This is a genomic window from Actinocorallia aurea (assembly GCF_054783995.1).
Window position 1 is genome coordinate 55568 of record NZ_BAAGPQ010000026.1, and the last position, 56706, is coordinate 112273.

The 56706-nt window shown below is 73.2% G+C and carries 52 protein-coding genes (2 of these 52 only partly in view); 27 read left to right on the forward strand and 25 right to left on the reverse strand.

Features of this window, described 5'->3' with window-relative positions; translation table 11 throughout:
• The 6 genes from ACYVOM_RS29030 to ACYVOM_RS29055 form a co-directional block, all read left to right on the forward strand.
• Positions 1-171, forward strand: the 3' portion of a protein-coding gene (locus ACYVOM_RS29030; protein ID WP_460306714.1) for a class I adenylate-forming enzyme family protein. The gene continues 1377 nt to the left of window position 1, outside the view; the window shows 171 of its 1548 coding nt (coding positions 1378-1548); its start codon lies off the left edge, out of view; it ends in the stop codon at positions 169-171.
• Complete coding sequence (locus ACYVOM_RS29035; protein WP_460306715.1) at positions 168-1355, forward strand: acyl-CoA dehydrogenase family protein; 1188 nt, start codon at positions 168-170, stop codon at positions 1353-1355. Before ACYVOM_RS29030 ends, ACYVOM_RS29035 begins: the two co-directional genes overlap by 4 nt.
• 53 nt (positions 1356-1408) lie before the next feature.
• The gene (locus tag ACYVOM_RS29040; protein ID WP_460306716.1) at positions 1409-2035 is read left to right on the forward strand and encodes a hypothetical protein; all 627 of its coding nucleotides are present in this window, start codon (positions 1409-1411) and stop codon (positions 2033-2035) included.
• A 5-nt stretch (positions 2036-2040) separates the two neighbouring features.
• The gene (locus tag ACYVOM_RS29045; protein ID WP_460306717.1) at positions 2041-3615 is read left to right on the forward strand and encodes a class I adenylate-forming enzyme family protein; all 1575 of its coding nucleotides are present in this window, start codon (positions 2041-2043) and stop codon (positions 3613-3615) included.
• Positions 3605-5140, forward strand: coding sequence for a class I adenylate-forming enzyme family protein (locus ACYVOM_RS29050; RefSeq protein WP_460306718.1), 1536 nt, complete (start codon positions 3605-3607; stop codon positions 5138-5140). Before ACYVOM_RS29045 ends, ACYVOM_RS29050 begins: the two co-directional genes overlap by 11 nt.
• A 177-nt stretch (positions 5141-5317) precedes the next feature.
• Positions 5318-5833, forward strand: a complete 516-nt coding sequence (locus ACYVOM_RS29055) for a hypothetical protein (protein WP_460306719.1) — start codon at positions 5318-5320, stop codon at positions 5831-5833.
• A 68-nt stretch (positions 5834-5901) separates the two neighbouring features.
• On the opposite strand, the gene ACYVOM_RS29060 is transcribed toward ACYVOM_RS29055, so the two are convergent.
• Entirely contained in the window at positions 5902-6702 is an 801-nt protein-coding gene (locus ACYVOM_RS29060; protein WP_460306720.1) for a FadR/GntR family transcriptional regulator, read from the reverse strand.
• A 210-nt stretch (positions 6703-6912) separates the two neighbouring features.
• Between ACYVOM_RS29060 and ACYVOM_RS29065 the strand changes: the two genes are divergently transcribed.
• Positions 6913-7926 (forward strand): esterase/lipase family protein, encoded by a 1014-nt coding sequence (locus ACYVOM_RS29065; protein WP_460306721.1) that lies wholly within the window; start codon positions 6913-6915, stop codon positions 7924-7926.
• Positions 7927-7941: 15 nt separating this feature from the next.
• Here the strand turns inward: ACYVOM_RS29065 and ACYVOM_RS29070 are convergent, their stop codons facing one another.
• The 9 genes from ACYVOM_RS29070 to ACYVOM_RS29110 form a co-directional block, all read right to left on the reverse strand.
• Positions 7942-8763, reverse strand: a complete 822-nt coding sequence (locus ACYVOM_RS29070; protein ID WP_460306722.1) for an amidohydrolase family protein — start codon at positions 8761-8763, stop codon at positions 7942-7944.
• The gene (locus ACYVOM_RS29075) at positions 8760-10493 is read right to left on the reverse strand and encodes a class I adenylate-forming enzyme family protein (protein ID WP_460306723.1); all 1734 of its coding nucleotides are present in this window, start codon (positions 10491-10493) and stop codon (positions 8760-8762) included. The genes ACYVOM_RS29070 and ACYVOM_RS29075 overlap by 4 nt, the downstream gene beginning before the upstream one ends.
• Positions 10490-11230 (reverse strand): enoyl-CoA hydratase/isomerase family protein, encoded by a 741-nt coding sequence (locus tag ACYVOM_RS29080; protein WP_460306724.1) that lies wholly within the window; start codon positions 11228-11230, stop codon positions 10490-10492. The genes ACYVOM_RS29075 and ACYVOM_RS29080 overlap by 4 nt, the downstream gene beginning before the upstream one ends.
• Entirely contained in the window at positions 11227-12432 is a 1206-nt protein-coding gene (locus tag ACYVOM_RS29085) for an amidohydrolase family protein (protein WP_460306725.1), read from the reverse strand. The genes ACYVOM_RS29080 and ACYVOM_RS29085 overlap by 4 nt, the downstream gene beginning before the upstream one ends.
• A gap of 9 nt (positions 12433-12441) precedes the next feature.
• Positions 12442-13311, reverse strand: coding sequence for an enoyl-CoA hydratase/isomerase family protein (locus tag ACYVOM_RS29090; RefSeq protein ID WP_460306726.1), 870 nt, complete (start codon positions 13309-13311; stop codon positions 12442-12444).
• 34 nt (positions 13312-13345) lie between these two features.
• On the reverse strand, positions 13346-14503 hold the full coding sequence (locus ACYVOM_RS29095; protein WP_460306727.1) for an acyl-CoA dehydrogenase family protein: 1158 nt from the start codon (positions 14501-14503) through the stop codon (positions 13346-13348).
• 25 nt (positions 14504-14528) lie between these two features.
• Positions 14529-15536 carry an acyl-CoA dehydrogenase family protein gene (locus ACYVOM_RS29100; RefSeq protein WP_460306728.1) on the reverse strand — a complete coding sequence of 336 codons (1008 nt, stop codon included), beginning with the start codon at positions 15534-15536 and terminating at the stop codon, positions 14529-14531.
• Positions 15537-15727: 191 nt separating this feature from the next.
• The gene (locus ACYVOM_RS29105; RefSeq protein WP_460306729.1) at positions 15728-17278 is read right to left on the reverse strand and encodes an AMP-binding protein; all 1551 of its coding nucleotides are present in this window, start codon (positions 17276-17278) and stop codon (positions 15728-15730) included.
• On the reverse strand, positions 17275-18567 hold the full coding sequence (locus ACYVOM_RS29110) for a cytochrome P450 (RefSeq protein WP_460306730.1): 1293 nt from the start codon (positions 18565-18567) through the stop codon (positions 17275-17277). The genes ACYVOM_RS29105 and ACYVOM_RS29110 overlap by 4 nt, the downstream gene beginning before the upstream one ends.
• Positions 18568-18994: 427 nt before the next feature.
• Here ACYVOM_RS29110 and ACYVOM_RS29115 point away from each other — a divergent pair, with 427 nt between their 5' ends.
• The 12 genes from ACYVOM_RS29115 to ACYVOM_RS29170 all read left to right on the forward strand — a co-directional run bounded on the left by ACYVOM_RS29115 (position 18995) and on the right by ACYVOM_RS29170 (position 31872).
• A complete protein-coding gene (locus ACYVOM_RS29115) occupies positions 18995-19618 on the forward strand; it encodes a TetR/AcrR family transcriptional regulator (protein WP_460306731.1) in 624 nt (207 codons plus the stop codon).
• Positions 19615-20448 carry an acyl-CoA thioesterase domain-containing protein gene (locus tag ACYVOM_RS29120; RefSeq protein WP_460306732.1) on the forward strand — a complete coding sequence of 278 codons (834 nt, stop codon included), beginning with the start codon at positions 19615-19617 and terminating at the stop codon, positions 20446-20448. Before ACYVOM_RS29115 ends, ACYVOM_RS29120 begins: the two co-directional genes overlap by 4 nt.
• Before the next feature lie 191 nt (positions 20449-20639).
• Positions 20640-21326: a TetR/AcrR family transcriptional regulator gene (locus ACYVOM_RS29125; protein ID WP_460306733.1), complete on the forward strand. Its 687-nt coding sequence runs from the start codon at positions 20640-20642 to the stop codon at positions 21324-21326.
• A gap of 377 nt (positions 21327-21703) precedes the next feature.
• Positions 21704-22894, forward strand: coding sequence for an amidohydrolase family protein (locus tag ACYVOM_RS29130; RefSeq protein WP_460306734.1), 1191 nt, complete (start codon positions 21704-21706; stop codon positions 22892-22894).
• 39 nt (positions 22895-22933) lie between these two features.
• Complete coding sequence (locus ACYVOM_RS29135) at positions 22934-24016, forward strand: acyl-CoA dehydrogenase family protein (RefSeq protein WP_460306735.1); 1083 nt, start codon at positions 22934-22936, stop codon at positions 24014-24016.
• Positions 24016-25185, forward strand: coding sequence for an acyl-CoA dehydrogenase family protein (locus ACYVOM_RS29140; RefSeq protein ID WP_460306736.1), 1170 nt, complete (start codon positions 24016-24018; stop codon positions 25183-25185). Before ACYVOM_RS29135 ends, ACYVOM_RS29140 begins: the two co-directional genes overlap by 1 nt.
• A 23-nt stretch (positions 25186-25208) precedes the next feature.
• Positions 25209-26033: an enoyl-CoA hydratase gene (locus ACYVOM_RS29145; protein ID WP_460306737.1), complete on the forward strand. Its 825-nt coding sequence runs from the start codon at positions 25209-25211 to the stop codon at positions 26031-26033.
• Positions 26030-26848, forward strand: a complete 819-nt coding sequence (locus ACYVOM_RS29150) for an NAD(P)-dependent oxidoreductase (protein WP_460306738.1) — start codon at positions 26030-26032, stop codon at positions 26846-26848. Before ACYVOM_RS29145 ends, ACYVOM_RS29150 begins: the two co-directional genes overlap by 4 nt.
• Positions 26845-28326: an aldehyde dehydrogenase family protein gene (locus ACYVOM_RS29155; RefSeq protein WP_460306739.1), complete on the forward strand. Its 1482-nt coding sequence runs from the start codon at positions 26845-26847 to the stop codon at positions 28324-28326. Before ACYVOM_RS29150 ends, ACYVOM_RS29155 begins: the two co-directional genes overlap by 4 nt.
• Positions 28323-29693, forward strand: coding sequence for a cytochrome P450 (locus ACYVOM_RS29160; protein WP_460306740.1), 1371 nt, complete (start codon positions 28323-28325; stop codon positions 29691-29693). Before ACYVOM_RS29155 ends, ACYVOM_RS29160 begins: the two co-directional genes overlap by 4 nt.
• Before the next feature lie 60 nt (positions 29694-29753).
• Positions 29754-30320: a hypothetical protein gene (locus ACYVOM_RS29165; protein WP_460306741.1), complete on the forward strand. Its 567-nt coding sequence runs from the start codon at positions 29754-29756 to the stop codon at positions 30318-30320.
• A gap of 82 nt (positions 30321-30402) precedes the next feature.
• A complete protein-coding gene (locus tag ACYVOM_RS29170; RefSeq protein ID WP_460306742.1) occupies positions 30403-31872 on the forward strand; it encodes a class I adenylate-forming enzyme family protein in 1470 nt (489 codons plus the stop codon).
• A gap of 1 nt (position 31873) precedes the next feature.
• On the opposite strand, the gene ACYVOM_RS29175 is transcribed toward ACYVOM_RS29170, so the two are convergent.
• Complete coding sequence (locus tag ACYVOM_RS29175; RefSeq protein ID WP_460306743.1) at positions 31874-32563, reverse strand: TetR/AcrR family transcriptional regulator; 690 nt, start codon at positions 32561-32563, stop codon at positions 31874-31876.
• 80 nt (positions 32564-32643) lie between these two features.
• Here ACYVOM_RS29175 and ACYVOM_RS29180 point away from each other — a divergent pair, with 80 nt between their 5' ends.
• A complete protein-coding gene (locus ACYVOM_RS29180; protein ID WP_460306744.1) occupies positions 32644-33831 on the forward strand; it encodes an FAD-dependent monooxygenase in 1188 nt (395 codons plus the stop codon).
• Positions 33832-33992: 161 nt separating this feature from the next.
• Here the strand turns inward: ACYVOM_RS29180 and ACYVOM_RS29185 are convergent, their stop codons facing one another.
• Both ACYVOM_RS29185 and ACYVOM_RS29190 read right to left on the reverse strand, forming a co-directional pair.
• A complete protein-coding gene (locus ACYVOM_RS29185) occupies positions 33993-34793 on the reverse strand; it encodes a FadR/GntR family transcriptional regulator (RefSeq protein ID WP_460306745.1) in 801 nt (266 codons plus the stop codon).
• Between the two features lie 13 nt (positions 34794-34806).
• Positions 34807-36330 (reverse strand): class I adenylate-forming enzyme family protein, encoded by a 1524-nt coding sequence (locus ACYVOM_RS29190; RefSeq protein WP_460306746.1) that lies wholly within the window; start codon positions 36328-36330, stop codon positions 34807-34809.
• 151 nt (positions 36331-36481) lie between these two features.
• Here ACYVOM_RS29190 and ACYVOM_RS29195 point away from each other — a divergent pair, with 151 nt between their 5' ends.
• Genes ACYVOM_RS29195 through ACYVOM_RS29210 form a run of 4 tightly spaced genes read left to right on the forward strand, consistent with a single transcriptional unit; the run spans position 36482 to position 40981 of the window.
• On the forward strand, positions 36482-37624 hold the full coding sequence (locus ACYVOM_RS29195; RefSeq protein WP_460306747.1) for a CaiB/BaiF CoA transferase family protein: 1143 nt from the start codon (positions 36482-36484) through the stop codon (positions 37622-37624).
• A gap of 9 nt (positions 37625-37633) precedes the next feature.
• On the forward strand, positions 37634-38803 hold the full coding sequence (locus ACYVOM_RS29200) for an acyl-CoA dehydrogenase family protein (protein WP_460306748.1): 1170 nt from the start codon (positions 37634-37636) through the stop codon (positions 38801-38803).
• 28 nt (positions 38804-38831) lie between these two features.
• Positions 38832-39713, forward strand: a complete 882-nt coding sequence (locus ACYVOM_RS29205; RefSeq protein WP_460306749.1) for an HpcH/HpaI aldolase/citrate lyase family protein — start codon at positions 38832-38834, stop codon at positions 39711-39713.
• The gene (locus tag ACYVOM_RS29210; protein WP_460306750.1) at positions 39710-40981 is read left to right on the forward strand and encodes an acetyl-CoA hydrolase/transferase family protein; all 1272 of its coding nucleotides are present in this window, start codon (positions 39710-39712) and stop codon (positions 40979-40981) included. The genes ACYVOM_RS29205 and ACYVOM_RS29210 overlap by 4 nt, the downstream gene beginning before the upstream one ends.
• Positions 40982-41163: 182 nt before the next feature.
• On the opposite strand, the gene ACYVOM_RS29215 is transcribed toward ACYVOM_RS29210, so the two are convergent.
• Positions 41164-41460 (reverse strand): hypothetical protein, encoded by a 297-nt coding sequence (locus tag ACYVOM_RS29215; RefSeq protein ID WP_460306751.1) that lies wholly within the window; start codon positions 41458-41460, stop codon positions 41164-41166.
• Positions 41461-41667: 207 nt separating this feature from the next.
• Here ACYVOM_RS29215 and ACYVOM_RS29220 point away from each other — a divergent pair, with 207 nt between their 5' ends.
• Both ACYVOM_RS29220 and ACYVOM_RS29225 read left to right on the forward strand, forming a co-directional pair.
• Positions 41668-41838 carry a hypothetical protein gene (locus ACYVOM_RS29220; RefSeq protein ID WP_460306752.1) on the forward strand — a complete coding sequence of 57 codons (171 nt, stop codon included), beginning with the start codon at positions 41668-41670 and terminating at the stop codon, positions 41836-41838.
• A gap of 30 nt (positions 41839-41868) precedes the next feature.
• Positions 41869-42804 carry a hypothetical protein gene (locus ACYVOM_RS29225; protein ID WP_460306753.1) on the forward strand — a complete coding sequence of 312 codons (936 nt, stop codon included), beginning with the start codon at positions 41869-41871 and terminating at the stop codon, positions 42802-42804.
• Here ACYVOM_RS29225 and ACYVOM_RS29230 read toward each other — a convergent pair.
• From ACYVOM_RS29230 to ACYVOM_RS29280, 11 genes are all read right to left on the reverse strand, one after another.
• Positions 42801-43400 carry a TetR/AcrR family transcriptional regulator gene (locus tag ACYVOM_RS29230; protein ID WP_460306754.1) on the reverse strand — a complete coding sequence of 200 codons (600 nt, stop codon included), beginning with the start codon at positions 43398-43400 and terminating at the stop codon, positions 42801-42803. The two genes, ACYVOM_RS29225 and ACYVOM_RS29230, sit on opposite strands and share 4 nt — an antisense overlap.
• A 75-nt stretch (positions 43401-43475) precedes the next feature.
• Positions 43476-44012: a carboxymuconolactone decarboxylase family protein gene (locus tag ACYVOM_RS29235; RefSeq protein ID WP_460306755.1), complete on the reverse strand. Its 537-nt coding sequence runs from the start codon at positions 44010-44012 to the stop codon at positions 43476-43478.
• 71 nt (positions 44013-44083) lie between these two features.
• A complete protein-coding gene (locus ACYVOM_RS29240; RefSeq protein WP_460306756.1) occupies positions 44084-44827 on the reverse strand; it encodes an SDR family NAD(P)-dependent oxidoreductase in 744 nt (247 codons plus the stop codon).
• Positions 44824-45651: a TauD/TfdA dioxygenase family protein gene (locus tag ACYVOM_RS29245; RefSeq protein WP_460306757.1), complete on the reverse strand. Its 828-nt coding sequence runs from the start codon at positions 45649-45651 to the stop codon at positions 44824-44826. The genes ACYVOM_RS29240 and ACYVOM_RS29245 overlap by 4 nt, the downstream gene beginning before the upstream one ends.
• Before the next feature lie 26 nt (positions 45652-45677).
• A complete protein-coding gene (locus ACYVOM_RS29250; RefSeq protein WP_460306758.1) occupies positions 45678-47114 on the reverse strand; it encodes an aldehyde dehydrogenase family protein in 1437 nt (478 codons plus the stop codon).
• Between the two features lie 19 nt (positions 47115-47133).
• A complete protein-coding gene (locus tag ACYVOM_RS29255; protein WP_460306759.1) occupies positions 47134-48840 on the reverse strand; it encodes a thiamine pyrophosphate-binding protein in 1707 nt (568 codons plus the stop codon).
• Positions 48837-49766 carry an SDR family NAD(P)-dependent oxidoreductase gene (locus ACYVOM_RS29260; protein WP_460306760.1) on the reverse strand — a complete coding sequence of 310 codons (930 nt, stop codon included), beginning with the start codon at positions 49764-49766 and terminating at the stop codon, positions 48837-48839. The genes ACYVOM_RS29255 and ACYVOM_RS29260 overlap by 4 nt, the downstream gene beginning before the upstream one ends.
• The gene (locus ACYVOM_RS29265; protein ID WP_460306761.1) at positions 49759-51612 is read right to left on the reverse strand and encodes a flavin-containing monooxygenase; all 1854 of its coding nucleotides are present in this window, start codon (positions 51610-51612) and stop codon (positions 49759-49761) included. The genes ACYVOM_RS29260 and ACYVOM_RS29265 overlap by 8 nt, the downstream gene beginning before the upstream one ends.
• A gap of 31 nt (positions 51613-51643) precedes the next feature.
• Positions 51644-53002: an aromatic ring-hydroxylating oxygenase subunit alpha gene (locus ACYVOM_RS29270; RefSeq protein WP_460306762.1), complete on the reverse strand. Its 1359-nt coding sequence runs from the start codon at positions 53000-53002 to the stop codon at positions 51644-51646.
• A 12-nt stretch (positions 53003-53014) separates the two neighbouring features.
• Positions 53015-53863 carry an SDR family NAD(P)-dependent oxidoreductase gene (locus ACYVOM_RS29275; RefSeq protein WP_460306763.1) on the reverse strand — a complete coding sequence of 283 codons (849 nt, stop codon included), beginning with the start codon at positions 53861-53863 and terminating at the stop codon, positions 53015-53017.
• Between the two features lie 5 nt (positions 53864-53868).
• Positions 53869-55473 carry an SMP-30/gluconolactonase/LRE family protein gene (locus ACYVOM_RS29280; protein ID WP_460306764.1) on the reverse strand — a complete coding sequence of 535 codons (1605 nt, stop codon included), beginning with the start codon at positions 55471-55473 and terminating at the stop codon, positions 53869-53871.
• 772 nt (positions 55474-56245) lie between these two features.
• Here ACYVOM_RS29280 and acuI point away from each other — a divergent pair.
• Positions 56246-56706, forward strand: partial view of an acrylyl-CoA reductase (NADPH) gene (acuI, locus tag ACYVOM_RS29285; RefSeq protein ID WP_460306765.1) — the start only. The gene runs 523 nt beyond the window's last position; the window shows 461 of its 984 coding nt (coding positions 1-461); its start codon is at positions 56246-56248; its stop codon lies off the right edge, out of view.

Sequence of the window (56706 nt, forward strand, 5' to 3'; positions counted from 1 at the left end):
CAGGGCCACCCGGCCGACGCCGCCGCCCTGCTCGCCGACGCGGCGAGCCACCTGGCCCGCTACGAACTGCCCGTCCGCGTCGTGTTCGTCGCCGCGCTGCCCCGTACCGCGTCCCGCAAGGTCGACCTCCCGGCGACCCGGGCGCTCCTGGACGAAGGGGGAGCGCTATGACCTTCCTGACCTCGAAGGAGGAAGAGGACTTCCGGGTCGAAGTGCGCGAGTGGCTGGCCGACGCCGTCGCCGCCCAGGGCCCGCCGCCCGCCGAACACGACTGGGCCGCCCGCCGCGCCTACGACACGGCCTGGCAGCGCCGCCTGCACGACGCGGGGTACGCCGGGATGGGCTGGCCGCGCGAGTACGGCGGCCGGGGCGCGACGCCGGGGGAAGAGCTCGTCTACCTCGAAGAACACGCGCTCGCCGGCGCACCGCCGCCCGGCACCATGTTCGTCGGGACCCGGCACGCCGGGCCCACCCTCATCGCCGAAGGCACCGACGCGCAGCGCCGCGCCCACCTGCCCCGGATCCTGCGCGGCGACGACGTGTGGTGCCAGGGCTTCTCCGAACCCGAGGCCGGATCCGACCTCGCCTCCCTGCGGACCCGCGCCGTCCGCGACGGCGACCACTACGTCGTCACCGGGCAGAAGATCTGGAGCACCCGCGCCCAGGTCGCCGACCTGTGCGAACTCCTCGTCCGGACGGGCCCGCGCGAGCCCAAGCACGCGGGCATCAGCTGGCTCGTCCTCGACATGCGCTCGCCCGGCGTCGAGATCCGCCCCCTGCGCACCATCGACGACGACGACCACTTCTGCGCGATCTTCCTCGACGAGGTCAGGGTGCCCGTCGCGAACCTCGTCGGGGCCGAGAACGACGGCTGGCGGGTCACGAACGTGACGCTGCGGTTCGAACGCGGGACCGCGTTCGCCTCCCACATCGTGGAACTCCGCCGGACGCTCAGGGAACTCGCGGCCTTCGCCGCGGTCCGCAGGACGCCCGGCGGCGTCGCGTGGGACGACGCGGGCCTGCGTCGCGACGTCGGCACCATGGCCGCCGAGGTGACCGCCCTCTGGCGGATGACCCAGCTCTCCATCGCCGAGACGGCCCGCACAGGCGTCCCCTCGGCCTACGGCTCGGCGGTCAAGCTCCGCTACAGCGAACTCGCCCAGGAGATCGCCGACCTCTTCGTCCGGATCGCCGGCCGCCCCGCCCTCGGCGGCGTCCCCGTCGCGGGCCGCGACACCGCCCGGCTCGTGCACGAGCACCTCTGGTCCCTGCACACCACCATCGCCGCGGGCACCTCCCAGATCCAGCGCAACGTCATCGCCGAACGCCTCCTCGGCCTGCCGAAGGGACCCTAGATGCCTTCCTCCTTCCAAGGACGCGCCGGCTCCGCCCGATCGGGGGGCCCGCGGTGACGGCATGGGAGTTCGGGGAGAGGGCGCTGCCCGAGCAGGAGCGGTTCGCGCGCGAGACACGGAAGCTGTGCTCGGCGGTGCTCGGGCTGGAGCGGGCGGAGCCGGGGCTGGCCGACGCGATCCGGGCGCTGCGGGAGGCCCGGCTCCGGCTCGGGGCACCGTCGGGGCAGGGGCCTCGGGTCGGGGCGCTGGCCGACGGGGACGGGCGTGTCTACCTGGATCACGGGCGGGACGTGGGGGAGTTCAACCCGATGTTCCCGCGCTACGAGATCGAGGTGCACGGAGCGGAGCGGGCGACGGGCACCGTGAACTTCCCCATCTGCTACGAGGGGCCGCCCGGACTCGTGCACGGGGGATTCCTGGGGGTCTTCGCGGATTCGGTGGTGCAGCACCACAACTGCGCGGTCGGGCTCACCGGCAGGACGCGCGGCATGGAGCTGCGGTACCGCGGGCCCGTGCCGCTGCTCGTCGACCTCGACTTCGCTCTCGCCAGGACCGTCGCCGACGGAGCCGTCACGTCGCACCTCGCGCTCACCGCCGCCGGGCGGACCCTGTGCGAGGCGACCGTGACGGCCGTCGCGGCCGACCGGACCGCCCTTCCCGTCGTCTCCCCTCGGAGGTGAACCCGGTGGACGCACCCCGCACACTCGGCGGCGTCCTGCACCGCCAGGCCGCCGAACGCGGCGACGCCGTCCTGCTCGTCTGCGACGACGAGCGCCTCACCTACGCCGAGGCCCTGGAGCACTCGACGCGGCTGGCCGGCGCGCTGGTCGCGGCGGGCGCGGGGCGAGGCTCCCACGTCGCGCTGCTCATGCCCAACGGGAAGGGCTTCGCCGTCGCGGCGCTGGCGGCGGCCCGGATCGGCGCGGTGCTCGTCCCGCTCAGCACGATGTCGACGGCAGGGGAACTGCGCGACCTCCTCGACCGGGCGGACGCCGAGTACCTGCTCGCGTTCCCGGGCCATCGGTCCGCCTCCTTCGTCGACCTCCTTGGCGAGGCCGTAGGGCTGGACCCCTGCCGGCCGCCGCCTCTCCTCTCGCCCTTGGCGCCGACCCTTCGCCGCGTCTTCTTCGCCGGACAGCACGAGCGCGGCCTTCCGGACGGCACTGATCCCGGCTGGACGCTCGCCGGGCCGCTCCGCGAAGGCGCCGACGCCGCCCTCCTCGCGGCGGTCGAAGCCGACGTGGACCCCTCCGACGACCTCGTCATCGTGCACACGTCCGGGTCCACGAGCGCGCCGAAGGGCGTCGTCCACACGCACGGCGGGCTCCTGGACCACCTGCGCGTCCTCAACCGGATGCGGCGGTACGGGCCCGGCGAGATCCTCTTCTCCAACTCGCCGTTCTTCTGGATCGGCGGCTACGCCTACACCCTGCTCGGCACGCTCCTCGGCGGCGCGACCCTCGTCTGCTCCCGCGCCGCCGAACCCGCCCGCGTCCTGGACGTCATCGAGCGGGAGCGGCCCACGATGGTCAACGGGTACGCGTCGTCCATCGCGCCGCTCGCCGCCGACCCGACCTTCCCCGGCCGGGACCTCGCCTCGATCCGGCGCGGCAACCTCTACCCGATCATGCCGGAGGCCGTCCGGCCCGCCGATCCCGGGCTGCGGCCGGGCATGCTCGGCATGACCGAAGGCGGCAGCGTCGTCCTGGCCGCCGACCACGAGGACGACCTGCCCGAGGAACGGCGCGGCTCGTTCGGCGGCCCCGTGCCCGGATTGGAGGCCGCATGCGACGCGCCGCCGGGCGAGCCGGGCGAGCTGCGCCTGCGCGGGCCCGCGCTGATGCGGGCCTACTACGGCAGGGAGCGGCACGAGACGTTCGACGCCGACGGGTGGCTGCGCACCGGCGACCTCGTCCGCGTCGACTCCGCGGGCCACTGGTACTTCCTCGGCCGCGACGACGACGTCATCAAGACCGCCGGCGCGAACGTCTCCCCGGCCGAGGTCCAGGACGCGATCCGCACCGCGACCGGCCTGCCCTCGCACGTCTTCGGGCTGCCCGACCCGGACCGGGGGCAGATCGTCGCGGCGGTCCTCGTCACGGAAGGGGCCGCGCCGCCGCTGCGCGAGGCGCTCGGCCCGCTCCTGTCGGCCTACAAGATCCCGCGCGCGGTCCGCGCGGTGCCCGCGTCGCGGATACCGCTGCGCTCCAGCGGCAAGGCCGACCTGCCCGCGCTGAGGAGGCTCTTCGATGACCGCTGAACCGACCCTCCCCGCCGCACTCGCCCGCGCCGTCGCCCTCGGACCCGGCCGGGACGCCCTCGTCACCGCAGACGCCCGCCTCACCTGGGGCGGTCTCGACGCGGCGAGCCGTGACGTCGCCTCCGCGCTCGCCGCGCGCGGCGTGAGCCGGCGCACGCGGGTCGGGCTGCTCGCGCAGAACGGCCTCGACTGGGCCGTGTGCGCCTTCGCCGTGCTGCGCCTCGGCGCGGTCCTGGTCCCGCTGAGCACCCTGCTGCGCGCCCCCGAACTGGAACGCCAGCTGCGCGTCGCGGCCGTCGAGCGCCTCGTCCTCGTCGACGCCTTCCGCGGCCGCGCCTACCGGGAGGAGTTCGCCGACCTGCTGCCCGTCGACGGCCCCGCGCCGCGCCTGCCCGCGCTGCGCTCCGCCTGGGCGCTCGGCGACGTCCTCGCCGACCCGGCCCGCTCCCCGCTCGCCGCGGCCCTCGAAGCGCGCGTCAAGCCCGCCGACGACCTGGCGATCCTCTTCACCTCGGGATCGCGCGGCGCCCCCAAGGGCGTCGTCCACACGCACGGCAACGCCCTGCGGGCCGTCACCGCGAGCCTCCCGATCCGCCGCGTAGGCCCGACCGACCGGCTCTACATCCCCATGCCGTTCTTCTGGACGGGCGGGTTCGCGGGCGGCCTCCTCACGGTGCTCGCGGCGGGGGCGACGCTGGTGACGGAGGCAGTGCCCGAGCCGGAGACGACCCTGGACCTGCTCGTCCGCGAACGCGTCACCCTCTTCCGGGGCTGGCCCGACCAGGCCGCCCGCCTCGCCGTCCATCCTGCGGCCGGGCGCGCCGACCTGTCGGCGCTGCGGCCCGCGAGCCTCCCCGCGCTGCTGCCCGACGCCCTGCGGCCCGCCCCGGGCGCCCGCGCCAACCTGTTCGGCATGACCGAGACCTTCGGCCCCTACTGCGGCGATCCGCTCGACGAGGACATGCCGGAATCGTCCCGGGGGAGCTGCGGCACCCCCTTCCCAGGCGTCGGGGTGAGCATCGCCGACCCCGGGACGGGCGCACCCGTCCCGGTGGGCGAGCACGGCGAGATCCGCGTGCGCGGCCCCCACCTGATGCGCGGCATCTGCGGCCGCTCCCGCGAGTCGGTCTTCACCCCCGACGGCTGGTACCGCACCGGCGACCTGGGCCACCTCGACCCCTCCGGCCGCCTCTGGCACCACGGCCGCCTCGACGACATGATCAAGATCAACGGCGCCACCGTCTACCCGAGCGAGGTCGAGTCGGCCCTCGCCTCCCTCCCCGGCGTCCACTCCGCCCACGTCACCTCCCTCCCAGGCGCCGCAGGCCCCATCTTGGCCGCAGCCGTCATCCCCACCGCGTCCGCCACCCTCACCGAACCCGCACTCCGCGAGCACACCCGAGCCCTCCTCAGCCCCTACAAGGTCCCCCGCGTCCTCCACCTCCTGGCCCCCGGCACCGACATCCCCCGCACCCCCACCGGCAAGCCCGACCTCCCCGCCTTGCGGGAACTTCTCGGGCGTTGAGTCCGCCCACGGAGTTCGCGAGCTCTAGGATCACCGGCACCCCCGATTCCGAGTCCCCGGTGAGACCACGGTCGCCGTCCACACGGCGACAGGCCCCGCTGACCCGACGCCGGGACGTTCGGTTACCGCCGGATCGGAGCGAGGTCAACGCCCGCGCGGGCTTGCGGGAGGGAGAACATGACGTACTTCGGGATTCCCGGTCACCGGCCCGTATGGATCGCCGGAGCGCGGGCGATCGCCGCAGCGCACGCGGCCCGCCTGCGCGGGCTCGCGGGCCGCCGCCTCGACGCGGCCTGGGTGGTCTGGGACCTGGACGACGACACGTGGTTCGCGGACTGTCCCGTCGTCTTCTCCTTCGGGGGGACCCAGGTCGAGGTCAACCATCAGAAGTTCGACGAGCTGTCGATCACCTGGGACACCATCGACGTCACCGCGCCCATCGTCGAGGTGGACCCCGAGGTGGGCTTCCGTCTGGAGTGGCGGCGCTCCGCGGATCCCCGCATGGTCGCGCTGTACGGCAGTCCGCTCACCGAGGCCGTCCTTCTCGCATGGGGCGGCCGGGACATGGCGCAGGGCATGACCGCGGTCGGATTCGCCTTCCCGTCCGGGAACGTCGCCGTCACCAACGCCCTGGACGAGAACGCCGTCGAGTTCGGCCCCTTCGATCCCGGCTTCTGGATCCATCGAGGCTGAAACGGGGCGCGCACGGGGATCTTCCGCGCGGAACATCGCCGCGTGGATCCGGACCGAGAAGGACGGGGTCAGGGTGGGGTGAGGGTGGCGGCTCGGATCGCGGTGGTCTCGGCCCAGGCGAGGGTGTTGTCGCGGGCCAGGGAGAGGTGGGAGGCGGCCAGGGAGTGGGTTCGGGGTTCGTCGCCTGAGGTGATGGCGGCGAGGAGTTTTTCGTGGGCGCGGAGGGCGGCGCGGCGGATGTCGGCGGACATGGGGTCGCTGCGGGACTCGGGGGAGGTGGGGGAGGAGGCGGTGGTGGGGGAGGAGGCGGTGGTGACGCCGTGCCAGACCGCGGACTCGTGGGCGGACCACAGGGTCTCCAGGGCGCCGACGACGACGATCATGGTGTCGCTGCCGCAGAGGCGGACGAGGGCCTCGTGGAAGCGGCGCGCGTTGGGGACGTAGGCGTCGAGGTCGTCGATCTCGGCGTGCTGGCGGTCGAGGAGGGCGCGCAGCGCGGGCACGACGGTCTCGGCCCGGTCCGGGCGCGCGGCGCACATCCCGGCACAGATCGGCTCAAGCCTGGTCAGCGCGGTGCTGACGTCGGCGGCCGTCGTCCGGCGCGACTGCAGGAGCATCCCGATCGCCTGCGCCGTCCGGTCGACCGTGGGGGAGCGGACCACGGCCCCGCCGACGTTGCCGCGCCGGACCTCCAGCAGCCCGTCCCGCTCCAGCAGCCGCAGCGCCTCGCGCAGCACGCCGAAGCTCACCCCGAGCTCCGTCATCAGCTGCTCCTGCGGAGGCAGCACGTCGCCCTCCCGCAGCTCCCCGGACAGGATCCGCTCCCGCAGCCGGTCCGCGACGAGCTCCGCCAGCAGAGGTGCCCGCAACGCCCCGCCCCCTCGACACACCCGATCACCAGTGCTCCGAGCATAGTCCGCGCCCGCCTTACCGCCCGCGTGCCGGGACGGCCTTCACCTCCAAAGGAGCCCATCCCGGGATGACGCGCGTGTGCGGCCTCCCGGGTGCGGGGCGCGGGCGGCTCTAGGTTGTGGGGCGTCCGCCAGTGGGCCCGCGCGTCAGTCGAGGAGGAACCATTCATGGCGCTTGCCCTGTCCGGTCGTCGCGGTAGGCCGCCGGCCCGGCTCGTGGCCGCCGTCGCCGCGCTCGTCGTCGCGGCGGGTCCCGGGGCCGTCCCGGCGCAGGCCGCGGACCTCCCCGTCGGCAACCTGTCGACGGCGCTCGCCAACTTCACCGTCAGCCCCGGCAGGGTCGCGGGGGCGAACGACTGGCGCTGCGTGCCGTCGCCCGCGCATCCGACGCCGGTGGTGCTGGTGCACGCGACGTACGCGAACCTCGGGATGAACTGGGCGGCGCTGGCGCCGATGCTGGCGAATGCCGGGTACTGCGTGTACGCCCTGAACTACGGCATGACGCGCATCTCCCTGGGCCGGATCGGCGGCGTCGGCGACATCGCCGCGTCGGCCGACCAGCTGCGCGTCTTCGTGGAGCGGGTGCGCAGGCGGACGGGTGCGGAGAAGGTCGATCTCGTCGGTCATTCCCAGGGCGGAATGATGCCGTCCTACTACCTCAAACGGCTCGGCGGGGCAGGAAAGGTGCGCCGGTTCGTCGCGCTCGCGCCGAGCAACCACGGCACGACGCTCTCCGGCGTGGCGAACCTCGTCGCGACGTTCAAGCTCCTCGGCCTCGTCAAGAAGACGCACGACGTGCTCCAACTGCCCGGCCTCGCCCAGCAGCTCCAGGAGTCGACCTTCCAGAAGGCCCTGTTCGCCGACGGCGACACCGTCCCGGGCCCCCGCTACACCGTCATCGCCACGCGCCGCGACTGGGTCGTCACCCCCTACACGAACGCCTTCCTCGACGGCCCGAACGTCCGCAACATCACCATCCAGGACCAGTGCCCGAAGGACCCGGTCTCCCACATCGGCATGTTCGCCGACTCCCCGTCCCTCCAGAACGTCCTCAACTCCCTCGGCCCGGACGACCCCGCCTTCCGCGCCGTCTGCAAGGGCTACGGCAACTCCTTCCGAGCCCCTTCCGATCCCAGGTCCGGTGCGGTGTCCGCCTCATCGTCTCGTCCGGGCCCGGGATGACGGGCTCGCCCCGGGTCAGGGGGCGAGGTCGAAGAAGGTCGTCGCGTTGCCGTGCAGGTAGGCGGCCAGGGTGTCCTCGGGGAGGTTCAGGGCGCGGGCCTCGGTGGCGCAGCGGGTGACGGACAGGACGGGGGAGTCCGAGGCGAAGATGACGCGGTCGCCGCCTCGGGTCCGCATGAAGTGCAGGAGGGATTCCGGCAGGCGGCGGGGCGACCAGGCCGACGTCATGAGGCGGAGGTTGCGGTACCTGCCGAGGAGGCGGAGGGCGACGTCCCACCAGGGGTCGGCGCCGTGGTGCATGCACAGGCGCAGCTCCGGGAAGCGCTGGCAGACCCGGTCCAGGTGCATCGGGTGCTGGGCGTCGCCGGCGATGGGCGGGCCCGGAAGCCCGGTGGCCAGGCACAGGGGCAGGTCCCATTCGGCGCACTTGGTGTAGAGCGGGTAGTAGACGGCGTCACTCGGCGGGTACCTGCCGTCGCCCCAGAACGCGGGCCCCACCTGGGCGTAGGAGACGGGGTGGTGGCGGCGGAAGGCGTCGAGTTCGCGCAGTGTCGGCATGGGGCGCAGGAGGTCGAGGCGGCCCACGCCGAGGGAGAAGCGGTCCGGGTGGGCTTCGACGTAGGAGAGCGCCCGGGGCGAGGGTTCGGCGAGGCCCGTGAGGAGGATCGCCCGGGTGACGCCCTGGGCGTCCATCTCGTCGAGGAGCGCGTTCGCCGACGTGCTGGCGAGCATCTCGTCGCCCGCCTTGAAGTAGTCGTCCTTGACGCGCGTCATCCAGCCGGGCTGGGGGCGGTCGCCGAAGTCGACGTTCACGAGGCAGTCCACGGCAGGGATCACTGGACCTCCCCGAAGCCGGCCACCAGGACCGTCCGTACGACCTTCCCGGCGGCGTTGCGCGGCAGCGCCTCCGTACGCAGCCGCCATGAAGTCGGCACCTTGTAGGAGGGAAGGGCGGCCCGGCACCACGCGGCGAGAGCGTCCTGGCCGGTCTGCGCCCCGGGCCGCAGCACCACGAACGCCGCGACCGCCTGCCCCGTGACGGGGTCGTCGACGCCCGCGACGGCGCACTCCTCGACGTCGGGATGCTCCTCCAGCCGGTACTCGACCTCCGAGGGGCGCACGTTCTCGGCGGACACGAAGATGAGGTCCCGCGCCCTCGCGTCGACGTACAGGAACCCGTCCTCGATCCGCCCGACGTCGCCCATGGCCAGCCACCGGCCCGGCCCGAAGACCTCCGCGGTGGCCGAAGGGTCGTCCCAGTAGCCGAGCATCGTGTACGGGCTGCGGACGTGCAGGTGGCCTTCGGCTCCCTCAGGCAGGTCCTTGCCTTCGGCGTCGCGGACGGCGATCCGGACCCCGTCCTGGATCGGGCCGGTCGACTCCGGACGGGCGGCGAAGTCGGCGCCTCCGATGCTCGCGACGATGCTGCCGCCCTCGCTGCTCGTGTAGCCCATCCGGAAGCCCGCGGCGGCCGACGGGAACGCCGCGCACAGCAGCCGCCGCAGCGCCGGGCTCATCGGCGCGCCGCCGACCACGACGCTCGCCAGCGCCGACAGGTCGTGCCCGGCCCGCGCCGGGTGCGCGGCGACGCGCGGCGCGGCGCTGCCCACCGACAGCCACACGGTGATCCGCTCGTCCTCCAGCGCCCGCAGGGTCCGCTCCTCGGCGAACCGGCCGGGACGCATCACCAGCAGCCCGCCCGAAGCGGTGAACATCAGCACGGCCCCGTACAGGGCCGATAGATGGAACAGGGGAGGGGAGACGAGGACCCGCGCGGGCGGCGGCGCGGCCATCGGCAGGGCCCCGGCCCGGAGCAGCGCGTTGAACCTGTTGCAGGCGACGAACCCGACGACGCCCCGGTGGCCGTGCGCGACCGCCTTGGGCCGCCCGGTCGTCCCGCTGGTGAAGATCAGCAATGCCGGGTCGTCCTCGTCCGGCGGCGGCATGAGCGGGAGCGTGTGGTGCCCGGAGGTGATCCGCTCGTACAGCTCCGGCGTGAACTCCAGCCGGGCGGTCTCCGGCGCGACCCGGGCGACGGCGGCGAGTCGCGGCCCGTCGCCGAGCACCACGCGCGGCAGGACGAGCCCGACCGCCGCCGCCGTCTCGGGCTCGCTCCAGTACGAGTTCATGGCGGCGACGACCCCGCCCGCCGCGAGCGCGGCCCAGAATCCGATGACCCACTCGATCCCGTTCGCGGCGTGCAGCGCGACCCGGTCGCCGGGCCGCACCCCGTGCTCGTCGCGCAGCGTCCGCGCGAGCGCCGCGACGGCCCACAGCGTCTCGCGGTAGGTGAGCCGCCTTGTGTCGTCGGCCAGGTACTCCCGCTCGGGATGCTCCGCCACCGCGCCCGTGAACAGGTCGAGGACCGACCTGTGCCGCTCGGCGAACACCGCCATCGGCTCCCCGCCGACCTCCTCCTCGACCACCTCGAACCGCCCGCCGGGCCCGATCAGCCCCCGCCCGAACGCGGTGCGCGCCGCGCTCGGGAAGGTCTCGGCGACGAGCGCGGAGAGCCGCGGCGCGTCCTCGGGGGCGACGCGCCCGGCTCCGGTCCCCGGCGCGCTCATGACGCCCCCGCCGAGGCCGCGCGGAGGGCCGCGACGGCGCGCTGCTGGGCGACCGCCTCATGTTCGAGGGACTCGGTGAAGGAGGAGGTCCAGGAGGCGTCGAGGACGTCCAGGGTGCCTTCGGCGGCCGCCGGGGAGACCGAGACCAGCCGGGAGGCCCAGTCGGCGACGAGCGCGTCGAGTTCCGCGGCAGGCACCACGGCGTTCGCCAGCCCCAGCGCCGCGGCCTCCTCCGCCCCGACGATCCTGCCGAGAAGGGTGAGCTCCTTGGCCTTGTGGGGCCCGACGATCCGGGGAAGGAGCCAGCTCAGGCCGCCGTCGGGGGACAGGCCCACGCGGGAGAAGACCGCGCCGAACCGGGCCCGATCGGAGGCCAGGACGAGGTCGCAGCCCAGCGCCAGGCTCATGCCGACGCCCGCGGCGACCCCGTCCACCCGGGCGAGGGTCGGCTTCGGCATGGTGTGGAGGCGGACGATGATCGCGGCGACCTCGCGCATCTTCGCCGCGACCTGCTCGGCCGAGGCGTTGATGTTCCCGGAGAGGTCCGCGCCGGAGGAGAACTCCCCGCCCGCGCCCGTGACGACGAGGACGCGCGCGCCGCCGTCCGCCGCGAAGTGCTCCAGCGCCTCGGCGAGCAGCGCCCAGGACGCCGCGTCGAGCGCGTTCTTGACCCGGGGCCGGTTGAACGTGAGCCGCGCGATCTCCCCCGGCTCGTACAGGACGGGCGCCTCGCTCACGTGTCCTCCCCGGTCGGCAGGCCGAGGCACTCGGCGAGGTTGTCGCGCATGATCCGGCGGATCGCGGCGTCGTCGAAGCCCTTCAGCTCGCGCACGTAGTCGGTGGGCTCCGGCAGTCCTTCGCCGTGCGGCCAGTCCGAGCCGAACAGCACCCGCTCGACCCCGATCCAGGAGGCGAGTTCGGCGACGTCCTCCTCGAAGTACGGCGCCACCCAGACGTGTTCGCGCAGCGCGTCGCCGGGGTCGCGCAGGAAGTGCCGGGGCTGCTGGTTGGCGAGCTTGCGGAGCCGTTTGACGAGCAGCGGCACCCATGCCGAGCCGTTCTCGATGCTCATGACGCGCAGCCCCGGATGCCGGTCGAACACGCCCCGGACGACCATCGCGCCGAGCGCGTCGTGGATGGCCCGGTCGCTGACGACGAGCTTGGTGAGCGGGTCGAGGTGGAACGGGTCGTAGTCGGCGGGCCCGCCCCACGCGCCCGACAGCAGGGTGTAGCCGCTGTCGGAGAGGTGGAAGGCCACCGGCACCCCCGCCTCGGCGAGCCGCGCCCAGAACGGGTCGTGCGCCCGGTGCCCGAGGTCGCGGGGGCGTCCGTCGGCCCCGGGGACGGGCGCGGGCCGCACGCACACGACCCGGGCGCCGAGCGCGAGGCAGCGGTCGAGTTCGGCGACGGCGACGGCCGGGTCGGCGAGGGACAGCATCGGCGCGGCGAACAGCCGCTCTCGGTGGTGGTAGCCCCAGTCGTCCTCCAGCCAGCGGTTGAAGGCGTGCAGGGTGGCCATGGTCGCCTCGACGTCGTGGCGCAGTGCCTGCTCGACACCGCACCCGAGGGTCGGGAACAGCAGCGCCAGCGCGAGCCCCTGCGCGTCGAGCCGGGCGGCGCGCGCCTCCCGGTCGCGGTACTCGGGGTGGATCGGCTCGACGACGCGCAGGCTGTCGGGGTCCACCCCGTCGGGGATCGCGCCCCGGAAGTACGGGTCGAGCGCGCCGGGGCGCAGCACCGGGTCGAAGGTCGGGTTCGGGATGAACCGGCTGACCTTCTCGCCGATGAGGACCATCGGCCGGTCGTCGGCCCGCACCACCTGGACGCCCCGGCGGCGGAAGCGCCGGTCGAGGTGGCGGGTGAAGGCGTCGATCGTCTCGTAGTAGTGGTTGTCGGCGTCGAACGGCCGGAACTCCCGGCCGCCCAGGGTCATGGGCATCGCGGTCTCCTAGGGCGCGGTGGGCGGCTCGGGCACGGTGAAGTGCTCGTCCCGGAGCTCGAAGGCCCGCCTGGTGCCGTGCTCGGCACGGACCTTGACGAAGTTGAACTCATCGGCGCCGAACTGGAGGTTCGTGCCGTAGGCGTGGAACATGTAGCTCATGACCTCTTCGCCCTGGTAGCCCTGCATCTGCTCGACGAGCCGGAACGCCTCCTTGGCGATCGCGATCCCGTCGGCGGGCATCTTCGCGGCCTTCGCCGCCCAGTAGGCGGCCCGCGCGGGCACGTCGGCGCAGGCGACGGTCTCGGTGAACGCCCCGGGCAGCTCGGTGGCGTCGACCATGTCGCCCGTCAGCAGGAGGCGGCGGGCGAGGACGGGGCCGAGCCGGTAGAAGAAGAGGTGGAGGTTGCCGAGCGCGGGGCCGAGGAAGCGGGTCGCGGGCATGCCGACCTTGGCGTCGGCGGCGATGACAGAGATGTCGGACATGAGGGCGAGTTCGAAGGCACCGCCCAGCGCGTACCCCTGGATCTCCGCCACCGTCACCTTCGGGTAGCCCAGATAGCCGTGGTAGAACGCGAAGGTCTCCCGGTCCACGGCGAGGCGGCGGCGCTGGCTCGGCCGGCGCCGGGCCCGCGGGTCGGCGGCGTCGCCGTACCAGGCGTAGGCGTTGCCCATGTCCGCGCCCGTGCTGAACACCCCGCCCGAGCCGCGCAGATGGACGACCTTGATGGCGTCGTCCTCGGCGAGATCGTCCAGGTACGCGCCCAACTGGCGTCGCATCGCCGGGTCGTAGGCGTTGCGGCGATCCGGGGCGTTGAAGGTGATCCGGGCTATGCCCGCCTTCCCGTCCCGGTCCAGGAGCACCCGGTCGTCGGTCACTGCGCCTCCTTCGGAGGGGGTCGGGATGAGCTGGTCAGGAAGAGCGCGGCAGCCCGAGGCCGCGTTCGGCGATGATCCGCCGCTGCACCTCGCTGGAGCCGCCCCAGATCGGCAGCACGACCGCGTGCCGGAACTCCTCGGCGAACGCGCCGCCCGCGACGGCCCCGGGATCGCCGACCTCGCGCAGCCCCTCGGGGCCGAGCAGGTCGAGCAGCACCGTAGAGAACCGCACCCGGGACTCGGCGTGGAACAGCTTGTGCATCGACGCCTCGACCGTCGGTACGCCGCCGGTAGCCTCGATCCAGCAGGCCCGCCTGCCGAGCAGCTTGGCCACCTCGACGTCGATCGCCAGCCGGGCCAGCCGCTCGCGCGTCACCGGGTCGTCGAGCGCGGCCGAGTGCGCCGCGTCCGGGTCCCGGGCCGCGGCGACGGCGGTCTCCAGGAGCCGGGAGTCGTCGCCGATGCCGCTGCGCTCGAACGTCAGGGCCAGCATGAGGACGTCCCAGCCGCCGTCCACCTCCCCGACGCGCGCGGAGTCGGGCACCCGGACGCCGGTGTAGTGGACGGTGTTGGTGCGCTCGCCGCCGAGCGTCGCGATCGGGCGGATCTCGATGCCGGGGGAGTCCATCGGGACGAGGAACAGGGTGAGGCCCTTGTGCTTGGGCACGTCGGGGTTCGTGCGGGTGAGGAGGAAGACGTAGTGGGCCTCCTCGGCGAGGGTGGTGAACACCTTCTGGCCGTCGATCACCCAGCCGTCGCCGTCGCGGACGGCCCGGGTGCGCGCGCCGGCCACGTCGGACCCGCCGTGCGGCTCGGTGTAGCCGAGGCACAGCAGGATCTCGCCGTTCACCGCGCGCGGCACGATGTCGGCCTTCATCTCCGGCGAGCCCGCAGCGAGGATCGTCCGAGCGACCAGGACGGTCATGCCGAGCCCCTCGGTGGGCGCGTGCCGCCGCTTCAGCTCCTCGCGCATGGCCATCAGCTCCAGCGGGCTGCGCCCCTGGCCGCCGTACTCGCGCGGCCAGCCCGCCGCGATCCACCCGCGGCGGGCCAGCGCGCGGTGCAACTCCCAGTCGTGCATCGAGCCGGTGCGGCGGACGCGGGCGCGGACCTCGGGCGTCAGATGCTCGTCGAGGTAGGCGGCGACCTCGACGCGGAAGGACTCGGCCGCCGCGTCGTCGTCGAAGTTCACGGGCGCTCCCCTTCCCCGGCGGCGCTCACGCGGCCCGCCCGTAGAGCAGGTCGGCGACGCGCTGGTACTCGCCCTGGACCGAGCCCCACACCAGCGGGACGGCCTGCGCGCGCCGGTAGTAGAGCTGGATGTCGTAGTCGAGGCTGAAGCCGTAATCGCCGTGGAAGTGCAGGCTGTCGCCCGCGACGGCGGCGGCCAGTTCGGCCGCGAAGCAGAACGCCATCGCGGTGAGCGCGGCGCCGCGCGGATCGCCGGAGTCGACGGCGCAGGCGGCCTCCCGCACCAGCAGCCTGGCCCCGTCCACGCCGGTCGCGTGGTCGGCGAGGCGGTGCGCGACGGTCTGGAAGGTCGCGACGGGCCGCCCGAACACCTCGCGTTCCCGGACATAGGAGACGCCGAGGTCGAGTGCCCTCGCCGCGACGCCGACGAGCTGGGCGGCGGTGAGCAGCTGCCAGTCGCGCCGGCCGTCCTCGAACAGCGCCCGCCCGCGCTCGCCGCCCGCCAGCGCGGACAGGCCGCGCCCGTGCGGCAGCGAGAGGTCGGCGAGCGGCAGCGACCCGAGGTTGCGCACGGGAGGCGGCGGGACCGTCCGGGCGGCGCGCAGCCGGGACCCGTCGTAGTACAGGACGACGTCGGCCACGGCCCCCGCCGGGACGAGCGGGGCCCGCCCACCGGCGACCGGGTGCAGCACGAGGGTCGCGACGGAGGACGCCGCGCAGGCCCGCGCGAGTTCCGCCGCGTCCGGGCCGCCGCAGCGCGCCAGCAGCCGCGCGGCCGCCAGCGACTCCACGACGGGGGCCGACGCGAGCGCCAGGCCCGCCTCCTCGGCGATCAGGGTGAGCTGGAGCGCCGTCGCCGCCCCGGGCCCGGCCGCCAGCTCCGGGATCCCGATCCCGCGCAGCGCCTTCCACAGGACGGGGTCGAACCCGGAGTCCTCGGCGGCGCGCACCCGCTCCGGCGGCGACTCCCGGACCAGCAGTGCGGCGACCGCCGCGGCGAGATCCGCCTCTTCGGTGCTGAGCGCAAGATCCATGGGACCTCCGGTCGACAGGCCGCGAAGACATCCCCGACGCCGTCGACATTCCCAGCCCCGCCCCGACCTGTCAATGCCTCTTCTCCGATTACGACATAGCGTATTCCGCCGAGCGGTACGCAACGTGCAAGTTTTGCGGAAACAACATTCTCGGCCGCTGCGCGCCGCCCGGTCCCGGGCGTGTGCGGAGGTCAGGGGGAGTCGTGGAGGAGGGTGGTGCGGAGTTCGCGTTTGAGGAGTTTGCCGGTGTCGGTGCGGGGGAGGGCGTCGGCGAACCGGACGCGGCGGGGGCACTTGTAGCGGGCCAGGCGGGAGGCGCACCAGGTGGTGAGCTCTTCGGCGAAGGCGGGGGAGGCGTCGGCGGGGTCGACGGGCTGGACGACGGCGACGGCGATTTCGCCCAGGTCGTCGTCGGGGAGGCCCAGCACCGCGGCGTCCATGACGCGGGGGTGCTCGGCGAGGACGTTCTCGGCCTCCTGCGGGTAGATGTTCACCCCGCCGGAGATGATCATGAAGGAGGCGCGGTCGGTGAGGTAGAGGTAGCCGTCGGCGTCCAGGTGGCCGATGTCGCCGACGCTGCGCCAGCCTTGCGGGCTGGTCGTCTCCGCGTCCTTGGCCGGGTCGTTCAGGTACGAGAAGGACACCACGTTCTCGGCCCAGATGTGGCCTTCCTCCCCGACGGGCAGTTCTCGGCCATCGGGGTCGCAGATGTGCAGCGGGCCGAGCAGGGGGCGGCCCACCGAGCCCTCGTGCGCGAGCCACTCCTCGGGTGAGATGAACGTGAAGCCGGCCCCCTCCGACGACGACCAGTACTCGTGCACGATCGGCCCCCACCACGCGAGCATCGCGTGCTTCACCGCGACCGGGCAGGGCGCGGCGGCGTGCACGACGCCGCGCAGGCTCGCCACGTCGAAGGCGGCCCGCTCGTCCTCGGGCAGCCGCAGCATCCGGACGAACATCGTCGGCACGAACTGCCCGTGCGTCACGCCGTGCCGCTCGATGAGGCCGAGCGCCGCGCGCGGCTCGAACGCCCGCATCAGCACGACCGTCGCGCCGAGCCGCAGCGCCGCCATCGTCCAGATGACCGGGGCCGAGTGGTGCAACGGCGCCGGGCACAGGTAGACCGAGTCGCCGTCCACCCCGATCAGGCCGACCATGAACGTGAACATGTCCTCGGCGGCGGTCGCCGGGGCGGGCCGCAGCGGACGCCTGATTCCCTTGGGGCGGCCCGTCGTCCCCGACGAGTACTGGAGCAGGTCGCCTTCGAGCCCCGTGTCGCCCGCGAAGTGCGGCGCGGCGGCCAGGACGTCGACGTAGGACTCCCAGCCCGGGGCGCTCCCGCCGATCAGGATCCGGTGCTCGATCCCCGGCGCCTGCTCGGCCGTCAGCGTCGCGTGGACGGGCACGCCCGCCGACGCCACGAGCACCCGCGCCCCGGAGTCGGTGAGGATGTGGGCGGCTTCGGCAGTCCCGAGGCTCCGGTTCACCGTGACGAAGTAGAGCGCGGCGAGGCGGCACGCCCAGACGACCTCCAGATACGCCGGAAGGTTCTCGGCGAAGACCGCGACGACGTCCCCGTCGCGCAGGCCGCGCCGGCGCAGCTCCCCGGCCAGCCGCGACGCCCGGTCGGCGAGCCGCCCGTAGGTGACGACGGAACCGTCCTCACCGATGACGGCGGGCTTGTCCGGCTCGCTTCCGGCGCGCGGCAGCGCCCGCACGACGGCCTCGGGCAGCCCGCTCACAGCGTCACCGGGAGATGCTCGACGCCCGCGATGAAGCTCGACGTGATGCGCTTGACCTCACCGTCGATCCGCAGCCCGGGGTAGCGGCGCAGGAGCGCGCCGAGCATCTCGGTGATCTCCAGCTTCGCCAGGCGGGTGCCGAGGCAGAAGTGCGGGCCGGTGCCGAACGCCAGGTGCGGGTTCGGATCGCGCAGGAGGTCGGGCCGGTGCGGGTCGGCGAAGACCTTCGGGTCGCGGTTCGCGGCCGTGTACCAGAGCACGACCTTGTCCCCGGCCCGGATCGCCTGCCCGCCCAGCTCGGCGTCCCGGGTCGCGGTGCGCCGGAACTGCATGACGGGCGAGGTCAGCCGGACGAGCTCGTCGATCGCGGTGGGCGACGGCTCGCCCTCCCGGGCGAGGGACTCCCACAGCCCGTGCTCCTGCAGCGTGATGACGGAGCCGGACAGCGAGTTGCGGGTCGTCTCGTTGCCCGCGATGACGAGCAGGATCCAGAACATGCAGAACTCGTCGTCCGACAGGCGTTCCCCGTCGATCTCGGCGTTGGCGAGCGCGGACATGATGTCGTCGGTCGGGCGCGCGCGCCTGTCGGCGGCGACCTGCTTGCCGTACTCGACGGCCGCGCCGAAGCTCGCGACGGCAGCCGTCGGGTCGCCCGCCAGCTCCGCGTCCTCGAAGCCGATCATCGCGTCCGACCATGCGACGATGAGGTGCCGGTCGGCCTCGGGCATGCCGAGCAGGTCGGCGAGGACGCGCGTCGGAATCTCCTTGGAGACCGCGGTGACGAGGTCGACGGATCCGGCGCCGGCGATCTCGTCGGCGATCGCGTTCGCGTGCCCGCGCACCGCCGCGCGCAGCGCGTTGACGGCACGGGGGGAGAAGGCGGGGGAGATGATCCGGCGCAGCCGGGAGTGGTCCGGCGGGTCCATGTAGAGCATCATCATGCGCAGCCCGGCGAGAGTCAGCTCGTCGGCGTTGAACAGCTGGACGCCGCCCGCGTAGGAGGAGAACACCGCGGGGTGCCGCGACACCTCGTGCACGAGCGCGTGGTCGGTCACCGCCCAGAAGCCGGGCGACGGCGGCGAGGCGAGCCCGCTGGAGGCCTCGCTCGCGCGGAGGCCCACAGGCTTCTCGTCGTTCCACGCGACGGGCGCCTCGGCCCGCAGCACGTCGAACGCCGCGTGCGGGGCGCCCGCCGCGTACGTCGTCGGATCGGACAGGTCGACGCCCGCCAGGTCCGCGACGCGCGGCGCGCCTTCCGGCACGGTCTGCGGCTGCTGGATCTCTTCCATGTCGTGCGCTTCCCTTCGAGACGGCGATACGAGGACCACCCGGCGACCCGGCACACGCGCCGCACCCCACGCCCCGAACCCGTCGTCCGGCACGCGCCCGCGCGGCGGCCACGCCGGCGGCGACGGGCAGGTCGGCGACGTCCTCGGAGACGGATGGAACGACCGAGGGCAAGCCGGTGCCAGGGCCGCTCCGGTTCGGTCGGTTCTCCGGATGGGTGGGGTGGGCCGAGAGCGACGGGCCGACCGGGAGCGGGCCGGGCCCGGTCGGGTGGGGTCGGTCGGCCTTCGGGCTTCACGGAGTTGGGGGTGGGGGCGCGGAAAGCCTGGTGAAAGTGGCTTTTCGGGGTGGAGCGGGGTGGGCGGATGGGGGTGCCGACAGTACACATTTTCTCTGGTGTCCTGTCAAGGAAGCGGCTACCTTGATCGGGTGCGGACACATGGATGGGGCGGCGCGCCCCCGGGAAGCGACGCGGAGGCCGCCGCGCGGATCAGGGAGGCGACGCACCGGTGCGTCGCGGAACTGGGCGGCGCGACGACCATCGCGCACGTCGCGGCGGCGCTCGGCATCAGCAGGCAGACCGTGTACCGGTACTTTCCGAGCACCGAGGCGCTGCTGCTGTCGGCGGCCCTGGACGGCACCCGGCCGTTCCTCGCCCGGCTCGCCCGGCGGCTCCGGCGGGTGACCGACCCCGGTGAGGCCCTGGTCGAGGCGGTCGTGTACACGATCGGGCAGGTCCCGGCCGAGCCCTACCTGCGGCTGCTCCTCGACCCGCAGGTGGGCTCCCGCTCGATGCTGCGCGGTGTCACCTCCGACACCGCACGGGCGATCGGGCACACCCTCCTCGACCACACCGCCGTCGACTGGGCCGCGCGAGGCATCGGCCCGGAGGGGCGCGGCGAGCTCGTCGAGTGGACACTCCGGGTCGTGCAGTCGTTCCTGCTCGATCCGGGAGATCCTGAACGTTCTGGCACGGATCTGCGCGATTTCCTGCGCCGCTGGCTGGCTCCTGCCGTGGCCGCCGCCACCGACGAACGAAAGGCGGCCTCGTGACCGAAGGGGTGAGCGACGGGAGCTCCCTGTTCCGGCGTGACGGCGCCCTCGTCGTCCCGACGGACCTCGCGCGCGGCCCGTGGCGGCCGGACGCGCTGCACGGCGCGGCGGTCGCGGCACTGCTGGCCTGCGGCGTCGACCTGCCCGGGTGGACGCCGGTGCGGATCACGTTCGACCTGCTCGCGCCCGTCCGCGCGGTCCCGATGACGCTGGAGGTGACGCCCGCCGAAGGCGGCCGCCGCGTCGTCCGGCAGACCGTCACGCTGCGCGAAGGCGACAAGCCCGTCGCACGGGCCCAGTGCCTCGCCGTCCGCAAGGCCGCACTCGACCTTCCCGAGGGCGTCTCGGACCACCCCGACCCGTTCGCCGCGGGCCCCGTCCCCGACCTCACCCGGCCCCGCCCGGGCGCCCGCGAGGCAGTGGGCTGGGACTGCTTCGACGGCTCGGCGGTCTCGGTGCGCGGACTGCGCTCGGACGGCCGGGGCTCGGACGGTCTGCGGCCGGGCGAGACCGGCGTGTGGGTGAGCCTCCTCGTCCCGGTCCTCGAAGGGGAGCCGACGCCCGGGATGGCCCGCGCCGCCGTGGCGGCCGACTACGCCTCGGCCGCGACGAGCACCCGGCTGAACTTCGAGCAGTGGAGCTTCATGAACGCCGAATTGAGCCTCCACGTCTCCCGCGAGCCGGTCGGCCCGTGGGTCGGGCTGGTCGGGACGGGGCTCGTCGAGCCGGTCGGCAGCGGCCTCAGCGTCGCGGCGCTCTACGACTCCGTGGGCCGCCTCGGGCAGTCCGCCCAGTCGCTCGTCGTCGAGGCCCGCGGGCGCGTCGGCTGACCGGTTCCGAAAATCGGTACGCAAGCGTACCCGACCGAGAGAAGGGATGACTCACGGCAGAGCGGTGAGGCCGCTAGATCAAGAGGTACCCCGTTTCTCCCGGACGGGTCCCGAGCGAGTAGCATCGGTCTCCGGGCCGGAGGTGCGCGCCTTCGCGCGGCCAGGCGAGCCCGCGACATGCGGGAGGGCTGATGGCGCGGTCGGACGGCGAGGCCGCCGAGGTGATGGAGGGCGCGGACACCACCTGGCAGGAGCGCGCGCTGGAACGCTCGCTGAAGGCGGCGCGGGAGAAGGCGATGTCGCGCAGCAAGCGGTACATCACCACGGCGTCGCAGATGCTCCAGGAGACCGGGCGCACCGACTTCACCGTGCACGAGCTCGTGCAGCGCTCCCGCACCTCGCTGCGATCGTTCTACCAGTACTTCGCCAACAAGGAGGAGCTCCTCCTGGCGCTGCTGGAAGAGACCATCGCCGACTCCGTGGTGCAGTGGCGCGCCGAGGTCGCCGGGCTGGAGGCCCTGGAGGGCCTGCGCGTCCTGGTCCACCGCGTCTACGGCACCACCGGCGCGGACCCCTGGAACCGGCTCAACCGGGTCCTCGCCTCCTACCACGCGGGCCTCGCCCAGCAGGAGCCCGACGCCTACGTCGGCGCGTTCTCGCCGCTGGTCGGCCTGCTGCGCGAGCTGATCGAGCGCGGCGCCGCCGAGGGCGCGCTGCGCCAGGACATCGCGCCCAAGCAGCTTACCGCCGTGTTCGTCGAGCTGGTCGTCGGCGCGACGGTGATGAGCGCCCTCGGCGGCGCGCGCTTCGGCGGCGCCTCCGACCCCGACGCCCTCTGGAGCTTCTGCCGCGCCGGCCTCGTCGCCCCCGCCGTCTGACCCCCAGCGCCCGAGGCCGCACGCCCGAGCTTCAAGGCTCGCCGCCCCGCGTCCCCTGCGTCGCGCCCTCGCTCACGCCTGCGAGCCCCGCGCCCCCGCACTCGGAGGCCGGAGGCTTGACGGCGGTGCGTTTCGGTGCTCCGCGCATCGGTCCTGTTCGGGGGCGTCACGAGGGCCCCGTCCGCGTGCCCGAGCGGCAGCGCGGGGCCGTCCGGGGCCTTCGCCGGGTGTCCACATCCTGACGTGATCGTCCGCCGAGCGCGGGTATTCGGCCGTCCGCCCCGGTGGTAGCTTCCACTTACCGAACTTCGGTACGTTCCCTCTCGGAAAATCGCCAATGGTGTTCTCGCACCGGTGGCTCCAGGCGAGGAGAAGACATGCCGTCAAGCGGCGCAAAGCCTCCGATCTTCGATGCGGACAACCACTTCTACGAGCCGCGCGAGGCGCTCACGAAGTTCCTGCCCCGGCGCGCACGGGGGGTGATCGACTACGTGGACGTGCGCGGCCGCACCAAGATCGCGGTGCGCGGCGTCATCAGCGACTTCATCCCGAACCCGACGTTCGACGTCGTCGCGCGGCCCGGCGCGCAGGAGGAGTACTTCCGCCACGGCAACCCCGACGGCAAGTCGCCCCGCGAGATCATGGGCGAGCCGATGGAGGCGATCCCGGCGTTCCGCGAGCCCGCCCCGCGCCTGAAGGTGATGGACGAGTTCGGCCTCGACCACTGCCTGATGTTCCCGACCCTCGCCAGCCTGGTCGAGGAGCGTCTCAAGGACGACCCCGACCTCACCCATGACGTGGTGCACGCCCTCAACGAGTGGATCCACGAGACCTGGACGTTCGACTACGAGGGCCGCATCTTCGCCGTCCCGGTCGTCACCCTTCCGGTGGTCGACCGCGCGCTGGAGGAGCTCCAGTGGTGCCTGGAGCGGGGCGCCCGAACCGTGTTGGTGCGGCCCGCGCCCGTCCCGGGCTACAAGGGCAGCAGGTCGTTCGGCCTGCCGGAGTTCGACCCGTTCTGGGAGGCCGTCGTCGCGGCGGGGATCCCGGTGTCGATGCACGCCTCCGACAGCGGCTACTCCAGCCACCTCAACGCGTGGGAGCCGGGCCGCGAGTACACCCCGTTCCGTCCGACGGCCTTCCGGACGGCCGCTCTGGGCAAGCGCGCCATCATCGACACGATGCTCGCCCTCACCTGCCACGGCGCGCTGTCCCGCCACCCCGACCTGCGGATCCTGTCGATCGAGAACGGGTCGGAGTGGGTGCCCGAGCTGTACAAGGCCCTCGCGAACGTCTACCGCAAGATGCCCGGCCAGTTCACCGAGGACCCGATCGAGGCGTTCAAGCGCGGCGTCTACGTGAACCCGTTCTGGGAGGACGACATCACGGAGCTGCTCGCGTACGTCTCGGCCGACCGGATCGTGTTCGGCTCGGACTGGCCGCACGCCGAGGGCCTGGCCACCCCGCTCAGCTACGCCGCGAGCCTCGAAGGGCTGCCCGAGGCCGACATCGCCGCGATCATGGGCGGCACCATGGCCGACCTGTTCAAGGTCGGGGCGCGCGCGTGAGCCCCCGCGCCGTCGGAGCTCCACCGGAGAGGGGCCCGGGTGGACCTCGACCCGAGTGAGGAGCAGCAGCAGCTGATCGCCGCGTTCGCCGGCCTGTACGGCGACCTCGCGACGCCGGACGCGGTGCGCGCCGCCGAGCCCGGCGGCCACGACGCGGCGCTGTGGCGGCGGCTCGTCGCGACGGGCGCGGTCGAGATGGCGCTGCCGGAGGAGGCGGGCGGCTTCGGCGCGTCCCTGCTCGATCTGGCGCTGGTCGCCGAGCAGCACGGCAGGCACGTCGCGCCCGCCCCGCTGGTCGAGGCGCAGGTCGCGGCGAGGCTGCTGGCCCGGATCGAGACCCTGCCCGAGGGCGTCGACCTCGCCGACCTCGCGCACGGCCACACGCTCGCGACGCTCGCGGTGCGGCCCGCCGGGCCGGACCGGGCCGCGCTGGTGCCCGCGGGCGCGGTCGCCGACGAGGCCGTGATCCTCTCCGGGGACCGCCTCCTGCTCGTCGCCCTCGACGGCCGCGCCACCCCGGTCCGCAACCTGGGCTGCCTTCCGCTCGCCGACGTCGACCTCACCGGCTGCGCCGCCGAGGCCCGCGCCGCCGAGGCCCGCGACGGTGCGGCCTGCGCCGGTGCGGCCTGCGCCGTCCTCGCCGAAGGGCCCGAGGCGGTCCGCCTGTTCGCCGACGCCGTGGACGAGTGGCGGGTGCTCACTGCCGCGGCCCTGTCCGGCCTCGCCACCCGCGCGCTGGAGATCGGCGTCGCCTACGTCAAGGAGCGCAAGGCGTTCGGCAGGCTCGTGGGCGAGTTCCAGGCCGTCGCGCACCGGCTCGCCGACCGGGCCGCCGAGGTCGACGGCGCCGAACTGCTCGCCCGCGAATCCGCCTGGGCCGCCGAGGCGGATCCGGAACGGGCCGCGGAGCTCGCCGCGATGGCGCTGGCGTTCGCCGCCGAGACGGCCCGCGACGCGAGCCACGAGGCGCTGCACTTCCACGGCGGCTACGGCTTCATGCTCGAATACCGGATCCAGCTCTACTACCGGCGCGCCCGCGCGTGGGCCGCGGTGCTGGAGAGCCCCGCCGAGGGCTACCGGCGCGTCGCGGACCTGTCCGGCGCGGGGAAGGCGGTGCGCTGATGGACTTCCGGCTGGGTGAGAAGAGCGAGCAGCTCCGCGCGGAGGTGCGGGAGTTCCTCGACGAGGTGTTCACCGACGAGATGCGCGCGCGGTGCCGGGCGAGCGGCGTCCAGCACGACCCGGAGTTCTCCGCGGCGGTCCGCGAGCGCGGCTGGCTCGCGCTCGGCTGGCCGAAGGAGCTCGGCGGGCAGGGCCGCGACCCCCTTGAGGTGCTGGCCTACACCGAGGAGACCCGGCGGCGGGACGCCCCGATCTACGGCCTGAGCACGACGATGATGGTCGCCTACGTCATCAGCCTCATGGGCACCGAAGCGCAGAAGGCGGCGCTCCTGCCGAAGGCGTTCGCCGCCGAGATCGTCATCGCGCTCGGTTTCACCGAGCCCGAGAACGGCTCCGACGCCGCCGCGGCGGCCACCAGGGCCGTGCGCGACGGCGACGGCTGGCGGATCACCGGCTCGAAGATGTTCACCACGAACGCGAGCGTCGCCGACTACGTCTTCCTGCTGGCCCGCACGAATCCGGACGCGCCCAAGCACCGGGGCCTCACCACGTTCCTCGTCCCGCTGGACCAGCCGGGCGCGGAGGTCAGGCCGGTCGGCACGCTGTCGGGCGAGCGCACGAACATCACCTACTACACCGACGTGTTCGTGCCCGACGAGCTGCGGATCGGCGAGGTCGACGGCGGCTGGCGCGTCATGACGACGGGTCTGGCCGCCGAGCACACCGCGTCGTTCAGCGGCGAGCAGGACCGGCTGCTGGCCGCGCTCGTCCGCTGGTCCGAGGCGACGACCGACGCCGAAGGGCGGCCGAAGTCGGCGGACCCGGCAGTCCGGGAGCGGATCGGCAGGTCCCGCACCGAGCTGGAGGTGTCGAAGCTGCTGCTGCGCCGCTCCGCGGTGCTGCGCGCGCGCCGCGATCCCGCCCTCGTCGGCAAGGGCTCGATGTCGAAGCTGTTCAGCACCGAGCGGCTGGAGCGCCAGGCCCGCGAGACCCTCGAACTCACCGGCCCGGACGGCCTGCGCTCGACCGGCGACCCGACGGCGATCGAGGACGGCGCGTTCGAGCACATGGTCCGGCACGCCAAAGGCACCACCATCTACGCCGGCACCAGCGAGATCCAGCGGAACATCATCGCCCAGCACGCGCTCGGCCTGCCCCGGTCGAGCTGACCCACCCCCTTGAGGAGCGAGCTTTGTCCGACCAGATCCTGTACGAGGCGGCCGACGGGGTCGCGGAGATCACCCTGAACCGGCCCGAGGCCGCCAACGCCCAGACCACCTCCTTCCTGGACGACCTGGACGCGGCCTTCACCCGGGGCGCGAACGATCCGGACGTCCGCGTCATCGTCCTGCGGGCCAACGGGAAGCACTTCTCGGCCGGGCACGACCTCAAGGACCGCACCGGCTGGGCCGCCCCGGAAAAGATCACCGTCGAGTGGATCTACGACGCGGAGATGCGCCGCTACCTCGACTACTCGCTGCGCTGGCGCAACCTTCCGAAGCCGACGATCGCCGCGGTCCAGGGCAAGTGCATCGCCGCCGGACTGATGCTCTGCTGGCCCTGCGACCTCATCGTCGCCGCCGAGGACGCCCAGTTCTCCGATCCCGTCGTGCACATGGCGATCGGCGGCGTCGAGTACCACGGGCACACCTGGGAGCTGGGCGCGCGCAAGGCCAAGGAGATCCTGTTCACCGGCCGGGCGCTCACCGCGCACGAGGCCGAGAAGACCGGGATGGTGAACCGCGTCGTCCCGCGCGAGGACCTCGACGCCGAGGTGCGCGAACTCGCCGCGCAGATCGCGCGGATGGACTCCTTCGGGCTGCGCCAGGCCAAGCGCGCGGTCAACCAGACCCTCGACGTCCAGGGCTTCTACGCGGCGATCCAGTCGGTCTTCGACATCCACCAGACGGGCCACGGCAACGCCCTGTCCGTCAGCGGATACCCCGTCCTCATGCGGCTGGACGGCATGAAGGAGCGCCTGAAGAGCCAGGAGACCCGGGAAGGGGCGGGCCGGTGAGCGCGCCGAGGGTCGGGTTCGTCGGGCTCGGCAGCCAGGGCGGGCCGATGGCGCGCCGGATCGCCGAGGCGGGGTTCCCGACGACGCTGTGGGCGCGCCGCCCCGAGACACTGGCCCCGTTCGCCGACACCCCGGCCAAGACCGCGGGCTCCCTCGCCGAACTGGCCGCCGCGAGCGACCTCGCGTGCGTATGCGTCGTCGACGACGCGGGTGTGGAGGAGGTCGTCGGCGGGCTGCTGGAGGCGATGGCGCCGGGCGGCCTGATCGTGGTGCACAGCACCGTCCACCCGGCGACCTGCGAGCGGCTGGCCGAGCGGGCCGCCGAACGCGGCCTCGGCCTCGTCGACGCGCCGGTGAGCGGCGGCGGCCCCGCCGCGGCGAACGGGACGCTGCTGGTCATGGCAGGCGGCCCGGAGGCCGAGATCGCCCGCGCCAGGCCCGTCTTCGCCGCCTACGCCGACCCGGTCGTGCACCTGGGCGGGGTCGGCGCGGGCCAGCGCACGAAGATCATCAACAATCTCCTGATGACCGCGAACCTGGGCGTGGCCGAGAGCGCGTACGCCCTCGCCGGAAGCCTCGGCGTGGACCTCGCGCAGCTCGCCGTCGTGCTCGGCCGCGGCTCGGGCGGCAGCTTCGCCGCCGCGCTCGTCGGCCGCCCCGACTTCACCCTGCGCCCGATGGGCGAGGTCGCCGGAGACCTTCTGGCCAAGGACACCCGCCTGGCCGCCGACCTCGCCGGCACCGCGGGGACGGCCGCGCCGACGGTCTTCGCCGCCGCCGACGCCGCCCTCAAGGCGATGGGCCACAGCCGATGACCGCCCCCGACGCCAAGGGCATCGCCGATCTGATGCTCATCGGCGGCGAACTCGTCGCCGCCCGGGACGGCAGGACCCTCGCCAACGTGAACCCGGCGACCGAGGAGGTGATCGGTACCGTCCCCGACGCGGGGACCGCCGACGTCGAGGCCGCCATCGCCGCCGCCCGCCGCGCCTTCGACACCACGGCCTGGCGGACCGACACCGACCTGCGCCGGCGCGGCCTGATCGCGCTCCGCGACGCGCTGCGGGAATCGGCCGAGGCGCTGCGCGCGTTGCTCGTCGCCGAGACCGGCTGCCCCGTGGCGCTCACCCCGATGATCCAGATCGACGGGCCCATCGGCTTCCTCGACCACTACATCGGGCTCCTGGAGACCTACGCGTTCGAGCGGACGCTGCCCACGAAATCCGTCATGGGCGCGCCGTCCGACCGGATCGTGCGGCGCGAGGCGGCGGGCGTCGTCGCCGCGATCACCCCGTGGAACGTCCCGCTGTACCTGAACCTCTGCAAGGTCGCCGCCGCGCTCGCGGCGGGCTGCACGGTGGTCCTCAAGCCCGCCCCCGACACCCCGTACAGCGCGCTCGCGATCGGCGCCCTCGCCGTGCGGGCGGGGCTGCCGCCCGGCGTCCTCAACGTCGTGACCACCGGCGACAACGAGGTGGCGGCCCTGCTCACCACGCATCCCGACGTGGACGCCGTCACCTTCACCGGGTCGACCGGGACCGGGCGGCGCGTCATGGCCGCCGCCGCGGGCACCGTCAAGCGGGTGACGCTGGAGCTCGGCGGGAAGTCCGCCGCGGTCGTGCTGGACGACGCCGACTTCGCCTCCGTCGTCCCGCGCCTCGCCGGATCGGTGTGCATCCACGCGGGGCAGGGCTGCGCGTCCCTCACCCGGCTGCTCGTGCCGCGCGCCCGCCACGACGAGGCGGTGGACCTCGCTGCGATGGCGCTCGCGCACATCCCGTGGGGCGACCCGACCGACCCCGGCAACCTCATGGGCCCTGTCGTCAACGCTCGGCAGCGCGACAGCGTCCTCGCCTACTACGCCTCCGCCGCGCGCGACGGCAGGGTCGTCCTGGGCGGCAAGCCCACCGAGCGGTTCGAGCGCGGGTACTTCGTGGAGCCGACCCTCGTCGCCGACGTGCCGCCGACCGCGGCCGTCGCCCAGGAGGAGATCTTCGGGCCCGCCCTCGTCGTGCTGCCCTTCGACGATGACGACGACGCCGTCCGGATCGCCGACGGCACCATCTACGGCCTGTCCTCGGCGGTCTTCAGCGCCGACACCGACCGCGCCCTCGGCCTCGCCCGCCGGTTCCGCGCCGGGACCGTCGGCGTCAACGGCGCCCAGTGGTTCGACGTGGAGTCGCCGTTCGGCGGCTACAAGCAGAGCGGCATCGGGCGCGAATGGGGCACCGAGGGCCTGGAGGACTTCCTGGAGACCAAGACCATAGCCGTCCCTCCCCGGAGCGAGCCATGAGCGACGACCTTCCGCCCCCCGGCACCGACCGGCGCACGCCCGCGATCAGCCTCGACCGGCTGTCCACGGGTTACCGCCTCGATTTCGAGCGCCTGTCCGACGACCTGCACGCCCGCTGCCCCGTCGCGTGGAACGACACCCACGGCGGGTACTGGTACGCCAGCGGCAACGCCGAGCTGTTCGACCTCGCGCGCCGCGCCGACGTGCTGTCCAACGACAACGACGTCGCGGGCGTCCGGCGCGGCTACACCGGCATCACGATCCCGCCGCCGCCGCGCGAGGGGGCCATCCAGGGCGGTTTCCTGGAGATGGACCCGCCCGACCAGCGGTACTACCGGCAGGCCCTGAACCCCTACCTGTCTCCGGCCGCCGTCGCGCGCTGGAAGCCCGTCATCGAGGAGCTGACGCGGGCCTGCCTCGACGAGCGGATCGCGTCGGGTCGGATCGACTTCGTCGACGACCTCGCCAACATCGTCCCCGCGGTGTTCACCCTCGCGCTGCTCGGCATGCCGCTCAAGGACTGGGACGTCTACTGCGAGCCCATCCACGCCGCCGTCTACACCCCGATGGACTCGCCCGACTTCGGACGCATCCGCGGGCTGCAGATCGAGATGGGCATGAAGATGATGGGCGCGATCCAGGAGGGCAGGCGCGGGGCCCGTCCCGGCCTGCTGGACGCGCTCGTCACGCTCGACCTCGACGGCCGCAAGCCCGATGACATGGAGCTCTTCGGCGTTCTCATGCTCATTCTCGGGGGCGGATTCGACACCACGACCGCGCTCACCGCGCACTCCCTGGAGTGGCTTTCGGAGAACCCGGACGAGCGGGCTCGACTCAGCCGTGAGCGGGACGAACTCCTCGACTCGGCCACCGAGGAGTTCCTGCGCTTTTTCACCCCCGCGCAGGGCGACGGCCGGACGATCGCCCAGGACTGCGTCATCAACGGGACGGAGTTCAAGGAGGGCGATCGCCTCTGGCTGTCGTGGGCGATGGCCAACCGGGACGCCAAGGTCTTCGAGGACCCCCACCGGGTCGTCATGGACCGCCAGGGCAACCGGCACAGCAGCTTCGGCCTCGGCATCCACCGGTGCATCGGCTCGAACGTGGCCCGCGCCGTCTTCAAGATCATGCTCACCGCGGTCCTCGACCGGATGCCCGACTTCGTCTGCTCTCGGGGCGCGGCGGTCCACTACGACACGATCGCGATCATCAACGGCATGAAGAGCCTGCCCGCCACGTTCACCCCGGGCCCGAGGCTCGGTCCCGGCCTCGCCGAGACCATCGACCGGCTGCAGCGGCTCTGCGACGAGCAGCGGCTCGCCGAGCCCGTCACCGTCCGCAAGGCCCGAGCCCGCCTCGACGACTGATCCTGCCCCATGGGGGTCCGAACCGCACGGCCCCGCGGGGCCCGAACGACACGGAGGCCGATGATGAGGACGCAGGCGGCGAAGCCGCTGGAGGTCGTGCGCGGCAGGCCTGCCGTCCACCGGGTGGCGCGGCCGCTCGCGGGCCGCTCGCTGCGCCGCCGCCTCGTGGTGGTCGCGCCGGACGCGGCCGAGACCGCGCGGTTCGCGGGCGGCTGGCTCGTCGACCGGGTGCTCGCCGGATGGGAGGCGACAGTCCTGTGCGCGGAGGACGGCGACCCCCTTCCGCTGCGCATCCTGGGCGCGGCCTCGGCCCCACTCGGCCCGGCCGCCTACGCGGCGGTCCTGCGGGCCAGGCCGCACGCCCTGGCCGTCCACGCGGCCCTCTACGCCCGCGACCCCCGCGTCAGGCGGCTCGTCGACGAGTCCGCCGCCGCGGCCACCACCGAGGTCACCCTGTGGGGCGGCCCCCGCCTCCTGGACCCCACCGCCGCCGACCTGATGCCGCACCGCCCCAGCCGCGCCGCCCGCGTCTTCAAATCCCGCGCCCTCCTCGCCGCGGCCACCGACCCCGCCTCCGCGGACCCCGTCGAGCTGTTCCGCAAGGCGGGCCCCCTTCCCTGGCCATGACGGGCTTCCCGAGAGCTGGGGCGCCCCGGTCGAGCCGGGTGCGCAAGCGCCCGCCCCGCGGGACCGACGAGCAGGAGGCGTGATGGACGGGCCGAGGAGTTTCGGCGGGCGGCTCGCCGACCTCGCCGCACAGTGCCCCGACGATGTGGTGCTGCGGTTCGCCGCGCCCGGCGGGACCGAACGGGAGCTCACCGCCCGGCAGGCCGACCGGCGCGCGTCCCAGGTCGCGGCGGCGCTCGCCGCGCGCGGCCTCGGCCACGGCGACCGGCTGTCGGTGGCCCTGCGCAACGGCCCGGAGTTCGTGCTGTCGGTGCTCGCCGCGTGGCGGCTCGGCGCGGTGCCCGTCCCGATGCGCTGGGACCTGCCGGGCTGGGAGCTGGCCCGCGTCCGGGCGGTGATCGGCGCGCCCGTTCACCTCGCCGAAGGCGACACCGGGTGGCTCGCCGCCACCGCCGCCGACCCTGTGCCCGACCTGCCCGATCTCGTCCCGCCGCAGTGCCACGGCATCTGCTCCAGCGGCTCCACCGGCACGCCCAAGGTGATCCTCGCCGACCGGCCCGGCCTGTTCGACGCCCGCCGCGCCGCCCCCTTCGCCGCCGCGTGGGGCCCGGTGCCGCGCCCGGAGACGATCCTCGTGCCCGCCCCGATGTACCACACGAACGGCTTCTTCACCCTCCAGAGCCTTCTCGCGGGGGACCGCCTCGTCGTCCTCGAGCGGTTCGACGCGGCCCTGGCCGTCGACCTGATCGAGCGGCACGCGGTGACGACGTTCACCGCGACGCCCACGATGCTGCGCCGCCTCGCCGCCCTGCCCGGCATCGGGGAGCGGGACCTGTCCGGGCTGCGCTGGGTCCTCCAGGGCGCCGCGCCGCTGCCGCCCGCCCTCGCCCGCCGCTGGTGCGAGCTCCTCGGCCCGGAGCGGATGTTCACCGCCTACGGGATGACCGAGGGCTTCGGCTTCACCGGTCTGCGCGGCGACGAGTGGGCGGGCCACGAGGGCAGCGTCGGCAGGCCCGTGCGCGGCACCGAGATACGCGTCCTGGACGAGTCCGGCAGGCCCGTCCCGCCGGGTGAGCCGGGCTTGGTCCACCTCCGCTGCGCCACGAGCGGACAGCACCGCTACGTGGGTTCCGCCCCGGAGCCAGGGGAGAACTCGGATGCCCCGGCGAGCTCGGACGGCTTCGCCACCGCCGGAGACCTCGGGTACCTGGACGAGGACGGCTACCTCTACCTCCTCGATCGCGCCGCCGACCTCATCGTCACCGGCGGCGCCAACGTCTACCCGGCCGAAGTGGAGAACGCCCTCCTCGACCACCCGGGCATCGCCGACGTCGCCGTCATCGGCCTGCGCGATCCCGAGTGGGGCCGCCGCGTCCACGCCGTCGTCGAACCCGCGGACCCCGCGGCCCCGCCCGCCGACGTCATCGCCTACGCCAGGTCCCGACTGGCCCCCTACAAGGTGCCGAAGACCGTCGAGTTCGTGGCGGCGCTGCCCCGCTCGGCCGCCACCAAGCTCAGCCGCACCGCGCTCGTCCAGGAGCGCGGCGGCTGATTCAGCGGGCCGCCTCGACGCGCAGGGCGAGGCCGTCGAGGATGCAGCGCAGGCCGAAGGAGAGGGCGTCGTCGCGGCCGGCCGGGTCGGCGATCGCGGCGGTGACGGCGGGGAAGCGGTCCGCGCGGCCGGCGAGGGCGGCGGCCATCGCGTCGCCGATCTCGCGCTCGCCCGCCCCCGCGGCGGCCTGCTGGGCGATCGCGCGGACGTGGCCGGACAGCACCGCCGCGGTGTCCAGGATCTCCGCGCCGGTCAGGCCCGTCCCCGCGAGCGCGGCGGCGGCCTGCTCCATCCAGCCGAGTTCGTTGGGGCCGATCGCGCGCTCGCCCGCGATCGCCTCCGCGGCCCACGGGTGCGCGAGGAACCGGGCGAACAGGAGCCGGGCCCAGAGGTCGAGGCGGGGCCGCCAGCCGCCGGGCGTCTCGGCGAGCGCGGGCGGCGCGCCGATGCCGAGGTCGAGCATCAGCGCGACGAGTTCCACCTTGCCCGGCACGTAGCGGTACAGCGCCATCTTCGTCACGCCGAGGCCTTCGGCGACGCGCTGCATCGTGACGCCGGCGAGGCCCTCGGCGTCGGCGACGGCGATGCCGGAAGCGGCGATCGCGGTGAGCGTGAGAGTAGGCCTCGGCCCGCGTCTGGGGGCAGTCCAGCCGTCCCACAGCAGTGTCAGCGCGGTCGTCTCGGCGGCCATCGGCTCTCCCTCTTGCCCATTCCCTCGAACTGTGTCTATCGTACACTGTGTCCGTTGGAAACAATTTGTGGGGGAGTGGCATGAGCATCGAACCTCTGCGCGGTCTGCGCGTCCTGATCTCCGGCGCGGGAGTCGCCGGTCCCGCCCTGGCGTACTGGCTGGCGAGGTACGGCGCGGAGCCGACCGTCGTCGAGATCGCACCCGCGCTGCGCACCTCGGGCTTCGCGGTCGACTTCCGGGGCCCGACCCACCTCGGCGTGCTGGAGCGCATGGGCGTCCTGGACGAACTGCGCGCGCTCCAGACGCACGGCGGGGAGATGCGCCGGGTGGACGCCCGGGACCGGCCGGTCTTCACCCTGCCCGCCGCGTTCGCCGGCGGCGAGATCGAGGTGCTCCGCGCCGACCTGTCCCGGGTGCTCCACGCCGCCGCGGCGGACCGGGTGGAGTACCTGTTCGGCGACGTGATCGAGCACGCCGTCGACACCGGCGAAGGAGTCCGGGTGGAGTTCGCCCGCCACCCCGCCCGGGACTTCCACCTCGTCGTCGGCGCGGACGGCCTGCACTCCGGCGTCCGCCGCCTGCTGTTCGGGCCGGAGCGCGAGTACGTGCGGCACCTCGGGTACTACGTGGCCGGGTGGAAGGCGTCCGGAGTGCCCGGTGCCGAGGCCGTGCCCCGCCAGTACAACGAGCCCGGCCGGATGATCAGCTTCGGCGCGGACCCGCGCGACGCGGACGCCGCCGCGGTCTTCGCCACGTTCGCCGGACCCGGCCTGGACTTCGACTGGCACGACGTCCCCCGGCAGAAGGAGTTCATCGCCGCCGCCTACGCGGGCGTCGGCTGGCACGCCCCGCGCCTGGTCGCCGCCCTGGCCGACGCCCCGGAGATCTACTTCGACACGGTCAGCAAGGTCCGCGCCGCGTCCTGGTGGTCCGGCCGCGCCGCGCTGCTCGGCGACGCCGCCTGGGGCGTGACCCTCGGCGGCATGGGAGTGGGCACGGGCCTCGTCGGCGCGTACGTGCTCGCAGGCGAACTCGCGGCCTCAGGCGGCGACCCCGGCACGGCCCTCCCCGCCTACGAGCGCCGCATGCGCCCCTATGCCGACCGCTGGCAGCGCGGCGCCAGCCCGGGCAGGTTCCTCGCCCCGCGGACCGGCTACGGACTGCGTCTGCGCGACACGCTCTTCGCCCGCTCGTGGTTCCAGCGCCTCCTCATCGGCAGCACCGGCTCGATGGCGGCCGCCGACCTACCGGACTACCTCCCGGCCTGACCCGCAAAGCCCTCCCGCGCGCCCCCGCGGCGAACGAGAGGCCCTCAGGGCAGGGCGGCACCCCGTGGGCGGCTTCCGTCTGTTCACCGCGGCGCTCTCCGGCGCGATCGACGGCCATGGCGGTCGTCATCCGGGCGGTGACCCGCACCCGCCGGGCGGGGTCACGAGCGGCGGAAGCGCATGCGGGTGCGGGTGGAGGCGGCGTCGATGGTGCGGTTCTTGAGGGAGCGCAGGACCCAGCGCTGGGTGGCGGTGAGGTGTTCGGCGGCCAGGCGGGAGGCCTCGACGGCGTCGCCGGCGGCGATGACCTCGGTGAGGCGCTCGTGCGCGTGCTGGGCCTTGGCGCGGTCGGCGCGCGACGGGTAGGAGCCGCGGGACATCTGGGTGTCGGCCCAGGCCTCCTCCTGGACGGACCACAGGGAGGTGAGGCTCTTGACGACGACGCGCAGCGTCGCGTTGGTGTCGAAGCCGACGAGGGCGTCATGGAAGTCGCGCGCGGTTCGGGTGAAGGCGGCGCCGTCGTCGAGGTGGCTCTCGCTCAGCGCGAGCAGCTCCTCAAGGCGCGGGACGACGGCCTCGTGCCGGTCCTCGCGGCGCGCGCAGTTCGCCGCGCAGATGGGCTCCAGGACGGCCAGCGCCTCGCCGAGATCGGGGACGTCGACCTGCATCGCCTGGAGGGTGAGGCCGAGCGCGTATCCGGCGGTGCCGATGTCGGGGGCGTGCACGGTCGCGCCGCCGCGGTTGCCGCGCCGCACGGTGACGAACCCCTCGGTCTCCAGGATGCGCAGCGCCTCGCGCACCGACGGGTAGCTCACCCCGAACTGGGCGACCAGTTCGTCCTGCTTCGGCAGGGTCGAGCCGTCGGTGATCCCGCCCGCGAGAATCCTGTCGCGCAGCGCGGAGGCGACGAGTTCCGCCATCCGCAACTGCCCGATCTTCGTCTGCTCCGGCGCGGGCTCCATGTTTATAAGGTTATCAGTGATGGGGAGGCGTGCTCACGAGGTCGGGCAGGGCCGTCCGCTGGACTTTCCCCATCGCGTTGCGGGGGAGCGCGGCGACCTGCGTCCAGAACTCGGGCACCTTGTAGGCGGCGAGGGCGCGGCGGCAGTGGTCGGCGAGCGCGCCCGCGTCCAGGGGGCCGCCCGCCGTCTCGACGAGGGCCGCGACGCGCTGGCCGAGCCGGGCGTCGGGCACCGGGCAGACGGCGGCCGCCACGACCTGCGGGTGCGCGGCGAGGACCCGTTCGACCTCGGCGGGGTAGACGTTCGCGCCGCCCCGGACGATGACGAGCTTCTTGCGGTCCACGACGCTCAGCCACCCGTCGGCGTCGACGAAGCCGATGTCGCCCGTCGCGACGGTGTCCTGCCCGAAGGGATGGACACGGCCCTCCTCCCAGTGGCCGAGCAGCGGAGTCCAAGCCCCCGCCCAAGGTCCGGCAGACGCCCCGGCCAGGCGGAGCTCCCCGGGCTCACCCGAAGGCAGTCGCTTGCCTCGCGGGTCGTAGGCGGCGACGTCGAAGTGGGGGAGCAGGCGCCCGCTTGCTCCGGGCCGCCATTCCTCGCCCGGAGGGTCGATCGCCACCACGGTCGGCGCCTCGGTCAGCCCGTACGTCGCGCGGGGGACGAGGCCGTGGGCGGCGGCGAAGGCGCGGCGCAGGTCGTCGGGGGTGTCGCTGCCTCCGCTCCACACCTCGCGCAGCGACGACAGGTCGAGGTCGGGACGCGCGGCGAGGTCGTGCAGCTGCGCGGGCGCCCCGTTCCACACGGTGACGCCCCGGTCGGCGATCCAGTCGGCGACGCCCTCGACGTCGCGGCGGTCCATGATGACGGACCGGCCTCCGGCCTGCGCGGTGAGCAGCGTCGACAGGACCATGAGGTTGAGGATCGTCAGCGGGAAGCTGTCGCCCTTGCGCAGGTCCGGCCCCCACCCCCGCGCCGCGACGAGCGCCGCGCCCGGCAGGAGAAGGTTCCGCTGGCTGTGCACGACGGCCTTGGGCCGCCCCGACGTGCCGCTGGTGAACGCGATCCCGGCGGGTGCGCCGGGATCGACGGAGAGGTCGGGTGCGGGCTCGGCCCGCGCGGTCAGCGCCGCCCACCCGTCGGGGTCGAGGCGGCCGGGCGCGTCGATCCGGCAGCGCGGCCCGGCGAGCACCGCCCTGGGCTCGCAGAGTTCGTGCAGGTCGCGCTGCTCGGCCTCGGTGAGCGCCTCGCCGATCCCTGCCCACACCGCGCCGATCCGCTGCGCGCCGTGGAACGCCGCCACGATGTCGAGGTCGTTCGGCAGGCAGGCCGCGACCCTGTCGCCGGGCCGGACTCCGAGCGCCCACAGCGCCCCCGCCGCACGGCGGGCCCGCTCGTCGAGTTCGGCGAACGTCAGCGCGCCGGAGGCCGCCTCGACGGCGATCGCGTCGGGCCGCGCGGCGAGTGAGGCGTCCAGGACGCGGGCGATCGTGCCGGGCGTCCGATGCTGCTGCGGAAGGCCGCCGCCGTAGGTGCTCACGTCCTCTGTGTTACCACTATCCTTATAATGATTCAATGGATACGATCGCGGCTGCGGCACTCGGAAGACACCGGTAGGAGACGGCCATGCCAGGCGGACGCGCACATCGGACCCTCAGACCACTGCGACGCACGGCCCCCGGGAGCGGCGCATGACGCACCCCGGACCCCTCACCGGGATACGCGTCCTCGACCTCACCACGATGGTCATGGGCCCGTACTGCACCCAGATGATGGCCGACATGGGCGCCGACGTGATCAAGGTCGAGCCGCCCGCGGGCGACGACACCCGCTACGTCTCGGCGGGCCCGGAGCACGGCATGGGCGGCGTGTTCGCCAACGTCAACCGGGGCAAGCGCGGCGTCGTCCTCGACCTGCGCGATCCCGACGGCAAGGCCGCGCTGCGCGCCCTCGCCGAGCGCAGCGACGTGTTCGTGCACTCCATGCGCGCCAAGGCCATCGCCCGCCTCGGCTTCGCCTACGCCGACGTCGCCGCACTCAACCCGTCGGTCGTCTACACCAACTGCTACGGCTACGGCCGCCGCGGCCCCTACGCCGACCGCGCCGCCTACGACGACACGATCCAGGCGGAGTCCGGCGTCCCGGCGGTCCAGGAGCGGCTGACGGGCGAGGCGGGGTACGCGGGCACGATCATGGCCGACAAGGTGGCCGGCCTGACGGCGATGTACGCGACCTTGGCGGCGCTGTTCCACCGCGAGCGGACCGGCGAGGGCCAGGAGGTGGAGGTCGCGATGTTCGAGACGATGGCCGCGTTCATGCTGGTCGAGCACGCGGGCGCCGCCCTGTTCCGGCCGCCGCTCGGCCCCGCGGGCTATCCGCGCGCGGTCGCCCCCCACCGCAGGCCCTACCGCACCAAGGACGGCCACATCTCGGCGCTGGTCTACAACGACAAGCAGTGGGCCGCGTTCGTCGGCGCGGTCCGCCCCGCGTGGGCGGGCGAGCACTTCGCGACGCTGGAGCGGCGCGCGGCCCGCATCGACGAGGTCTACGCGCTGCTCGCCGAGACGTTCCGGGAGCGCACCACCGAGGCGTGGCTCGATCTGCTGCGCTCCCTCGACATCCCCGCCGCGCCCGTCCGCGCCCTCGACGACCTCCTCGACGACCCGCACCTCGCCGAGACCGGGTTCTTCGAGACCGTCGACTCCCCCTACGGCGAGGTCCGCTTCCCCGGCCCGCCCGTCTGGTTCTCCCGCACCCCCGGCCGCGTCGCCGGGCCCGCCCCGCGTCTCGGCGCCGACACCCGCGACGTCCTCGACCGCCTCGCCATGCCCTAGGAGCAACGCATGGACTTCTCCCTCACCGAGGACCAGCGGAGCATCCGCGACGCCGTCCTCGACTTCTGCACGACCCGCTTCCCCGACGAGTACTGGCGCGAGCGCGACGAGAGCGGCGTCTTCCCGCACGAGTTCCACAAGGCCATGGCCGACGCCGGCTGGCTGGGCGTGGCGATGGCCGAGGACGTCGGGGGAGCGGGCCTCGGCATCACCGAGGCGGCGATCATGATGCAGGCCGTCGCCGAGTCGGGCGGCGGGATGACCGCCGCGTCCAGCATCCACGGCCCGGTCTTCAGCATGCAGCCGGTCGCCCTGTTCGGCACCGACGAGCAGCGCAAGCGGATGATCCCGCCCGTCCTCACCGGCGAGCAGCGGATCTGCTTCGCGGTGACCGAGCCGGACGCCGGGCTCGACACGACGAAGCTGCGCACCCGCGCCGAGCGCCGCGACGGCGGCTACCTGGTGAACGGCGAGAAGATCTGGATCTCGGTCGCGCAGGTCGCCGACAAGATGATGCTGCTCGCCCGCACCACCCCGCTGGAGGAGGTGACGCGCAAGACCGAGGGCCTGTCCCTGTTCTTCACCGACCTCGACCGGGCCCGGATCGACGTCCGGCAGATTCCGAAGATGGGCCGCCACGCCGTCGACTCCAACCTGCTGTTCCTCACCGACGTGTGGATCCCCGAGGAGGACAGGATCGGGGCCGAGGGCGAAGGCTTCAAGATCATCCTGCACGGGCTGAACCCCGAGCGGATCCTGCTGGCCGCCGAGGCGATCGGGCTCGGCCGGGCGGCGCTCAAGCGCGCGGCGAAGTACGCCCGCGAGCGGATCGTCTTCGACCGGCCGATCGGGATGAACCAGGGCATCCAGCACCCGCTCGCCAAATGCTGGGCGCAGCTCGAAGCGGCGAACCTGATGGTGCTGAAGGCCGCGACGCTCTTCGACGACGGCGCGGACTGCGGCGTCGAGGCCAACGCGGGCAAGTACCTCGCGGCCGAGGCGGGGTTCGAGGCCTGCCACACCGCGATGCTGACGCTCGGCGGCATGGGCTACGCCCGCGAGTACGACGTGGAGCGCTACCTGCGGGAGGTGATGATCCCGCGCACCGCCCCGGTGAGCCCGCACATGATCCTCAACTTCCTCGCCGAGAAGGTCCTCGGCCTGCCCAAGTCGTACTGACCCCGCCCGCACCCGAGGAGGAGAAGACATGGAGACCTTCAGCGCGCGGTCCTGGCTGTTCGCGCCCGGGGACAGCCCCCGCAAGATGGCCAAGGCCGCCGACGGGCCCGCCGACGCCGTCATCCTCGACCTTGAGGACGCGGTCGCCGAGGCGGGCAAGGCAGGGGCGCGGGCGGGCGTCGCGGGGTTCCTGGCGTCCCGGCCCGAGGCGGAGCGGCGGCGCCTCTGGGTGCGGATCAACCCGCTGGACGGCCCGCACGCCCTGGCCGACCTCGCCGCGATCGTCCCCGCCCGGCCCGGCGGCGTCATGCTGCCCAAGGCGCGCGGGCCGCGGGACGTCGAGGTGCTCGACCACTACCTCGCGGCGCTGGAGGTCGCAGCGGGCGGCGAGCAGGGCGCGACCGAGGTGATCGCGCTGGTGACCGAGACCGCCGAAGGCATGTTCACCACCGGCGACTACAAGGGCGCGCCCCGCCTCAGCGCGCTGACCTGGGGCGCCGAGGACCTCGCCGACGCCCTCGGCGCGAGCGACAACCGCGGCCCGGACGGCGGCTACGGCTTCACCTACGAGCTGGCGCGCAGCCTGTGCCTGCTGGGCGCGGCGGCGGCGGGCGTCGCCGCGATCGACACGATCCACGGCGACTTCCGCGACCTCGACGGGCTGCGCACGCGAGCCGCGAAGGTGCGCCGCGACGGGTACCGGGGGATGCTCGCGATCCATCCCGACCAGGTGCCGGTCATCAACGCCGCGTTCACCCCGACCGAGGCCGAACTCGCCGAGGCGCGGGAGATCGTCGCGCTGTTCGCGGCGCACCCGGGCGTCGGCGCGCTCGGCCACAACGGCGCGATGCTGGACCGGCCCCATCTGGCCCGCGCCCGCGCGCTCCTGGCCGCCGGAGGCGTCGCGTGACCGTCCACGTCACGCCCGACAAGCTGGAGTTGGCCCGCTTCGTCCGGCCCGGCGACCGGATCGTCCTCGGCCAGGCCTGCGGCGAGCCGACCACGCTGGTCGAGGCGCTGATCGAGCAGGCCGCGGAGATCGGCGGCCTGTCGGTCTTCATCGCGACGAGCTTCTCCGGCCTGCTCACCCCCGAGGCGGCCGACGCGTTCGAGGTCTCCAGCATGGGCGCGATCGGGGCCCTGCGGGTACTCGCCCAAGCGCACCGGCTGACCGTCGTGCCCTGCCACGTGAGCCAGGTCGGCCCGATGATCGCCTCCGGCGCGCTGCCGTGCGACGTCGCCTTCGTGCAGGTGAGCCCGCCCGACGCGGCCGGGGACCACAGCTGCGGCCTCATCAGCGACTACGTGGCGGCGGCCGTGGCCAAGGCCCGCGTCGTCGTCGCCGAGGTGAACGACCAGGTGCCCCGCACCCTCGGCGAGACGCTCCCGGGCTCGGCCTTCGACTGCGCCGTCCACGTCTCCCGGCCGCCCGTCGAGGTGCCGCCCGCCCGCATCGGCCCGATCGACGAGGCCATCGCCGCCCACGCCGCCGCCTACATCGGCGACGGCTCCGTCCTCCAGACGGGCGTCGGCGCCGTCCCCGACGCCCTCCTCCGCCTCCTGCACGACCGCACCGACCTGGGCGTCCACTCCGGCATGATCGGCGACGGCCTGGTCGACCTCGTCGAGGCGGGCGTGGTCACGAACGCCCGCAAGAAGACCGACCAGGGCGTCTCCGTCAACGGCGCCCTCATCGGCACAAGCCGCCTCTACGCCTTCGCCGCCGACAACCCGTCCCTGCGCATGTGCCCCACCTCCTACACCCACGACCCGGCGGTCCTGGCCCGGGTCGACCGCCTCGTCACCGTCAACTCGGCCCTGGAGGTCGACCTGACGGGCCAGGTCAACGCCGAACAGTCGGGCTCGTCCTACGTGGGCGGCACCGGCGGCCAACTCGACTTCGTCCGCGCCGGCTCCCGCTCCCCGGGCGGCCACGCCCTCATGGTCCTGCCCTCCACCGCCAAGAACGGCACCATCAGCCGCATCACCACGGCCCTCTCCGGCCCCGTCACCACTCCCCGCTCCGACATCGACGTCGTCATCACCGAATTCGGCTCCGCCGACCTGAAGGGCAGATCGATCGCCGCCCGCGCCCGCCTCCTCGTGGAGATCGCCCACCCGGACTTCCGCGAGGCCCTCGAAAGAGAGGCGGACGCCCTCCGCAGACGCGGCTTCTGACCCCGCCTCAGCGGGCGCGGCCACCGCGCCCGGGGCAGTCATCGGGTGGTGATCAGCGCGGCCGCCTGGTTCGGCCCGGGCGCCCGCCGGACCGCGGCGGCAGGGCACTGAGCCGGTAGGGCACTTGAGTCGGCAGGCCCGGGGAGCCTCGCTCCCCGGACCTGCCGTGTGCGCCTGTGGGCTCAGACGTAGCCGACCTCCTTCGGATCGGGGTGGAAGAGGTCCTCGTTGGTCGCCTCGACGATCTCGATGATGTAGTTCGAGGCGAGCCTGAGCCTGCCCTGCGCACCCATGATGTTGGGGGTGCGGGGCTGGAGGATCGGCACGCCGAGCCGCTCGACCTGCGCGTACACCGCGTCGATGGAGTCGACCACGTACATCGTGCGGGTCTCCTGGATGATCGACGGCGGCTTCGCCAGGTTCTCCGGCTCGATGACGACGGCCGAGACGTTGCCGAGCACCGACTGGAGACCGATCACACCGAGATCGTGGTACTCGGCGAGGGTCCGCTGACCAGGTGGTCGCGGAACAGGGTACGGGCGACCTCGGAGGTCTCCTTGCGCGCTGTGCGCTGCATGGGGGCCTGGCCACCCGGACGGTCCTGCGCACCATCCCTCGCATGTCGAGTACGAGCTGACGGACGTCGGACGGCAGGTGTGCGCGTCGCTGTCCGGTCTGCTCTTCACGTGGTGCGCGCGCTGCCGCCGCACCGGTCGTCGGGCGCCTTCGTCGCCGAACTTCTGCCGCCGGGGACCTCGCTGGTCAAGGCGTTCGGCTCGATCGGCACGGACGCGCTCGGAACCCACCGACTTCTGACTTCGGCCGCGGCCTCGGCGACTCCCGGGCAGTGGGGGTAATTTGTCACTGTCTGTCCTTAATATTCCGGGATGAAGTCGAGTGAGTTGGTCTCCCGCGTGGAGCTGGACGTTCAGGCGGACCACGGAATGTTCGGCATCGGCGACGGCTGGGACGAGGACGGGAGCACGCCCGTGCCCGGGGCCGGATTGCTGGGCGTGGGGGAGGGGCGGTTCCTGCTCCACGTGGCCGAGGACGGGCCGGCGGTGAAGGTCGGGCTCGAACTGTGGAAGGGGGCTCTTCCGCCGTGCGAGGCCGGGTACGACGTGCAGGAGACCGTCGAGCTGCGCTGTCCCACCGGTCGGATCGACCTCGACCAGATCACGCTCGGCGGCGACGCCGGCGTGCTCACCGTCCCGGCGGGCGTCTACTCGGTGCGCGTCACCGGGTGGGGCCGCGCGCGGGCGCGCACGGCTTTCGCCGAGGCATGGAAGCGGTACCCCGAAGACGAGGACGCGTTCGACGCGGCCCGGTCGGCGCTGCATGGCACCGAGCGGTACCTGATCCAGTTCCTTCGGGTGCGCAAAACGGCCCGGATCAAGCGCAGCGGCGGCTGCTATGTGCCCGAGGGCTCCGACCGGATCGCCCTGGTCGACAGCGGGGGCGCGGGCCAGGCGGTCTTCCCGGCGGAGATCCCGCAAGCGGCCGCGCATCCGCTCGGGCTCATGGCGGCGGTCGATCCAGGACGCAGAGCCGTCCTGACCTACGCCCTCTGGAACGGCCCCGCGCCGCTGCCGCCGTCGCTCTCCCCGATCGCCGACGGTCTCGCCCTCACGGTGTCCGAAAGCCTCGGCCGAAAGAAGGGACACCTGCACGTCTACGGGCTCCGGCCAGGCCAGACGACGTACCGCGACATCCCCAGCGGGATGGCCGAATTCCCGGCGGGCCGCTACACGGTCCGGCTGTCTCGCGCGGAAGGGGACGAGAAGGTGACCTACCAGGCCGATCTCTGGAAGGAGGAGGGCTAAGAAGCCGGGAGGGTGATGCCCTCCAGGGCGAGGCGGAGCATGCGGGATGAGCCGTCGTGGTGGGGTCCGGTGGTTTCGCGGAGCCAGGCGGCGGCGGTGATGAGGGCGAAGAGGTCCTCGGCGGTGAAGTCGGCGCGGACGGCGCCCGTGTCCCGGGCACGGGTGAGGAGGCGGGCGCCGCCGGCGTGCATGGCGGCGCACATGGTGTGGGAGGGGGTGCCCTCGTCGTACATGCTTGCGGACAGGATGCCGACGAGGCCGCGGAAGACCGAGCAGTGGTGGACGGCCTTGGTCATCCACTCTTGCAGGGCCGCCAAGGGCTCGGGGGCCGCGGACAGGCGGTCGGCTTCGGCGACGAGGGCGGCCAGGCCGTCGCGGGTGGCGGCCTCGACGAGGACGGCACGGGTCGGGAAGTGGCGGTAGAGGGTGCCGATGGCGACGCCGGCCCGTGCCGCGACGTCCTCCAGGGAGGCCTCGGAGCCGTGGGATTCGAACGCGGCGCGGGCGGCGGCGAGGATCGCGTCGTAGTTGCGGGCGCCGTCAGCGCGCTTGGGACGCTGGGCTATGTAGGGGTCCGCCGTGGTCGGTCCGGTCAAGACGCCGCCTCCGCACCCGCCCGGTGACCTGCTTGTGGACGCCCCGCGCGGGCGGAACCTGAGGGCGTCTCGCCATCATAGGCCGTCCGGCAAATGGGGGAGCAGCTCCTCCTCCGGCTGGACGCCCAGGGAGCGCAGCGCCATGGCCAGGAGGGCGTAGGCGCCGATGGTGAAGATGACGTCCATGAGGCCCCGGTCGTCGAACTCGGCGGACAGGGCGGTCCAGGTCGCGGACGAGACCGTGCCGTCGCCGAGGAGCTCGTCGGCGGCGGTGAGGAGCGCGCGGTCCGTCGCCCCCCACCCCGGGGCTGCCGGGCCCCGGGCGACCCGGGCGATCTCCTCGGCGGTCATCCCCGCGCGGGCGGCGAGGACGGCGTGCTGCGCCCACTCGTAGGCGCATTCCCGCAGGTGCGCGACCCGCAGCACGAGCAGCTCCCGCTGCCGGGCCGTGAGCGACGACCCGTGCAGCAGGTGCCCGTTGAAGGTGAGGTAGGCCTTGGCGAGGGACGGGTGCCGGGCGAACGTGCCCAGCAGGTTGGTCCCGGGCTGGCGGCCCTCGGCGGACGCGCCGCCGCGGACCGCGGACTGGAAGCCCGCGACGAACTCGGCCATCTCTGCCGACCATTCGGCCCTGGGCACGGGCGGGATCCGGGTCTCACCCGTGCCGCCCCTGTCGGAGCACGTCAAATGTTCCGCCCCCCGTTGACGCCGATGACCTGCCCGGTGATGTAGGAGGCGTCCTCGCTCACCAGGAAGGCGCAGGCCGCGGCGACGTCCTCGGGCCGCCCGACCCTGCCGACGGGGGTCTCGGCGATCTCGTCCTCCAGCGCGAAGAGCCCGTCGGCGACGGTCGCGCGCAGCATCGGAGAGTCGATGAACCCCGGCGGCACCGTGTTCACCGTGATCCCCTTGCGGGCGAACTCCCGCGCGAGGACCTTGGTGAGCCCGACCACGCCCGACTTCGCCGAGACGTAACCGGCCATCGCGGGCGCCCCGCTGTGCACGCTGGACGACGAGATCGTGACGATCCGCCCCCAGCCCTCCTCGACCATGCCGGGCAGCACCGCCTGGCAGCAGTCGAACGTGCCGGTGAGGTTCACCGCGAGGGTCCGCGCCCAGTCCTCGGCCGTGATGGTGAGGAACGGGTGGATGGGCGCGGCCCCCGCACTGGTCACGAGGATCGTCGGCCGGCCCAGCCGGGCCGCGGTCTCGGCGACCGCGGCGTCGATCGCGGCCCGGTCGGTGACGTCGGCGGCGAGCCCGAGCGCGGTCCCGCCCTCCTTCTCGATGGACGCCGCGGTCTCGCGCGCGGCGTCCCCGTCGAGGTCGAGCAGCGCCACCCGGACGCCGTCCGCGGCGAGGCGCCGCCCGACGGCGGCCCCGATCCCGGACGCGCCGCCCGTGACGATCGCGGTCCGCCCGCTCACGCGATCGCCTCATCGCCGACGAGCGTCGTGCGGTGCATCCGGCGCGGCTCGGTCCGGTCGAACGCGCAGGCCCGGTGCACGAGCCCGCGGTTGTCCCAGATCACCATGTCGCCGACCGTCCAGGAGTGCCGGAGGACCCGGTCGGGCGCGGTCGCCCGCGCCTCCAGGTCGGCGAGCAGCGCCCGCCCCTCCTCGACGTCCATGCCCGCGATGTGCGACGCGGTCGCGCCGAACACCACGGACCTGCGGCCCGTCCGGTGCTCCCACACCAGGGGATGCTCCCGGACGGTCCGCGAGGCCCACTCCGCGACCTGCTCGGGCGTCGGGTCGGGGTAGGTGAGCCGCTGGATCGCCTCGAAGGTGTGCACCACCCGGAGCGAGGCGAACCGCTCCTTCTCGGCCTCGGTGAGCATGTCGTAGGCCGCGTACGTGCTCGCGAACTCCGTCTCACCGCCCACCGAGGCCGTCACCCGCGCGCTCAGGATCGACGCCTTGGCGGGGATGTCGTCCAGCGCGCCGTCGATGTGCCAGTAGTCGTTGCTGGCGAAGTACTCGACGTTCGGATTGCCGGGGTCGAAGCTGATCTCCATGACGTCCGGGTTGGCGTACTTCGGGAACTGGACGAGGTCGCCCAGCCTCCGGCAGAACGCCACCTGCGCGGTGTCGTCGACGTGCAGTTCCCGGAAGAGGAGCACCCCGTGCTCCTCCAGCGCCTCCAGGCACGCGCCCGGCAGGTCCTCGTCGCCGAGGAGCCTTTCCAGGTCGACGTCCAGCACCTCGGCGCCGACATGCTCGCTCAGTCTCCGCGTGGCGATCACGCCCATCGTGTTCCTTCCTTGGATCGGATCCGCTAGGACGCGGCCTCGTCCGGCGCCCAGCCGACGATGCCCTTGACCTCCAGGTACTCCTGGAAGCCGAAGTCGCCCCATTCGCGGCCGTTGCCGCTCTTCTTGTAGCCGCCGAACGGGCAGCCGAAGTCGAACCCGTCGTTGATGTTGACCCAGCCCGCGCGGATGCGCCGGGCGAGGGAGCGGGCGGTGGCGAGGTCCTCGCCGTTGACGTACGCGGCGAGCCCGTACTCGGTGTCGTTGGCGATCTCGACGGCCTCGTCGAGGTCGCGGTAGCCGAGGATGACCAGGACGGGGCCGAAGATCTCCTCGCGCGCGATCGTCATCTCGGAGGTGACGTCGGCGAAGACCGTCGGCTTCACGTAGAAGCCGCGCTCCAGCCCGTCGGGCCGGCCGGTGCCGCCCGCGACGAGCGTCGCGCCCTCGTCGATGCCCTTCTGGATGAGCGCCTGGATCCGGTCCCACTGCGAGCCGGCGACGACGGGCCCGAGGGCGAACTCGCCGTTCGGGTCGCCGACGGTGACGCCCGCGGCGGTCTCCCGCGCGATCTCGATCGCCTCGCCCATCCGCGCGGCGGGCACCAGCATCCGGGACGGCGCGCTGCACGTCTGGCCGGAGTTGCCCATCATCGCGCCGACGCCCGCGGCGACGTTCGCGGCGAACGAGCCGTCGTCGAGGATGAGGTTCGGGCCCTTGCCGCCCAGCTCCTGCGTCACCCGCTTGACGGTCGGTGCGGCGTTCCGCGCGATCTCGACGCCGGCCCGGGTCGAGCCGGTGAACGACACCATGTCCACGTCGGGGTGCGCCGACAGCGGCACGCCGACGCCGAGGCCGTCACCCTGCACGAGGTTGAACACCCCGGCCGGGACGCCCGCCGCGTGGAGGACCTCGGCGAAGATCTGGGCGTTGAACGGCGAGCGCTCGGACGGCTTCAGCACGACGGTGCAGCCCGTCGCGAGGGCGGGGAAGACCTTCACCGCGATCTGGTTCAGCGGCCAGTTCCACGGGGTGATGAGCCCGCAGACGCCGATGGGCTCCTTGACGACGATGCTCGAACCGCGCGGCTCCTCGAACGCGAACCCTTCGAGCAGCTCGATCGCCTTGACCAGGTGGCCCGCGCCGAGCTGCACCTGGAAGCCGTTGGCGAGGTAGGCGGGCGCGCCCATCTCCTCGGTGAGGGCGGCGCCGAGCTCGGCCGACCGCTCTCCGTAGATCACCAGGACGCGCTGGAGGATGGCGACGCGCTCGGCGACGCTCGTGGCCGACCAGGCCGGGAACGCGGCTTTCGCGGCGGCGACGGCCCGGTCGACGTCGGCGGCGTTCCCTGCGGCGACCTTCCCGGCGACCTCCTCGGTCGCCGGGTTGATCACCTCGAACGTCGTGGCCGACGCGGGCTCGACCCACTGGCCGTCGATGTAGAACTTCAGGTACTCACGCATGGGCTTCCCTTTCGGGGGGTCATTGGGTGCCTTCGGCGTACCAGGTGCGGAACTCGTCGTAGCTGGGCATCTCCTCGGAGTTCGCCTTCGGGTCCACCGCGACGTGGATCACCGCGGTCTTCCCGCTGGCGTACGCGCGTTTGATCGCGGGCGCGATGTCCTCGTCGCGCTCAACGTACTCGCCGTGGCAGCCGAAGCCTTCGGCCACTTTGTCGAGTCTTGTCGCGGTGCTCCAGTGGGTGCCGGTCTCCAACGAGCCCTGGCCGAAGGTGCGCTTGTAGACGCCGACCTCGAGCCCCCATGCGTAGTCGACGGCCACGACGCACACGAGCGGCAGGTTCAGCCGGGCCGCGGTCTCCAGTTCGCTGATGTGGAACTGGAAGGAGGAGTCGCCGGTGATGAGCATCATCGGCCGGCGGCCCCCGTCGGCGACCCCGGCCCCGACCGCGTAGGGCAGGCCGGTGCCGAGGTGGCCGAAGTTCTGGTTCCACATGACGTCGTGCGGTTTGGCCTGCGAGTACGTCCAGCCGAAGATGGTCGTCGCGCCGCCGTCGCGGACCATGATGCCGTCGGGCGGGAACACCTTCGTGGCCTCGACGATGAGCCGCGCCGGGTGCACCGGCGACATGCCGGACGGGGCGGTCGCGGCGAGTTCGGCGAGCCGTTCGGCGTCCTCGCGGATCCAGCGCTCCAGGTCGGGGGACGCCTCGCGCGGGGTGCCCTTCAGGGCCTCGACGAGCTGGGGCACGACGGCCCGCAGGTCGCCGACGAGCGGCACGTCGATCGCCCGGTTGACGCCGATGGCCTCAGGGTCCTGCTCGATGAGGATCCACGACCGCTTCGCCTCACCCGCGACCCAGTGCCTTCCCCGTCCATAGTGGACGGGTTCGCCCAGCTCCGTCCCGATGGCCAGGCAGAGGTCGGAGCCCACGACGGCCTCGATCGCCGAAGGCGAGAACCCGTAGGGGAACGTCCGGTCTTCCAGCCCCTTGATGTAGGAGGTGCCGCCGGACGTCTGGATGACGGGGCAGGCCATGAGGTCCGCGAGGGCCTTCACCGATTCCCCGGCGCGCGAGGTGTGCACCCCGTGCCCGACCAGCAGGACAGGGTGCTCCGCCGCCCGGATGAGCCGCGCCGCCTCGTCGATCCCGCCCTGCCCGGCCTGCTGCCCGACCAGCCGGTACCGGGAAGGCGGCAGCGCCTCGGGCACGTCGAGCTCTTCGAGGATCACGTGCGACGGGTACTCGATGTAGACCGGCCCCGGAGTCCCGGTGAGCGCCTTGCGCAGCCCCTCCCGGATCACCTCGTCGGTCTGGTCGGCGTACTCGATGCTCGCGGAGTACTTCACCGACGGCTCGAACAGCTCGGCCTGCTTGACGAACTGGATCCGCCCGCGCCGCACCCGCTGCTCGGTGATCCGCGCCCGCTGCCCGCCCAGGAAGATCACCGGCGAGTTCTCGACCTTCGCGCACATCATCGCGCCCGCGAGGTTGGCGACGCCGGGGCCCAACGTGCCGATGCAGACCGCCGGCCCGCCCGTCATCCGGGACACCGCCTCGGCCATGAACCCGGCCGACTCCTCGTGGTGCGGCGCGACCACGCTCCACCCGCGCTCCTCGGCGAGGTGGAACATGTGCACGAAGTTCGGATCGGGGATCCCGAAGATCGTCCTGATCCCCTCGGCCTCCAGCAGGTCGAGGATGCGCTCGTAGACCTTGACCGTCATATCTCTCCTTGCGCGCTGCCCTGCGCGGCCATCGCGAAGCTGGTGCGGATGTGGTCGATGTGGGCCGAGGGCACGACCGGCAGGACCCACGGCTGCGTGGCGTCGCGGATCGCGGCGAGGTTCGCCGCGACGTCCTCGACGGCCCAGGAGGGGCGGTGGACGCCCGGTGTCTCGCCGACGAAGGCGCGGGCGACGCGGCCGGCGATCGAGACGAGCAGCTCGCCCGTGATCGAGCAGGACTCGTGCGCGAGCCAGCCGACGACGGGCGCGACGAGATCGGGCCCCATCGGCGGGTAGGCGGAGGTGTCGATGCCCTCGGCCATCCGGGTCAGCGCGCCGGGCACGATGACGTTGCACGTGACGCCCTCGGCCGCGCCTTCCAGCGCGACGACGTTCGACAGCCCGATGATCCCGGCCTTGGCCATCGCGTAGTTGGCGACCTTGTGGTTGCCGTACAGGCCGCCGATCGACGACGTCAGGACGATCCGCCCGTACCCTGCCTCGCTCATCAGCGGGAACGCGGGCCGCACGACGTGGAACGCGCCGCGCAGGTGGACGTCGAGGACGGCGTCGAAGTCCTCGTAGGACATCTCCTTCAGTGAGCCGGGCCGGACGATCCCGGCGTTGTGCACCAGGATGTCGATGCGGCCGTAGGCCTTCACGGCGGTCTCGACGATCTCCCGGCCGCCGTCGGCCGTCGCGACCGACGCGGTGCTCGCGACGGCCTCACCGCCCGCCGCGGTGATCTCACCGACGACGTCATGGGCGGGCCCGTCGTCCGGTCCTTCCCCGGTGAGGGCGCCGCCCGGGTCGTTGACGACCACCTTCGCGCCCCGCGACGCGAGCAGCAGCGCGTACGCGCGCCCCAGCCCGCGTCCCGCCCCGGTGACGACCGCGACCCGGCCGTCGAACCGCAGCTCAGGCATGGTCCTTGACCTCCGCGGCGCCGCTGAGCGTGAGGCCTTCGAGGTCGCCCTTGCCGCGCCAGCCTTCGAGCAGTTCCTCCAGCGCGTAGAAGCCCGGCCAGTACGGGTCGCCGAGGTGCGAGCGGATCTTCGTCTCGCCCTCGTTGTTGTAGTAGCCGGGGGTGCACTCGCGTTGGAAGAGGCTGTTGTCGACCGCGGACTCCCGGATCGTCGCCACCCAGGCGTCCTGCGCCTCGCGCGTCGGCTCGACGGTCGTCGCGCCGCGCTCCAGGGCCGCGCCGATGATGTGGCCGATGTGCCTGGCCTGCTGCTCGAACATCGCGGTGGTGCTCGCGGTGACGCCGCCCTGGATGAAGCCGGTGAAGAACTGGTTCGGGAACCCGTGGCTCATGACGCCGTGCAGGGTCTTGTAGCCGTCGGCCCAGTGGTCGTAAAGGGACAGGCCGTTCCTCCCGGTGAAGGGCGCGATGCCGAGGCGGCGGTCGAGGTCGGTGGTGATCTCGAAGCCGCTGGCGAAGATGAGGCAGTCGACCTCGTGCTCGACGCCGCCCGCGACGACGCCCTTGGCGGTGATCCGCTGGACGCCCTTGCTCGCCGAGACGTCGATGAGCGTGACGTTCTCGCGGTTGAACGTGGGCAGGTACTCCTCGGAGAAGCACGGGCGCTTGCACAGGAAGCGGTAGTACGGCTTCAGCGCCTCGGCCGTCGCGGGGTCGTCGACGATCTCGTCGATGCGGTCGCGCAGGCGCTGCATCGTCCGGTAGTCCTCGATCTCGCGCAGCTCCATGAACTTCGCCGGGTCGGCGAGCGCGGCCCACCCGTTCGTCTCGTCAAGGCGGGCGGCGAGGTTGCGGCTCACCTCGGTCCAGCCGTCGCAGACGAGGTCGGGCTGGCCGGGCGCGAACGCCTCGAACGCGGCGGTGTGGAAGTTCCGCCGGATCTCCTCCTGCCAGCCCGGCTTGAGCGTCTTCACCCATTCCGGGTCGATCGGCTCGTTGCCGCGCTCGTCGATCGAGGACGGCGTGCGCTGGAAGACGTACAGGTGCTCGGCGGACCGCGCGATGTGCGGGATGACCTGGACGCCGCTCGCGCCGGTCCCGATGACGGCGACCGTCTTGCCCTCCAGGCCGGTGAGTCCGCCGCCCATGTCGCCGCCGGTGTAGGCGTAGTCCCACCGGGCGGTGTGGAAGGTGTGGCCCTGGAAGTCGGCGATGCCGGGGATGCCGGGCAGCTTCGGCTTGTTGAAGGGCCCCTGGCACATCACCACGAACCGGGCGCTGATCCGATCGCCGCGGTTGGTGCCGATCAACCAGCGCTCGCTGCCCGCGTCCCATTCGAGGGACTTCACCAGCGTCTGGAACAGGGCGTCCTCGTACAGGCCGAAGTGCCGACCGATCCGCCGGCAGTGCTCGAACACCTCGTCGCCGCGCGGGTACTTCTCCTTGGGGACGTACCCGACCTCCTCCAGCAGCGGCAGGTAGCAGGTCGCGTCGTTGTCCACCTGGATGCCGGGGTAGCGGTTCCAGTACCAGACGCCGCCGAAGTCCCCGCCGAACTCGATGACCCGCAGCGAGGACGCGCCCGCCTGCTTGATCCGGGCCGCGGCGACCAGCCCGGCGAACCCGCCGCCGAGCACCGCCACGTCGATCTCCTCGGCGATCGGCTCGCGCGGCGTGACGGGCGTGTAGGGGTCGGCCTCGTAGTAGTCCTCGAACTCGCCCTCGGTGACGACGTACTGGGCCTGGCCTTCCGGCCGCAGCCGCTTGTCCCGCTCGGCCAGGTACTTCGCTCTCAGCGCGTCGCGGTCGATCTCGGGGGTGGCCGTGGGCGGGCAGTTCTGCTGCATGGGGGTCCTCGGGCTTCTCGGGGTGGGGGTTCTAGTCGAGGTCGCGCGGAGAACCGGCGCCCATGTACTTCGCGAGGTTGTGGTGCAGGTTCGCCACCGCGCGTTCGCGGTAGGGGTTCGGCTTCGGCCCGGTGAAGCCGCGCGCCTTCATGCCCTTCTGCACCGCGGCCATGTTCGAGAAGTCCTGCGGCAGGACGGTGCGCCAGTCCGGATGGTCCGGCGGGGTGAGCACCCACTCGGTCTCCGGCTCCTCGCCCGGCGCGTACAGCTGGTAGACGGCCACCTCGAAGACGCATCTGTCGGGGTCGTATCCGTAGGGGCGGGCGCTGTAGCAGAGCATGTTGTTCTGGCCGTGACCGATCTGGAAGTTCGGGAAGATCTGCCAGGCCGTGCCGCTCGCCGCGACGGCCTCGGGGTCGACCGTCGGCCAGACGACGCCGCGCTCGGCGTCCTCGCGGCGGGCCGTCTCCAGCCAGTACTTGGCCACCTGGTCGGGCGGGGTGCCGTCCGGCAGCTCGGCGGCGAGCCGGTTGGCGACGCCGACCAGCGTCTCGGTGGTGTTGGTGTTGGCGTTCTCCCAGATGAAGTTCTGCATCTCCGCGGTCGAGACGCGCGCGTCAACGCCGCCGCCGATGCGGAGCTTGCCCTGGTTCTCCTCCAGGCCCTTGGGCGCCTCGAACCCGATGTTGCTGTGCCGGCCCTGGACCCGCGACCAGCCGAGGAAGCTGCCGAAGGGGATGAACTCCGGGTGGGTGTAAGGCACGTGGTAGGTCTCGTTGAACGCCTCCAGCGCGACCTTCCAGTTGCAGTCGAAGACGAGCCAGCGGCGCCAGCGGTAGCGGAAGCGCTCCAGCTCGAACGACTTCAGCAGGGTCGGCGCGGGCTCCAGGTAGGCGCGCAGCGGTTCGGCGTCCGGGTCCATCGTGATCCAGATCCAGCCGCCCCACGTGTCCACCCGGACCTCGCCGAGCTTGATCTTCTCGTCGGTGAGGGCGCCCTGCCAGTCCTCCCGCTCGGGGACGCGGGTGCAGCGGCCTTCGAGGTCGTAGCGCCAGCCGTGGAAGCCGCAGACGAACTGGCGGCCCCTGCCCCGTCCGTCGTGCGCGCCCTCGGGGGTGTCGACCAGGCGGCGGCCGCGGTGCGAGCAGACGTTGTAGTGGGCCTTGATCTCCTCGGGCGACGTGCGGACGACGATGATCGAGTCGTCCAGGATGTCGTAGGTGAGGAAGTCGCCCACCTCGGGCAGCTCCTCGACCCGGCCGACCTGCTGCCAGACCTTCGCCCACAGTCTGTCGCCCTCGGCGCGGGCCCACTCCTCGGAGATGTAGGCCTCGACGCCGATCGTGAGCGGCCGGGACAGGTCCTCGGTCTCGTCGGTGGTTTCGCTCATGCCTCCTCCTTCTCAGAAGCGGGTGATCTCGGTGCGGAACGCCTCGTCCTTGAGGAACAGCGAGGTGTTGTCGGCGGCCAGCCACGTCCACTTGAGGTTCAGGCCGCCGTCGACCAGCAGGGTCTGGCCGGTGACGTACGACGACAGGTCCGACAGCAGGAAGAGGATCGCCCCCGCCTGCTCCTCGGGCGTGCCGCGCCGGCCCATCGCGATCGCGCGGGCGTCGCGCTCGGGGTCGGCCTCCACATAGGTGAGCGACGCGGGGGTCGCGGTGACGCCGGGGGCGACCGCGTTCACCCGGATCTCGTCGGCGGCCAGCTCGACGGCCATCGTGCGGGTCGCCGCGACCAGCGCGGCCTTCGCGGTGCCGTAGCCGATGTGGAACGGCGCGGTGTTCATCCCGCTGATCGAGGAGACCGAGACGATCGAGCCCTTGCGGCCCGCCGCCTTGAGCTCGGCCGCGACGGCCTGGCTCATGAAGAACATCGTCTCCAGGTTCTGGCCCATCAGCGCCCGCCACGACGCGCGGGTGACCCTCGTGGAGGGCCGCCAGTCCGACGGGGCCGCGCCGCCCGCGACGTTGACGAGCCCGTACAGGTCGCCTTCGGCCTCACGGGCGGCGTCGAGCGCCGTCGCGATGCCCTCGTCGGTGGAGGCGTCGGCCGCGACGGGGACGACCTTGAGGCCCTCCTTCGCGAGGGGGGCGACGTGGGTGTCGAGGTTGTCCCGGGAGCGGCTGACCGCGATGACCGTCGCGCCGGCCTGCGCGACCATGCGGGTCACCGTCGTGCCGATGCCGCCGCCGCCCGCGCCGGAGACGATGACGACGCGGCCCTCCATGCCGAGGAAGTCGACTGCCATCGGGCTCAGGCCTCCTTGCGGAAGGCCAGGACGCTGCCTTCGGCGTCGCCCGAGACGTAGACGGTGCCGTCGGGGCCCGCCGCGATGCCGGCGAAGAGGCCCTGCGGGCCGCTGAAGGGCGGGAGGCCCTTGAGGGGCTTGACGTCGATGCCGGGAGGGGAGCCGACGGGCAGGTCGCGGGCGATCGTCGTGCGGTCCTTGCCGTCGAGGTCGGTCTCCAGCAGGGTCTTGGCGCCCGCGTCGACGACGAGGAGGCGCGAGCCGCGCACGAGGATGCCCTGCGGGGTCTCCAGGCCGTCGGCGACGGTGTCGACGCCCGATCCGGTGATCGCGACGACGCGTCCCGCGCCCGCCTCGGAGACCAGGAGCGTGCCGTCCGGGGTGTACACGACGCCGGTCGGCCGGTCGAGGCCGGACGCGAGGGTCGTCAGCACGCCGTTGCGCACCGAGACCACGCGGCCCGTGCCGAGTTCGGCGGCGACGACCGCGCCGTCGGGGGCGAGCGCGACGCCGTAGAGCTGGTCGAGCGGCTCGGTCTCCCCGGCGAGGATGTCGTGCTCGCCTTCGGCGGGCCGCCAGCGCGCTATCTGGCCGTTCGAGGTGGTGACGACGAACGCGCCGTTCCCGTCCGGGGTGACGCCGCGGATGTAGCCGGGCCAGCCCGGACTGAACAGCATGCCGAGCGTGCGCAGGCCCTCGGCGGTGCGCTCGTAGAAGTAGGTGCCGTCGGAGACGAACAGGGTGCCGTCCGGGCCGACGGTGAGGTCGAGGGGCCAGGTCAGTCCGCCGGGCAGGACGGTGCGGGTCGCGCCGCCGCCGAGGACCTCGGTGATGTGGCCGGTGAAGCCCGAGACGAACAGGCGGCCGTTGACGAACGTCAGGTTGTCCAGGCCGGGGGCGATCGTCGCCAGGACCGTCCGGTCGCCGCTGCGCGGGTCGATGCGGAGCACCTCGCCGGTGGCCACCTGGGTGGAGACGATGAAGCCGTCGGCGTCGAACTTCACCGCGTCCGGGACGCCCAGGTCGCCGGCGACGCGTTCGGGGGCGCCGCCGTCGGGGTCGATCCGCCAGATGTCGTTCGTGCCGAGCACCGGGTAGTACAGCTTGCCGTCCGGGCCGAACTCCATCGCGTTCGGCATCGGCAGGTCCTCCACGAGGACGCGCGGCGCGCCGCCGTTCGGGTCGAGCTCCAGGAGGCGGCCGCCGATGCGGCACTCGTCGATGAAGAGCCTGCCCCGGTGGAAGGTGATGCCGTTCGCGCCGGGCACGTCGTCGCGCAGGACGCGGGTGGTGCCGTCGGGGGAGCGGACACTGACGCGGCCGTCGTAGTACTCGGTGGCGTAGAGGTCGCCGGCGGCGTCGAAGGCCAGGTCGTCGGGGGCGACGATGTCGGAGCCCATCGCGCTGACGGTCTCGATCGCGCCCGTGTCGACGTCGAGCGCGCTGATCCGGCTGCCGGCCACCTGCGCGACGTAGACGCGGCCGTCCGGGCCGGTGCGCAGGCCGTTCGCGCCGAACAGCCGGCTCGGCGGGGTGATCCGCTCCAGGGTCCAGCCCTCGGCGGGGGTGATCGGGGCGGAACCGGTATGACGCGCGCTGTTCTGTGCCATGGCGACTTGCTCCCAGGAAGCATTAAGGAAATGCGGGGATGGCCGGGGAATTGTAATGAGAATTCTCTTTTTTAAGAGCGAGAATCAGGCTCTCCTGTGGTGAACGTAACACCCGATCCGAGGGTCGGGCAATAGCTCGTTCTCTGTTCCGTCGCGCGGGGTGGTGCACGCCGGGAGGGGGCGGTTTCCGGGGCCCGTCGAGGGCGGGTGGGGCTGGTCGGCGGAGGCGGCCTTGGCGGAGCCGGCCGATCGGCCGGTGCGGCGACGGCTGTCCCCACGCCACCCTTGCTATCACAATCATTATAAGGATTCAACAGATGGGTGCCAGGTCGGCATGGCCGCTCCGGGCGGTCGGCGGGACCGCGCTTGATCGATATATCACCAGTTCAAAAGGGGTATGTGGTCGTTGGAGGAGTGCCCGTCGCATTGCAGGAATCCGTGGCGGGATCCGTTCTGGACGGGCGGCAGTGATCGGGCCGCCGCGCGTCGAAACGGCCCGCGCGAGCCCTCGGGAGGTGTCTTCCAGGGGCGCGGGAGGCGGGAAGGGTTGCCTGGAGCCGGGGCCGGGCATCGTCAGGAGGTGGCCCGCGCCCGGCCGGGTTGACGCCCGCATCGCGGCGTGTAAAAATCCCGAATCGCCTGAGAATTATGTTCTCGATAATGAGATCGAAATGGTCATGAGCGCCAAGCAGTGATGCGTCGACGGCCCGCAAGCGGATCGCTGTGCGCCGTGAAGTCGGATGAACGTGAAGTCGGATGAAGAGGAATCCTCATGTACTCCGCTGTGCTGATCGAGAAGGACGAGGCGGGCCGGACGGTCTCCCTCGCCTCCCTGGACGAGGACCGCCTCCCCGAAGGGGACGTCACCGTGGACGTCGCGTACTCCACGCTCAACTACAAGGACGCCCTGGCCATCACCGGCGCGTCCCCGGTCGTCCGGAGGTTCCCGATGGTCCCCGGGATCGACTTCGCGGGCACCGTCACCGAGAGCGGGCATCCCGCCTACCGGCCGGGCGACTCCGTCGTGCTGAACGGCTGGGGCGTCGGCGAGACCCACCCGGGCGGGCTCGCCCAGCGCGCGCGGGTGAACGGCGACTGGCTGGTGCCCCTGCCCGCGGCCTTCACCGCCCGCCAGGCGATGGCGATCGGCACCGCCGGCTACACCGCGAGCCTCTGCGTGGACGCCCTGCTCGGCCACGGTGTCCGTGCCGACCAGGGCGAGGTGCTCGTCAC

Excerpts from the sequence above, each read along its gene's own strand:
- ACYVOM_RS29180 (WP_460306744.1), top strand. The coding sequence starts at position 32,644 with ATGAGCATCGAACCTCTGCGCGGTCTGCGCGTCCTGATCTCCGGCGCG.
- ACYVOM_RS29280 (WP_460306764.1), bottom strand. The coding sequence starts at position 55,473 with ATGGCACAGAACAGCGCGCGTCATACCGGTTCCGCCCCGATCACCCCC.
- ACYVOM_RS29100 (WP_460306728.1), bottom strand. The coding sequence starts at position 15,536 with ATGGATCTTGCGCTCAGCACCGAAGAGGCGGATCTCGCCGCGGCGGTC.
- ACYVOM_RS29275 (WP_460306763.1), bottom strand. The coding sequence starts at position 53,863 with ATGGCAGTCGACTTCCTCGGCATGGAGGGCCGCGTCGTCATCGTCTCC.
- ACYVOM_RS29170 (WP_460306742.1), top strand. The coding sequence starts at position 30,403 with ATGGACGGGCCGAGGAGTTTCGGCGGGCGGCTCGCCGACCTCGCCGCA.
- ACYVOM_RS29175 (WP_460306743.1), bottom strand. The coding sequence starts at position 32,563 with ATGGCCGCCGAGACGACCGCGCTGACACTGCTGTGGGACGGCTGGACT.
- ACYVOM_RS29140 (WP_460306736.1), top strand. The coding sequence starts at position 24,016 with ATGGACTTCCGGCTGGGTGAGAAGAGCGAGCAGCTCCGCGCGGAGGTG.
- ACYVOM_RS29075 (WP_460306723.1), bottom strand. The coding sequence starts at position 10,493 with ATGAGCGCGCCGGGGACCGGAGCCGGGCGCGTCGCCCCCGAGGACGCG.
- ACYVOM_RS29260 (WP_460306760.1), bottom strand. The coding sequence starts at position 49,766 with ATGCCTGAGCTGCGGTTCGACGGCCGGGTCGCGGTCGTCACCGGGGCG.
- ACYVOM_RS29205 (WP_460306749.1), top strand. The coding sequence starts at position 38,832 with ATGGAGACCTTCAGCGCGCGGTCCTGGCTGTTCGCGCCCGGGGACAGC.
- ACYVOM_RS29225 (WP_460306753.1), top strand. The coding sequence starts at position 41,869 with ATGAAGTCGAGTGAGTTGGTCTCCCGCGTGGAGCTGGACGTTCAGGCG.
- ACYVOM_RS29110 (WP_460306730.1), bottom strand. The coding sequence starts at position 18,567 with ATGGAAGAGATCCAGCAGCCGCAGACCGTGCCGGAAGGCGCGCCGCGC.
- ACYVOM_RS29035 (WP_460306715.1), top strand. The coding sequence starts at position 168 with ATGACCTTCCTGACCTCGAAGGAGGAAGAGGACTTCCGGGTCGAAGTG.
- ACYVOM_RS29265 (WP_460306761.1), bottom strand. The coding sequence starts at position 51,612 with ATGCAGCAGAACTGCCCGCCCACGGCCACCCCCGAGATCGACCGCGAC.
- ACYVOM_RS29050 (WP_460306718.1), top strand. The coding sequence starts at position 3,605 with ATGACCGCTGAACCGACCCTCCCCGCCGCACTCGCCCGCGCCGTCGCC.
- ACYVOM_RS29270 (WP_460306762.1), bottom strand. The coding sequence starts at position 53,002 with ATGAGCGAAACCACCGACGAGACCGAGGACCTGTCCCGGCCGCTCACG.
- ACYVOM_RS29065 (WP_460306721.1), top strand. The coding sequence starts at position 6,913 with ATGGCGCTTGCCCTGTCCGGTCGTCGCGGTAGGCCGCCGGCCCGGCTC.
- ACYVOM_RS29165 (WP_460306741.1), top strand. The coding sequence starts at position 29,754 with ATGATGAGGACGCAGGCGGCGAAGCCGCTGGAGGTCGTGCGCGGCAGG.
- ACYVOM_RS29250 (WP_460306758.1), bottom strand. The coding sequence starts at position 47,114 with ATGCGTGAGTACCTGAAGTTCTACATCGACGGCCAGTGGGTCGAGCCC.
- ACYVOM_RS29155 (WP_460306739.1), top strand. The coding sequence starts at position 26,845 with ATGACCGCCCCCGACGCCAAGGGCATCGCCGATCTGATGCTCATCGGC.
- ACYVOM_RS29130 (WP_460306734.1), top strand. The coding sequence starts at position 21,704 with ATGCCGTCAAGCGGCGCAAAGCCTCCGATCTTCGATGCGGACAACCAC.
- ACYVOM_RS29185 (WP_460306745.1), bottom strand. The coding sequence starts at position 34,793 with ATGGAGCCCGCGCCGGAGCAGACGAAGATCGGGCAGTTGCGGATGGCG.
- ACYVOM_RS29160 (WP_460306740.1), top strand. The coding sequence starts at position 28,323 with ATGAGCGACGACCTTCCGCCCCCCGGCACCGACCGGCGCACGCCCGCG.
- ACYVOM_RS29195 (WP_460306747.1), top strand. The coding sequence starts at position 36,482 with ATGACGCACCCCGGACCCCTCACCGGGATACGCGTCCTCGACCTCACC.
- ACYVOM_RS29085 (WP_460306725.1), bottom strand. The coding sequence starts at position 12,432 with ATGCCCATGACCCTGGGCGGCCGGGAGTTCCGGCCGTTCGACGCCGAC.
- ACYVOM_RS29255 (WP_460306759.1), bottom strand. The coding sequence starts at position 48,840 with ATGACGGTCAAGGTCTACGAGCGCATCCTCGACCTGCTGGAGGCCGAG.
- ACYVOM_RS29200 (WP_460306748.1), top strand. The coding sequence starts at position 37,634 with ATGGACTTCTCCCTCACCGAGGACCAGCGGAGCATCCGCGACGCCGTC.
- ACYVOM_RS29055 (WP_460306719.1), top strand. The coding sequence starts at position 5,318 with ATGACGTACTTCGGGATTCCCGGTCACCGGCCCGTATGGATCGCCGGA.
- ACYVOM_RS29125 (WP_460306733.1), top strand. The coding sequence starts at position 20,640 with ATGGCGCGGTCGGACGGCGAGGCCGCCGAGGTGATGGAGGGCGCGGAC.
- ACYVOM_RS29235 (WP_460306755.1), bottom strand. The coding sequence starts at position 44,012 with ATGGCCGAGTTCGTCGCGGGCTTCCAGTCCGCGGTCCGCGGCGGCGCG.
- ACYVOM_RS29245 (WP_460306757.1), bottom strand. The coding sequence starts at position 45,651 with ATGGGCGTGATCGCCACGCGGAGACTGAGCGAGCATGTCGGCGCCGAG.